General features: G+C 45.6%; 53 protein-coding genes and 1 pseudogene (1 of these 54 only partly in view). 39 read left to right on the top strand and 15 right to left on the bottom strand.

Features of this window, described 5'->3' with window-relative positions:
* The 6 genes from QF06_RS02450 to QF06_RS02475 form a co-directional block, all read left to right on the top strand.
* A protein-coding gene (locus tag QF06_RS02450) for an exo-rhamnogalacturonan lyase family protein (protein ID WP_041851201.1) crosses the window boundary here: on the top strand, positions 1-1,508 show its 3' portion. Its footprint begins 1,066 nt before the window's first position; the window shows 1,508 of its 2,574 coding nt (coding positions 1,067-2,574); its start codon lies beyond the left edge, outside the window; the stop codon is at positions 1,506-1,508.
* Between the two features lie 121 nt (positions 1,509-1,629).
* Positions 1,630-3,138: an extracellular solute-binding protein gene (locus tag QF06_RS02455; protein WP_041851200.1), complete on the top strand. Its 1,509-nt coding sequence runs from the start codon at positions 1,630-1,632 to the stop codon at positions 3,136-3,138.
* 54 nt (positions 3,139-3,192) lie between these two features.
* Positions 3,193-4,149 (top strand): ABC transporter permease, encoded by a 957-nt coding sequence (locus QF06_RS02460; protein WP_003233808.1) that lies wholly within the window; start codon positions 3,193-3,195, stop codon positions 4,147-4,149.
* A 13-nt stretch (positions 4,150-4,162) separates the two neighbouring features.
* Complete coding sequence (locus QF06_RS02465; protein WP_003242715.1) at positions 4,163-5,050, top strand: carbohydrate ABC transporter permease; 888 nt, start codon at positions 4,163-4,165, stop codon at positions 5,048-5,050.
* Between the two features lie 8 nt (positions 5,051-5,058).
* Positions 5,059-6,399: an alpha-galacturonidase LplD gene (lplD, locus tag QF06_RS02470; protein ID WP_043940064.1), complete on the top strand. Its 1,341-nt coding sequence runs from the start codon at positions 5,059-5,061 to the stop codon at positions 6,397-6,399.
* A 74-nt stretch (positions 6,400-6,473) separates the two neighbouring features.
* Positions 6,474-7,169, top strand: coding sequence for a DUF421 domain-containing protein (locus tag QF06_RS02475; RefSeq protein WP_032726686.1), 696 nt, complete (start codon positions 6,474-6,476; stop codon positions 7,167-7,169).
* Between the two features lie 36 nt (positions 7,170-7,205).
* On the opposite strand, the gene hmoA is transcribed toward QF06_RS02475, so the two are convergent.
* The 3 genes from hmoA to QF06_RS22080 form a co-directional block, all read right to left on the bottom strand.
* On the bottom strand, positions 7,206-7,532 hold the full coding sequence (gene hmoA / locus QF06_RS02480) for a heme-degrading oxygenase HmoA (RefSeq protein ID WP_003243958.1): 327 nt from the start codon (positions 7,530-7,532) through the stop codon (positions 7,206-7,208).
* 103 nt (positions 7,533-7,635) lie between these two features.
* The gene (locus QF06_RS02485) at positions 7,636-7,998 is read right to left on the bottom strand and encodes a VOC family protein (protein WP_003233803.1); all 363 of its coding nucleotides are present in this window, start codon (positions 7,996-7,998) and stop codon (positions 7,636-7,638) included.
* A 91-nt stretch (positions 7,999-8,089) separates the two neighbouring features.
* Positions 8,090-8,632: a hypothetical protein gene (locus QF06_RS22080; RefSeq protein ID WP_031315514.1), complete on the bottom strand. Its 543-nt coding sequence runs from the start codon at positions 8,630-8,632 to the stop codon at positions 8,090-8,092.
* A 197-nt stretch (positions 8,633-8,829) separates the two neighbouring features.
* Here QF06_RS22080 and QF06_RS02495 point away from each other — a divergent pair, with 197 nt between their 5' ends.
* The 4 genes from QF06_RS02495 (at position 8,830) to QF06_RS02505 (ending at position 11,770) form a co-directional block, all read left to right on the top strand.
* Positions 8,830-9,702 carry an STAS domain-containing protein gene (locus QF06_RS02495; RefSeq protein ID WP_029317447.1) on the top strand — a complete coding sequence of 291 codons (873 nt, stop codon included), beginning with the start codon at positions 8,830-8,832 and terminating at the stop codon, positions 9,700-9,702.
* Between the two features lie 154 nt (positions 9,703-9,856).
* Positions 9,857-10,024 carry a YezD family protein gene (locus tag QF06_RS20875; protein WP_003244522.1) on the top strand — a complete coding sequence of 56 codons (168 nt, stop codon included), beginning with the start codon at positions 9,857-9,859 and terminating at the stop codon, positions 10,022-10,024.
* Positions 10,025-10,133: 109 nt separating this feature from the next.
* Complete coding sequence (locus tag QF06_RS02500; RefSeq protein ID WP_003244397.1) at positions 10,134-10,778, top strand: Bax inhibitor-1/YccA family protein; 645 nt, start codon at positions 10,134-10,136, stop codon at positions 10,776-10,778.
* The gene (locus QF06_RS02505) at positions 10,778-11,770 is read left to right on the top strand and encodes a DMT family transporter (protein ID WP_041851198.1); all 993 of its coding nucleotides are present in this window, start codon (positions 10,778-10,780) and stop codon (positions 11,768-11,770) included. The genes QF06_RS02500 and QF06_RS02505 overlap by 1 nt, the downstream gene beginning before the upstream one ends.
* Before the next feature lie 23 nt (positions 11,771-11,793).
* On the opposite strand, the gene yetL is transcribed toward QF06_RS02505, so the two are convergent.
* Positions 11,794-12,297 carry a transcriptional regulator YetL gene (gene yetL, locus QF06_RS02510; protein ID WP_038829581.1) on the bottom strand — a complete coding sequence of 168 codons (504 nt, stop codon included), beginning with the start codon at positions 12,295-12,297 and terminating at the stop codon, positions 11,794-11,796.
* Positions 12,298-12,459: 162 nt separating this feature from the next.
* Here yetL and QF06_RS02515 point away from each other — a divergent pair, with 162 nt between their 5' ends.
* Positions 12,460-13,569: an FAD-dependent oxidoreductase gene (locus QF06_RS02515; protein ID WP_041851197.1), complete on the top strand. Its 1,110-nt coding sequence runs from the start codon at positions 12,460-12,462 to the stop codon at positions 13,567-13,569.
* Positions 13,570-13,660: 91 nt separating this feature from the next.
* A complete protein-coding gene (locus tag QF06_RS02520; RefSeq protein WP_038829579.1) occupies positions 13,661-14,011 on the top strand; it encodes a hypothetical protein in 351 nt (116 codons plus the stop codon).
* Between the two features lie 162 nt (positions 14,012-14,173).
* Here the strand turns inward: QF06_RS02520 and QF06_RS02525 are convergent, their stop codons facing one another.
* On the bottom strand, positions 14,174-15,244 hold the full coding sequence (locus tag QF06_RS02525; RefSeq protein WP_041851196.1) for a DUF3900 domain-containing protein: 1,071 nt from the start codon (positions 15,242-15,244) through the stop codon (positions 14,174-14,176).
* Between the two features lie 149 nt (positions 15,245-15,393).
* On the opposite strand from QF06_RS02525, the gene cypD reads away from it, so the two are divergent.
* The 7 genes from cypD (at position 15,394) to QF06_RS02560 (ending at position 25,999) form a co-directional block, all read left to right on the top strand.
* Positions 15,394-18,579 (top strand): bifunctional P-450/NADPH--P450 reductase, encoded by a 3,186-nt coding sequence (gene cypD / locus QF06_RS02530; protein WP_043940065.1) that lies wholly within the window; start codon positions 15,394-15,396, stop codon positions 18,577-18,579.
* Between the two features lie 446 nt (positions 18,580-19,025).
* Positions 19,026-20,945: a lipoteichoic acid synthase LtaS1 gene (gene ltaS1, locus QF06_RS02535; RefSeq protein WP_015252593.1), complete on the top strand. Its 1,920-nt coding sequence runs from the start codon at positions 19,026-19,028 to the stop codon at positions 20,943-20,945.
* 236 nt (positions 20,946-21,181) lie between these two features.
* Positions 21,182-21,946, top strand: a complete 765-nt coding sequence (locus QF06_RS02540; RefSeq protein WP_041851194.1) for a glucose-1-phosphate cytidylyltransferase — start codon at positions 21,182-21,184, stop codon at positions 21,944-21,946.
* A gap of 6 nt (positions 21,947-21,952) precedes the next feature.
* Positions 21,953-22,921 carry a GDP-mannose 4,6-dehydratase gene (locus QF06_RS02545; protein WP_003233783.1) on the top strand — a complete coding sequence of 323 codons (969 nt, stop codon included), beginning with the start codon at positions 21,953-21,955 and terminating at the stop codon, positions 22,919-22,921.
* A 23-nt stretch (positions 22,922-22,944) separates the two neighbouring features.
* A complete protein-coding gene (locus tag QF06_RS02550; RefSeq protein ID WP_041851193.1) occupies positions 22,945-23,856 on the top strand; it encodes a putative nucleotide-diphospho-sugar transferase in 912 nt (303 codons plus the stop codon).
* A gap of 28 nt (positions 23,857-23,884) precedes the next feature.
* Positions 23,885-25,063, top strand: coding sequence for a glycosyltransferase family 2 protein (locus QF06_RS02555; RefSeq protein WP_038829569.1), 1,179 nt, complete (start codon positions 23,885-23,887; stop codon positions 25,061-25,063).
* The gene (locus QF06_RS02560; RefSeq protein ID WP_015482937.1) at positions 25,064-25,999 is read left to right on the top strand and encodes a putative nucleotide-diphospho-sugar transferase; all 936 of its coding nucleotides are present in this window, start codon (positions 25,064-25,066) and stop codon (positions 25,997-25,999) included. It begins immediately after the preceding gene.
* A 29-nt stretch (positions 26,000-26,028) separates the two neighbouring features.
* Here QF06_RS02560 and QF06_RS02565 read toward each other — a convergent pair whose 3' ends face one another.
* The 3 genes from QF06_RS02565 to QF06_RS02575 form a co-directional block, all read right to left on the bottom strand.
* On the bottom strand, positions 26,029-27,258 hold the full coding sequence (locus QF06_RS02565) for an MFS transporter (RefSeq protein WP_041851192.1): 1,230 nt from the start codon (positions 27,256-27,258) through the stop codon (positions 26,029-26,031).
* A gap of 111 nt (positions 27,259-27,369) precedes the next feature.
* Positions 27,370-28,077, bottom strand: a complete 708-nt coding sequence (locus tag QF06_RS02570) for a YjjG family noncanonical pyrimidine nucleotidase (protein WP_041851191.1) — start codon at positions 28,075-28,077, stop codon at positions 27,370-27,372.
* Between the two features lie 91 nt (positions 28,078-28,168).
* On the bottom strand, positions 28,169-29,554 hold the full coding sequence (locus QF06_RS02575; protein WP_003233771.1) for a branched-chain amino acid transporter BcaP: 1,386 nt from the start codon (positions 29,552-29,554) through the stop codon (positions 28,169-28,171).
* Between the two features lie 249 nt (positions 29,555-29,803).
* On the opposite strand from QF06_RS02575, the gene yfmT reads away from it, so the two are divergent.
* The 10 genes and pseudogenes from yfmT (at position 29,804) to QF06_RS20880 (ending at position 40,185) form a co-directional block, all read left to right on the top strand.
* Entirely contained in the window at positions 29,804-31,261 is a 1,458-nt protein-coding gene (yfmT, locus tag QF06_RS02580) for a benzaldehyde dehydrogenase (RefSeq protein WP_041851190.1), read from the top strand.
* Positions 31,262-31,730: 469 nt separating this feature from the next.
* Positions 31,731-32,135 (top strand): methyl-accepting chemotaxis protein, encoded by a 405-nt coding sequence (locus QF06_RS22310; RefSeq protein ID WP_369888597.1) that lies wholly within the window; start codon positions 31,731-31,733, stop codon positions 32,133-32,135.
* Positions 32,136-32,268: 133 nt separating this feature from the next.
* Positions 32,269-34,158 carry an ABC-F family ATP-binding cassette domain-containing protein gene (locus QF06_RS02590; protein ID WP_043940066.1) on the top strand — a complete coding sequence of 630 codons (1,890 nt, stop codon included), beginning with the start codon at positions 32,269-32,271 and terminating at the stop codon, positions 34,156-34,158.
* A 122-nt stretch (positions 34,159-34,280) separates the two neighbouring features.
* Positions 34,281-34,727, top strand: a complete 447-nt coding sequence (locus tag QF06_RS02595) for a YfmQ family protein (protein WP_041851188.1) — start codon at positions 34,281-34,283, stop codon at positions 34,725-34,727.
* A gap of 124 nt (positions 34,728-34,851) precedes the next feature.
* On the top strand, positions 34,852-35,274 hold the full coding sequence (locus tag QF06_RS02600) for a MerR family transcriptional regulator (protein WP_014479143.1): 423 nt from the start codon (positions 34,852-34,854) through the stop codon (positions 35,272-35,274).
* A 65-nt stretch (positions 35,275-35,339) separates the two neighbouring features.
* Positions 35,340-36,530, top strand: coding sequence for an MFS transporter (locus QF06_RS02605; RefSeq protein WP_021481228.1), 1,191 nt, complete (start codon positions 35,340-35,342; stop codon positions 36,528-36,530).
* Between the two features lie 809 nt (positions 36,531-37,339).
* Positions 37,340-38,236, top strand: a complete 897-nt coding sequence (locus QF06_RS02610; protein WP_021481227.1) for a S8 family peptidase — start codon at positions 37,340-37,342, stop codon at positions 38,234-38,236.
* Entirely contained in the window at positions 38,220-39,146 is a 927-nt protein-coding gene (locus QF06_RS20685; RefSeq protein WP_021481226.1) for an SAR2788 family putative toxin, read from the top strand. Before QF06_RS02610 ends, QF06_RS20685 begins: the two co-directional genes overlap by 17 nt.
* A gap of 342 nt (positions 39,147-39,488) precedes the next feature.
* Positions 39,489-39,647: a hypothetical protein gene (locus tag QF06_RS21710; RefSeq protein ID WP_021481224.1), complete on the top strand. Its 159-nt coding sequence runs from the start codon at positions 39,489-39,491 to the stop codon at positions 39,645-39,647.
* 384 nt (positions 39,648-40,031) lie between these two features.
* Positions 40,032-40,185, top strand: a pseudogene (locus QF06_RS20880) (hypothetical protein).
* A 120-nt stretch (positions 40,186-40,305) separates the two neighbouring features.
* Here QF06_RS20880 and QF06_RS02625 read toward each other — a convergent pair.
* Complete coding sequence (locus QF06_RS02625; protein ID WP_014476110.1) at positions 40,306-41,862, bottom strand: ABC-F family ATP-binding cassette domain-containing protein; 1,557 nt, start codon at positions 41,860-41,862, stop codon at positions 40,306-40,308.
* 172 nt (positions 41,863-42,034) lie between these two features.
* Here QF06_RS02625 and QF06_RS02630 point away from each other — a divergent pair, with 172 nt between their 5' ends.
* On the top strand, positions 42,035-43,165 hold the full coding sequence (locus QF06_RS02630) for a DEAD/DEAH box helicase (RefSeq protein WP_021481221.1): 1,131 nt from the start codon (positions 42,035-42,037) through the stop codon (positions 43,163-43,165).
* Positions 43,166-43,233: 68 nt separating this feature from the next.
* Positions 43,234-43,680, top strand: a complete 447-nt coding sequence (locus QF06_RS02635; RefSeq protein WP_041851187.1) for a GNAT family N-acetyltransferase — start codon at positions 43,234-43,236, stop codon at positions 43,678-43,680.
* Between the two features lie 52 nt (positions 43,681-43,732).
* On the opposite strand, the gene QF06_RS02640 is transcribed toward QF06_RS02635, so the two are convergent.
* The 6 genes from QF06_RS02640 to QF06_RS02665 form a co-directional block, all read right to left on the bottom strand.
* Positions 43,733-44,752, bottom strand: a complete 1,020-nt coding sequence (locus tag QF06_RS02640; RefSeq protein ID WP_041851186.1) for an NADP-dependent oxidoreductase — start codon at positions 44,750-44,752, stop codon at positions 43,733-43,735.
* Between the two features lie 104 nt (positions 44,753-44,856).
* Positions 44,857-45,657 carry a Fe(3+)-citrate ABC transporter ATP-binding protein YfmF gene (gene yfmF / locus QF06_RS02645; RefSeq protein WP_003233737.1) on the bottom strand — a complete coding sequence of 267 codons (801 nt, stop codon included), beginning with the start codon at positions 45,655-45,657 and terminating at the stop codon, positions 44,857-44,859.
* A 12-nt stretch (positions 45,658-45,669) separates the two neighbouring features.
* Positions 45,670-46,671: a Fe(3+)-citrate ABC transporter permease YfmE gene (gene yfmE, locus QF06_RS02650; protein ID WP_041851185.1), complete on the bottom strand. Its 1,002-nt coding sequence runs from the start codon at positions 46,669-46,671 to the stop codon at positions 45,670-45,672.
* A complete protein-coding gene (gene fecD, locus QF06_RS02655; protein WP_014476116.1) occupies positions 46,668-47,669 on the bottom strand; it encodes a Fe(3+) dicitrate ABC transporter permease FecD in 1,002 nt (333 codons plus the stop codon). The genes yfmE and fecD overlap by 4 nt, the downstream gene beginning before the upstream one ends.
* Before the next feature lie 72 nt (positions 47,670-47,741).
* Positions 47,742-48,689 (bottom strand): Fe(3+)-citrate ABC transporter substrate-binding protein YfmC, encoded by a 948-nt coding sequence (gene yfmC / locus QF06_RS02660; RefSeq protein WP_021481217.1) that lies wholly within the window; start codon positions 48,687-48,689, stop codon positions 47,742-47,744.
* A gap of 108 nt (positions 48,690-48,797) precedes the next feature.
* The gene (locus QF06_RS02665) at positions 48,798-49,166 is read right to left on the bottom strand and encodes a YfmB family protein (RefSeq protein WP_003233730.1); all 369 of its coding nucleotides are present in this window, start codon (positions 49,164-49,166) and stop codon (positions 48,798-48,800) included.
* A gap of 243 nt (positions 49,167-49,409) precedes the next feature.
* Here QF06_RS02665 and QF06_RS02670 point away from each other — a divergent pair, with 243 nt between their 5' ends.
* The 8 genes from QF06_RS02670 (at position 49,410) to citM (ending at position 57,639) form a co-directional block, all read left to right on the top strand.
* Positions 49,410-49,757 (top strand): YflT domain-containing protein, encoded by a 348-nt coding sequence (locus QF06_RS02670; RefSeq protein WP_041851184.1) that lies wholly within the window; start codon positions 49,410-49,412, stop codon positions 49,755-49,757.
* Between the two features lie 189 nt (positions 49,758-49,946).
* The gene (locus QF06_RS02675; protein ID WP_038829543.1) at positions 49,947-51,209 is read left to right on the top strand and encodes a pectate lyase; all 1,263 of its coding nucleotides are present in this window, start codon (positions 49,947-49,949) and stop codon (positions 51,207-51,209) included.
* Between the two features lie 126 nt (positions 51,210-51,335).
* Positions 51,336-52,772, top strand: a complete 1,437-nt coding sequence (locus QF06_RS02680; RefSeq protein WP_015383080.1) for an anion permease — start codon at positions 51,336-51,338, stop codon at positions 52,770-52,772.
* Between the two features lie 127 nt (positions 52,773-52,899).
* Complete coding sequence (gene yflR / locus QF06_RS02685; RefSeq protein ID WP_041851183.1) at positions 52,900-54,528, top strand: two-component sensor histidine kinase CitS; 1,629 nt, start codon at positions 52,900-52,902, stop codon at positions 54,526-54,528.
* Complete coding sequence (citT, locus tag QF06_RS02690; RefSeq protein WP_014479151.1) at positions 54,500-55,180, top strand: two-component response regulator CitT; 681 nt, start codon at positions 54,500-54,502, stop codon at positions 55,178-55,180. The genes yflR and citT overlap by 29 nt, the downstream gene beginning before the upstream one ends.
* A gap of 2 nt (positions 55,181-55,182) precedes the next feature.
* Positions 55,183-56,142, top strand: a complete 960-nt coding sequence (locus tag QF06_RS02695; RefSeq protein ID WP_021481215.1) for a tripartite tricarboxylate transporter substrate binding protein — start codon at positions 55,183-55,185, stop codon at positions 56,140-56,142.
* Positions 56,143-56,168: 26 nt separating this feature from the next.
* Positions 56,169-56,294: a hypothetical protein gene (locus QF06_RS22225; RefSeq protein ID WP_021481214.1), complete on the top strand. Its 126-nt coding sequence runs from the start codon at positions 56,169-56,171 to the stop codon at positions 56,292-56,294.
* Between the two features lie 43 nt (positions 56,295-56,337).
* Positions 56,338-57,639 carry an Mg(2+)/citrate complex secondary transporter CitM gene (citM, locus tag QF06_RS02700; RefSeq protein ID WP_021481213.1) on the top strand — a complete coding sequence of 434 codons (1,302 nt, stop codon included), beginning with the start codon at positions 56,338-56,340 and terminating at the stop codon, positions 57,637-57,639.
* Positions 57,640-57,671: the final 32 nt, after the last annotated feature.

Consider the following 57,671-nt stretch of genomic DNA (forward strand, 5'->3'; position numbering starts at 1 on the left):
ATCCTTCAGCACTGGAAATCACAGGTCTTGCCGGCAGCCGCCCCAAAATGACTATCTGGCTTTGGCCTCCGGACGGCGAAGCGATGGATTTGCGGCATTATACAGGAAACACCCACGTGGCCAGCGCGTATGAAGGCTTTGATGAAATGCGCTCTGATCCGACAGGCATTGCGAACACAAATGAAATCAGCCTGGCGTGCTTTTCGCACATGCCGTCTGACGAAGTCCTCAATGCGCTGGCTGACAAATGGCAGGCGCCGCCGCTCATTGTATGCGAGCCGGACGTCTATTACGAATCAAAAGCACTCGGGGTATGGAGCATCATTGACACATCCCATCCGCTCAAAAAAGAGCTGGAAGAACAGCTTGATGCGGCCTTTCTGTTTTATAAAAAGGAAGTAGAGCAACGCAGATGGTACGGTTTTTGGCATTATGGCGATGTCATGCATACGTATGACCCGATTCGGCATATGTGGCGGTACGATCTCGGCGGATACGCATGGCAAAACAATGAGCTCGTTCCGACCCTATGGCTGTGGCAGGCGTTTTTCCGCTCAGGCAGAGAGGATATCTTTCGCATGGCAGAAGCCATGACCCGCCATACGAGCGAAACGGACAGCTTTCACCTCGGTGAATACGCCGGGCTTGGCTCACGGCATAACGTTGTGCACTGGGGATGCGGCTGCAAGGAAGCGAGAATCAGCATGGCCGGGCTTTATAAATTCTATTATTATCTGACGGGTGATGAGCGGACGGGAGATCTTTTGACAGAAGTGAAGGATGCCGATTATGCCCTCGTCAAAACCGATCCGATGCGCGCTTTTTACGAGAAAGGTAAGCACCCGACTCACGCCAGAACGGGACCGGACTGGGCGGCGTTTTGCTCGAACTGGCTGGCGGAATGGGAGCGGACCGAAAATCCGGAATATCGCAAAAAAATCGAAACGGGAATCAACTGTCTGAAGCGGCTGCCGCTCCGCTTATTATCTGGCCCGACATTTGAATATGATCCGGCGACCTCGATGCTTCATCATATGGGAGACGGCATTGCGGGCGGATATCATATGATCATTGCCTTCGGCGCGCCGCAAGTGTGGATGGAGCTGGCTGAGCTTCTTGATGACTGGGAATGGGAGGATATGCTGAGTGAATTCGGCGAATTTTACACACTCAGTGATGAGGAAAAACGAAAAAAAAGCGGAGCCGCTCTTCATGACGGGCATTTTCACTGGCCGATGTTCGCCGCCGGTATGACAGCCTACGCCGCAAGAAAAAAACAAGATCCTCATCTCGCCGCCAAAGCGTGGAATCTTTTGCTAGAAGATAAGCTCAGCCATACGCCGCTTCCGATCAAACCGGAGCGCATCGAGACATGGACGCAGCTAGAGGAGCTTCCATGGGTGACAACGAACACTGTCTCTCAATGGTGTTTAAATGTCATAGCGGCGCTGGAACTGATCGGAGATTCCCTTCCGGCAAAAAAAGAAACATCGGGCAAAAAAGGATAACAGCCGGAATTTCATAGGAGAAATGGTGCAAAAAATGAAGATTGCAAGAATTTATGTAAGCGCTTTATATTGAGAGGGGCAAAGGGGAAATGCAAATTGAAAAAAGGGGGACTTACGCAACATGAAAATAAGAATGCGAAAAAAATGGATGGCCTTGCCGCTTGCTGCCATGGTGATCGCCGGATGCAGCCATTCGGAAACATCCAATTCAGCAAGCGGTTCGAAAGATACGATCAAAATTATGGCGCCGCTTTTATCGCCGGAAAGCCCGAGTGATAAAAGCCCTTCATTAAAAGCGCTCGAAAAATACACAGGCAAAGAGATTAAGGTCACATGGGTGCCTGATTCATCCTACAACGACAAATTCAACATCGTCATGGCTTCAGGAGAGATGCCTCACGCGATTGTCATTAAAGATAAGTCAGCCGGCTTTATCAAGTCTGTCAAAGCAGGGGCGTTTTGGGAACTGTCTCCTTATTTAAAAGACTACAAGAATTTAAGCCAGGCAGATGAAAAGATTTTGAAGAACAGCTCGGTGAACGGCGAGGTGTACGGAATCTACAGAACGAGGGATCTGATCAGGGCGTGTATGATCATCAGAACCGACTGGCTGAAAAATGTCGGTCTGGATATGCCGGAAACGCTTGATGATTTCTATGAAGTGCTGAAAGCCTTTAAGGAAAAAGATCCTGACGGAAACGGCAAGGATGATACGTACGGCATGGTCGTGCCGAAATGGATGGGACTCGGCAACGGAAGCCCATGGGATGTTCTGCAAATCTGGTTCGGCGCTCCGAACCGCTACGGTGTTGAAAACGGAAAGCTGATTCCAGATTTTACAACGAAGGAATACATGAATGCGCTCACGTTTTTTAAAAAGCTCTATGATGAGGGATTGATTAATAAGGATTTTGCTGTCATGGATTCTGCGAAGTGGAATGATCCGGTTGTAAAAGGAAAAGCGGGTGTCATCGTTGATACAGGCTCAAGAGCGTCTCAAATCCAAAGCGCGATGGAGGAGGCGGATGAGTCGAACAAGGATATCATTGATATCGTCGGCTCGCTTGAGGGACCGAATGGCAAGCGCACTTTCCCGACATCTGGTTATTCAGGCATGATCACGATACCAAAATCAAGCGTCAAAACTGAAAAAGAGCTGAAAGAGGTGCTGTCCTTCCTCGATAAGATGAATGATAAGGAAGCGCAGATTCTCACGAACAACGGAGTGAAGGGCCGCAATTACGAGCTCAAGGACGGCGTATTCACTTCACTTGAAAAAAATAACAAATCTCTCCTGTATGAGCATGAAGGCTTGGCACAGTTCAGCATGTCGATTCCGAAAAGCGAGTATTACATCGAAGACCAGAAAACCAAGCTCTTCCAGCATCGCAAGGACATCATAACCGAAGGAGAAAAAATAGCCGTCTTTAACCCGGCTGAGTCGCTTGTATCTGATGTCTATACCCAAAAAGGTGCCCAGCTTGACAACATCATCCTCGACGCGAGAACACAATTTATCATTGGAGAAATTGATGAAAAAGGGTTCGCTGATGCAGTGGAGCTTTGGAAAAAAAGCGGCGGCAATGACCTGATGAAGGACTTGAACAAATTGTACCAATCGTCAAAATAAACCGATGCGCCTGCCTTTCGGCGGGCGCCCCGGTAACACGAAAGGAGAACAGATATGGAAACAGTGCCGAAGAAGGGAGATTCACCTGTTCTCACCGCTGGAAAAGGCATCAGCTGGATGGCTGCGCTCAAACGGGACAAATGGCTTTATCTTCTTCTTATTCCCGGTCTGCTTTATTTTTTGATTTTTAAATACTTGCCGATGTGGGGCGTGCTGATCGCTTTTAAAGACTACTCGCCATATCTTGGCTTCTGGAAAAGCGAATGGGTCGGCTTTGATTATTTCAAAGACTTTTTTATGAATCCGGATTTTTTCCGGCTGCTGCGCAACACCCTCATGCTGGCGAGCCTGGATCTTTTGTTTGCCTTTCCCGCGCCTCTCATTTTAGCCCTGCTTTTGAATGAGGTAAGAAAGGCCGTGTATAAAAGATGTATCCAAACCTTCATTTACGTACCCCATTTTGTATCATGGACAATTGTGGTCAGCATCACCTTCGTTTTCTTTACTGTCGATACAGGTGTGATCAACAAAATGATCATGAGCCTGACAGGTGAGCAGATTTCTTTCTTGTCGGATGCAGACTGGTTCCGGCCGATGATTGTGATGCAAAGCATTTGGAAGGAAACAGGCTGGGGAACGATTCTATTTTTGGCAGCGCTCGCTACGGTTGATCAAGAGCAGTATGAAGCGGCCATCATGGACGGAGCGGGGCGGTTCAGGAGAATGTGGCATATTACGCTGCCGGCGATCAGAAGCACCATTATCGTTTTGTTGATTTTAAGAATCGGCAGCTTTTTGAATCTTGGCTTTGAACAGGTGTATTTGATGACGAACTCACTCAACCGCAGTGTGGCTGACATCTTCGACACGTATGTGTACATGATGGGGATTACCCAAGGGGCATATAGCTACAGCACGGCGGTCGGTTTGTTTAAATCAGTTGTCGGGATTATCTTGATTTTTGGCGCCAATTACATTGCGAAAAAGTTTGATCAGGAAGGATTGTTTTAGAGGAGGGAGAGGTATGGCTGAAATTCACACGATGCACAACACCAAAGCCGGACGGGTGTTTGACGTCTGCAACATTCTGTTTCTCGGCGGTGTCGGCGCGATTACCATTTTGCCGTTTTTATATATTATCGCCGGTTCCTTTGCGACAGAAGCGGAACTCGCCCAGCGGAGCTTCTTTATTTTCCCGAAAACCTTTACACTTGATGCTTACAAGTATGTGTTTTCGACACCGACGTTCCTTCGAAGCATGGGCGTGTCCATCTTCATCACGGTGGTTGGGACGGCTGTACAGCTGTTTTTCACCTTCACGATGGCATATCCGCTGGCGAAGCGGCATGTGAAGGGACGGAATCTGCTGTTGAATCTGGTGATTTTCTCCATGCTGTTTTCAGGCGGCATGATTCCGACGTACCTTGTCGTAAAATCACTTGGCCTTTTGGATACGTATTGGGCATTGATTCTGCCGATGGCGATTAATCCGTTCAACCTTATTATTATCAAAAACTTCTTTCAGCAGCTGCCGCGCGAGCTGGAGGAATCAGCAAAAATTGACGGCTGTTCCGAAATCGGCGTCTTCTGGCGGATCGCCCTGCCACTGTCAAAGCCAGTTATTGCGACCTTTGCGCTGTTTTATGCGGTCGGGATTTGGAATGATTTCTTCCACGCTCTCTTATATATCAATGACAGTGCAAAATGGCCGCTGCAAATGGTGCTTCGCCAAGTCACAATTTTATCGGATTTAACGGCGACCAATGGTGATACGATGCAAAATGCAGTTCCGCCGGAGCAGGGAATTAAACTCGCTGTCATTGTCATTGCGACGCTGCCGATTTTGGCGGTCTATCCATTTTTACAAAAACACTTTGCAAAAGGAATGCTGATCGGTTCGGTGAAAGGCTGAGAAAGGGAGTGTTTCATATCAGTACATTAGATCAGATTAAGATTGCCTATATCGGCGGGGGGTCCCAAGGCTGGGCCAGAAGCCTGATGAGGGATTTGTCGATTGATGAACGGATGTCAGGCACGGTGGCGCTCTATGATCTTGATTTTGAAGCCGCTCAGAAAAATGAAGTGATCGGCAATCACAGCGGGAACGGCAGATGGAGATATGAGGCTGTTTCTACTTTGAAAAAGGCGTTATCAGCCGCTGATATCGTCATTATTTCCATTTTGCCGGGATCACTGGATGATATGGAAGTCGATGTCCACTTGCCTGAGCGCTGCGGTATTTATCAGTCTGTAGGTGATACTGTCGGGCCTGGAGGGATCATCAGGGGCTTGCGTGCTGTGCCGATATTTGCGGAAATTGCCCGGGCAATAAGAGACTACGCACCTGAATCATGGGTCATTAATTATACAAACCCGATGTCTGTCTGTACAAGAGTGCTGTATAAAGTGTTTCCCGGCATCAAAGCGATTGGCTGCTGCCACGAGGTATTCGGGACGCAAAAGCTATTGGCGGAAATGGTCACGGAAAGGCTGGGGATAGAGGTGCCGCGGCGTGAGGATATCCGCGTTAATGTGCTCGGCATTAACCATTTTACATGGATTACGGAAGCCTCTTATCGCCATATTGACCTGCTGCCTATATTCCGTGAATTCAGCGCGCACTATGGGGAATCAGGATATGAGCTGGAGGGGGAAAGCTGGAGGGACAGCGTCTTTTGTTCGGCACACCGTGTTGCGTTTGATTTATTTGAAACGTATGGCGCCATCCCTGCTGCGGGAGACAGGCATCTGGCAGAGTTTCTTCCCGGTCCATACCTCAAACAGCCTGAAGTATGGAAATTTCATCTCACACCTATATCATTCAGAAAACAAGACAGAGCAGAGAAACGACAAGAAACAGAACGGTTGATCGTGCAACAACGGGGCGTTGCTGAGAAAGCTTCGGGAGAAGAAGGCGTGAACATCATAGCGGCTCTTCTCGGATTGGGTGAACTCGTCACAAATGTAAATATGCCGAATCAAGGCCAGGTCTCAAACCTTCCTATACAAGCCATTGTCGAAACAAACGCATTCATCACAAGGAACCGTGTCCAGCCGATTTTTTCCGGAGCGCTTCCGAGAGGTGTGGAAATGCTGGCGGCTAGGCATATATCCAATCAAGAGGCAGTGTCGGAAGCAGGTCTAACAAAGGATACTGGCCTCGCGTTTCAAGCTTTCCTCAATGACCCGCTTGTCAGGATTGACCGCAGTGATGCAGAGCAGCTTTTCAATGACATGCTCCAATGCACCATGCAACGTTGAGCGGAGCTTTTCCGGTTTAGAAAAGAAACCATTGACCATACTGATAGTATAATCAAGAAGTAGGTGCTATCAATATGGGAGATTATTTAAGTGTTGCGGTAGAATTGGTCTGCGGTTTAGGCATTTTATTTATTATCTTAAAGCTTCTCGGGAAAACCCAATTTTCTCAAATTACGCCGTTTGACTTTATTTCTGCTTTAATTTTAGGAGAATTGGTCGGAAATGCCGTCTACGATCATGATATCAAAATCAAAGAAATCATTTTTGCTTCGCTGCTGTGGGGCGTGCTGATTTATGTTATTGAATTTATCACGCAAAAAATGAAATCATCGCGAAAGTTCTTGGAGGGTGAGCCGAATATCGTCATCCGCAAAGGAGAGCTTCAATATAAAGTAATGAAGAAAAATAAGATAGACATTAACCAGCTGCAAAGCCTATTGAGGCAAGCGGGGAGTTTTTCGATCCAAGAAGTAGAATATGCGATTCTTGAAACAAACGGGATGGTCAGCGTGCTTCCAAAATCAGACTTTGACAAACCGACAAATAAGGATTTGCAGATTCCTTCGAAGTCCGTTTCTCTGCCGATCACGTTAATCATAGATGGAGAGATTGTGCGGGATAATTTGAAGGAAGCAGGTGTGGATGAACAGTGGCTGAAACAAGAATTGAAAAAGAAGAACATTGATAAGACAGAGGACGTGTTATTTGCAGAATGGCATAAAAATAAGCCGCTGTATACTGTAACGTATGAACAAAGCAGATCAACATGACTCTTAGAAAAAAGCTTGCAGCAAGGCGCAAGCTTTTTATTGATTGTATGTCCCTTGTTTGACAGCACGTACATGGTACATGCTCACTTCAGTGCTGATCAGATAGTCAGGCTTTGGTTTGCCTTTGTTTGCTTTATGGCCGGCGATATGAGCATCGCTTTTTTCCCATTGCTTCCAGTGATCCTCTGATTCCCAGCGAATCATGACAACAACTTCTTCATCACCGCGGCGCACATTTTTCTCAAGCACTGTCACATCAATTAAACCTTCTTGTTTTTCAATGATTCCTTCAGCGCTGAAACGTTCTATAACTTTATCTGCAAAGCCTTCTTTAACCGTCATTTTTCTCAACTGTACAAACATTTGTCTCACTCCAATCATTCTCACATATGAATAATTGTAAATGAAATTCATTCTCAATGTCAAAGAAAGCGCAGGACGGAATCGAACCGCCGTGCGCAACAGTTTATTCTTTTAATAAAAACACATTTCCGTCTTCGTCCTTAAATTGAACGAAGGTGCCCCACTCCATTTGATTGGGCTCACCGAGAAATTCTACACCGTTTGTCTTCATTTTCTCGTATGTACCAAAGATGTCTTCGCATTCAAACACAATAGAAGCCTTCATTTGCTCTGAGCCTTTCATCATGGCTTTCGGGTAAATGACTAAACGAGTCTCGGCCCCTTTTGGCGCAACCTCCAGCCAGCTTGCTTCAGGTCCCATTGGGTGGTCCGCTGCAATATCAAAGCCTACCTTCTCTGTCCAAAATTGCTTCGCTTTCTGCTGGTCCTCGACATATACAGCAACAGTGCCAATTTGTTTGATCATAGGGAAACCTCCAAGTTGAAAAGATAATAATACTATAACCTGTTTACGGCCGAAGTAACATAAAAAAATCAGCCGGGAAACCGGCTGATTTTTAAAATGAGCAGCTTACAACATCGATGTGATTTGTGTCTAAGGCGAAGTAAACCCAGCGGCGACGTGAGGAATCCCAATAAAAGCCGCCGACGGATCTTCTGCCAAGGATGATCGGGTAAAACCAAAAGGAGCGGCCATTGGTTAACCAAACATAGGTAAATCGGAAAAGGCAAGGACGAATGGTGATTGGTTCAACTAACAAAACGGCTCCTTGAGAACCCTGCGGTTTTGGGGGTTTCGCTGGTATTTGGGAAGGAGGAGGTCCCTGCGGCGCACCGCCGAAGCCTGGGCTAGCACCGCTGCCAATACCAGGGCCGGAGCCGCCGCCAAAGCCTGGAACAGCGCCACCGCCAATACCAGGGCCGGAGCCGCCGCCAAAGCCTGGAACAGCACCACCGCCAATGCCAGGGCCGGAGCCGCCGCCGAAGCCCGGAACAGCGCCGCTGCCAATGCCAGGCCATGGATATCGGTATTCATATTCAAAAGCAGGCCAAGGCTCATAAAAATGCCCCGCAAACATATAAGGATCAACATAATACATGTGATAACGTCCTTTCTCATTGTAAACTGTACATTGCAGTTTATGCGGGCGGACTCTTATTGGTGCATTCGCCTAAGGATATGAAGCAGGAATGCTCTCAGAGAGCAGAATCAATTGATTTTTCTCTAGTCTTATTCACAATTCCGATTTATCATTTTATAATGAAAGTGCTTCTATTACGAAAAAGGAGACAGACCGTGAATATCGATCAATTATTATATCAATATATCATAGACAACACTGCGGATATTACTGAGAAATGGTTCAGTTTGCGTTGCCAGCTAAAAGGCGAGCTATATTCCGCCAGCCATTTAAGTGAAGAAACGAAAACACTTTTAACCGAGCAGCATACATTTACCAATATAACAATCGCAAGCGCATTTCTGGAGGATCAAACCGATTTTCAAGAAAACATGACAAAATGGGCGCAAAACGTTGCGAAAAACAGGGTAGAGCAGGATGTTCAAGTTCATGAGGTCGTAGAAGCCATATCCAATTCAAGAATCTCATTCTGGGACGCAGTCGTCACATTTATAAAAGAGAATCAGGAGATTGTGACAAATGAGGATGCAGACCGATGGAACCGCATTGTGAATCAGTCGTTCGATAAGCTGATTATTGAATTCTCCGAGCAGTACCAAAAATTCATGCTGATGAGGCTCACATCTCAGCAGGAATTGATCTCAGAGCTTGGCTGCCCGGTTATTTCCATTGCCGATGGAATCGGGATATTGCCGCTTATCGGCTCAATTGATACAAAACGGGCACAAGTCATTTTAGAAACAGTGCCGGTCCGCTGTGTCGAGAGAAAAATCACAAGCCTCGTCGTTGATCTTTCGGGTGTTCCGATTGTGGATACCATGGTGGCTCAGCAATTGTACAATCTGTCTAAAACGCTTTTCTTATTAGGCGTCAAAGCCGTATTTTCAGGGATTCGCCCGGATGTGGCCCAAACATCGATTCAATTGGGGCTTGATTTTAGTGAATATGAAACGTACGGTACGCTGAAGCAGGCATTAGAAAACATGGGTGTCCGCTGTATTGTTGAGGAATTGGAAGAAAACAAATAGGAAGTTTCCAGGCATATGATTGTCCGTCACCGGGTGATCATATGCCTTTTTGATTTGAACAGAAATCACCATTGATTTATCGAAAAAAACATAATATTATAATTCTTATAAGAATACTGTGAATTAAAACCTATTCAACAGGGGGGAAGGTCTTTTGGTTTCAAAATCAACGATTGATCCGGAAGTGATTGAAAAAATCATCAGCTCGCTGGAAACACTCGATTTCGGCACCGTTCAGATTACGGTTCATGATTCTCAGATTACCCAAATTGAGAAAATAGAAAAGCACCGTTTTTCGCTGAAAAGGAAAGAATCAAAATGATAATGTAAAGGGCGTTTGTTTTCATTAAATTCTCCTTAAAACATATACATATTTCATCCAATTTTTATATAATAGACCTTTAAGATCATTTTTTAGGAGGATTTTTGACATGCAAGCTACGGTTCACGAGAGTAAGCAATCGATCATGCAACGCATTTTGACAGTCTTTGTCTTCACATTGCTGATCGCGACTGTCGGCCTTTTTATCGGCCAATTTGTTCCTGTCGCTTTGATGCTGCCGCTTTCTATTCTTGAAGTGGCGATGATTATTCTGGCCTTCTGGATGCGCAGAAGAAAAGCGGTCGGGTATGCGTTTGTATATACATTCGCGTTCGTTTCCGGCATTACCTTATTTCCGATCGTCAGCCATTACGCTTCCATCGCCGGCGCCTATGTCGTGCTCGAAGCCTTTGGTTCTACATTTGTCATTTTTGCCGTCTTAGGCACAATCGGCGCAAAAATGAAGAAGGATTTATCCTTCCTGTGGTCGTTTCTGCTGGTTGCGGTGCTCGCACTCGCAGTGGTAGGGATTTTCAACATTTTCAGCCCGTTAAACTCAGCGGCGATGATGGCGTATTCCGTGATCGGAACCATCGTCTTTTCCCTTTACATTTTGTATGATTTGAACCAAATCAAACACCGCCACATTACGGAAGACTTGATTCCGGTTATGGCGTTATCGCTGTACCTAGACTTTATCAACTTGTTCATCAACCTGCTCCGCTTCTTCGGCATTTTGAGCAGTGATGATTAATGAAAAAGCGTCTGTCATTGGATAGGCGCTTTTTGCCATACATCAAAAAGGCAGGTGGAGTATTGGTGAAAAAACAAATGGGCGCATATGTATCTCTGGCAGCAGCTATGGCGATCGTCGGCAGTTCTGTCGTTGTCGGCAAGCTGATGGTCGAACGGATTCCGGTCTTTCTTTCCTCAGGATTGCGTTTTTTGATCGCTTCTGTCGTATTGCTCATGCTGCTGTTTTGCATTGAAAAAGGGTTTCCGGCTTTGACGAAAAAAGATGTGTTCGTATTACTGGTGCAATCATTCACAGGCGTGTTTTTGTTCAGTATTTGCCTGCTGTATGGGGTTCAATATACGACGGGAACGGAAAGCGGCATTTTGACAAGCACAACCCCCATGGTGATCGGTATTTTATCCTTTTTCCTGCTTAGAGAAAAAATTGAGAAAAAGACGCTGATCGGCATTTTGCTGGCGGTTTGCGGCGTAATGGCGATTAATTTGTTTGGAGCCGGGAGCCAAGACGGGACGCCGCACGCCTTATTCGGGAACATGCTGATCATTGCTGCAGTCATTGGCGAAGCGTTGTTTACATTGATGGCCAAGCTGCTATCCCCGCATATTTCGGCACTGGCGATTTCGACCTTCGTATCGCTCTTCGGCTTCCTGTTTTTTCTCCCGTTTGCTTTGTTTGAGGCCTCTTCATTTGATTACAGCGTGCCGACTGTTTTGGATTGGTCGTATGTGCTGTATTACGCGCTTTTTGTCACTGTTTTGGCGTTTTACTTATGGTATAGCGGGGTGACGAAGGTGCCGGCGGGTGTATCGGGCATTTTCACATCCGTTCTTCCGGTCTCCGCTGTCATTTTGTCAGGCGTGATATTGAAGGAGCCATTTGAGTTTGTGCATTTCATCGGCATTGCATGTGTCATCGGCGGCATATTTGTTACGGTCATAAAGAAAAAACAGCCGGATGCGTATCCGGCTGCAGAAGAAAAGACGCTATAGCCTGTCCGGATCGGACGGGTTTTTTAGTCTTTAAACACGCTCAGCCTTTCAAAAAGATCACCAAGCATCTTTACGAACATGCCTTTTTCCTCGTCGCTGTAGTTTTCCATGACCGCTGAGATTTTGCTGAAATGGCCGGGCAGAAATTCCTCAAGGCGTGCTTTGCCTTCCGTTGTCAGTTCAATGCTGATTTTTCGTTTATCCTCTGTGTGATGCCTGCGGCTGACAAAACCGTCCCTCGCCAGCCCGTCCAGCAGGCCTGTAATCGTCGCTTTCGTGACGTTTGACTGTTTGGCAAGCTCTGTCGGACTTAACCTATGATCCTTGGCATCAAAGAGCAGCATCAGGATTTTGAATTTTCCTTCTGACAGCCCTCGGCCAGCAAAGTAATGCTCCATCACATGATTCATTTTTTTTGAAATATCAAAAAGAGATAAAAACAATTCAAGAGAGCCGGCGTCAATATTGGCATACGTTTCGGCGTGCTCTGTTATATGCTTATATTTCGGTAAATGTTTTAATTCCATCGCAAGTAGCTCCCGTACATTCGTTGTGACACGATTATAAAGGAGGGAAAACCATAACGCAACTTGGCTTGGAGATGATTGACAGATTTTCTTGGGACATAGTAAGGTAATGTAGTTAGGCGCCTAACTAATACATATAGAGCTGAAAAGGTGGTTATTGATATGAAACATATGTTAATTGCAGGAGGCGGCATCGGCGGCTTGTCAGCGGCCATTTCTCTCCGTAAGGCAGGGTTTTCCGTCACCTTATGTGAAGCGGCTTCAGAAAACCGAAAAACAGGTGCGGGGATTCTTCAGCCGCAAAACGCACTGGCGGTGTTGAAAGAACTGGGCGTATTCGAAGAGTGCTGTAAGCACGGCTTTCAAACAGAATGGTTTAAAACGTTTGATGAACAGGGGAATTTGCTGTTTCAAGTCAGTGAATCCTTTTTAGACGATTCACTTCCGGGACGCAATAATATCCTGCGCAAAACTTTAAATGACATTCTCATGAAGCATGCCGAGGCAGTGGGTGTAGACATCAAGTGGGGGAAAAAGGTTGTCGCTTATGAAGAAACAGCTGAATCGGTCACTGCCGTATGTGAAGATGGGGAAAAGATGCAGGCTGACATTCTGGCGGGCTTTGACGGCATTCACTCCGTTGTTCGCGATAGAATGCTGCAAAAGGAAACAGAAAAAGAGTACCTCGGCATGGGGGCGTGGCGCTTTTATATCGAACTTCCTGATTTTACATTTGAGGACGCGACATTCATGTATAGAAGCGGGGATACACAAATTGGCGTCGTGCCATTGGCAGAACACGCTGGCTATGTCTTCGTCCTCCAGCCTTGCACGAGCGATTACTGGGATGAGGAAGATACCCGGTTTGATAGAGTAAAAGAGATTCTTTCTGGTTTTCGGGGGCTGGATTTTGTCACAAAGCACATGTCAAAACAGCATCCTGTCATCTTTAACAAACTGGAGCAGGTCGCCGTGCAGGAGCCATGGCACAAAGGCCGCGTCGTCATCGGAGGAGACGCTGCCCACGCCGGCGCGCCGACCCTGGCGCAAGGAGCGGCAATGGCGATCGAGGATGCCATCGTCCTCGCCGAAGAACTCCAAAACCACGCCGACCACGAAACAGCATTACAGGCGTACTACAAAAGAAGAGCCCCACGAGCGCTCAAAGTCCAGAACCTATCATCGGAAATCGTCCGCCGCGGGCTGAAAGGAGAGCCGGGAGCGGAAGAACTGATTGGGGAGTGCTATGCGGTGTTGAGGGAAGGGTATTAGAAATGTCATACGTTTGCCACTTATAGATGAACACAGTATTTTTAAACATTTTAAGTGCTGTGAAATGAATTCTTAGGAAGGGGAAATTTGTATGCCATGTAATACTTATTATTCAGATTATGTGTTGAAAATTTGTACAGATGCTGATTCTTATTCAGAGAAGGCCACATCGATTGATTGTGTAGCAAAATATGGTGGAGGTTCTATTGCAACATTTGATTACTCAATGAGAGTAGAAGTGTGGAATGGTCATGATTGGGTTGTAAATGAAGTGAAAAAGGGTTCCTTTAGCCACTCAACTCCAGCAAAGGTGTTTAAGTTGAAAAATCAGAAGTCACTAAAAAAGGGGAAAAATAGTGCCCGAGTAAGACTTATAGCTACTAATAGAGCCTCTGGCGCAAAATTTAACATTAAAACCCCAGCTTTTATAGTCAAACGATAAATTAAAACGCTGCCTGCATTTATACTGCTGGCAGCGTTACTCTAAAATATTCAGTATTTCTAACTTTAAAAGTAATAAACAAATATTATTACCTGCCTTTTTTAAAAATACATAAATCTAATAGACTATGTTTTCTTTAAATAATTTGAAAAATTTATATCACTACTGCTCTATGTTCCTCTGTTGTATCCGCTCAATCACCTCATGCAGTCCCTCAGGCTTATAAAACTCCACCGGTGAACTGCCTTTCTCAAACGAAATCGTCTCGGCTTCAATCAGCGCGACATAGCGCCCGTTTACTTTTGCGAGATGAATAGAATCGCCAAAATCCGCTAGCAATCCCTTAATCTCTGTTTCTCCGACTTTCATTTTCAGTTGGGCCTCTGGCGTGTGCTCGATGATTTGGGCGGAGGCTTCGATGACTTGATGGGTGTCGAGGCGCTCTTGGATTTCCCGTTTTTCGCTTGCTTCCCATATTTCAATGTCGTGCTCGAACTGCTTGAGTTCTTCGCTGTTGTCTTCAAATGTCTCGTAGACGTGCTCCTGCACCATGTTCATGACCTGATTTTTCATGATTTCCGGCATCGATTCTCCGTACTCGACGAATTTCAGAAAGTCCTCAAAATAGCGGGCGTGCGAGGCCTGGTGGATTTTCAGTTCACCTTCCTCGACCATTCCTTCCTCTGGCATGTACGGGTATTGGATGCTTTTCATGTTTTTTGTCGTGATCGCCATTTCGACTTTTTTAATGAGAGAAGACGTGTCAGAGATGCGGGCGACCTTCGGCTCAAAGTCACATTTCATAATAAAGACAAATGACTCGTCAAAGTATTTTCTCGGTACGGCCGAAGCGACGAGAAACACGCCGCCGCGAACCGCGCTTGTGTCAAGGTACGTGCGGACGAACTGCTCGCTCAGCTCATTGAAGTCTTCTTTTGTTTCCGCCAGACGCGCGCGGTTGAACATGTTGTAGTTTGGGTTGGAATCGAGCTCGTGGCCGGGCTCGACGATAAAATGGCCGATTTTCGTCGGCACCTGCTCGGACTGCGGATGGCGGTCTGCTTTCCGTTTGACGATTTTTTTCAGTTCCCCGTCGAGAAAGTCCTTCAGCTCGCTTTCTTCAAATTCTTCCGTGTCAAGGGTCTGGAAGTGCTTGAACTGCTTGTTCGCCTGCTCATCTTTGCCTTCCACCTGTATGACATAAAAGGATAAAAACCGAATTTCAAAATCCATATATAAACTCACCTTATTCGCGTATTGTACAGCTTCTCAAGTATAGAAAAAACAGCAATCATGCGTCAATTGGGAGAACGGAATAATCATGACCATGAAAGGGAAATGTAGTCAAATAGAAGGCATCTCATACGGAAAGGAATGGTTCGATGAAGGAAACAAGCCCGATTCCTCAGCCGAAGACGTTTGGACCGCTCGGCAATTTGCCTTTAATCGATAAAGACAAGCCGACGCTTTCGCTGATCAAACTGGCGGAAGAACAGGGCCCGATTTTTCAAATCCATACACCCGCGGGCACGACCATTGTAGTGTCCGGCCACGAATTGGTGAAAGAGGTTTGTGATGAAGAACGGTTTGATAAAAGCATTGAAGGCGCCTTGGAGAAGGTCCGCGCGTTTTCCGGTGATGGATTGTTTACGAGCTGGACGCATGAGCCTAACTGGAGAAAAGCGCACAACATTCTGATGCCGACGTTCAGCCAGCGGGCCATGAAGGACTATCATGAAAAAATGGTCGATATCGCTGTTCAGCTTATTCAAAAATGGGCCAGGCTTAATCCGAATGAAGCAGTTGATGTCCCGGGGGATATGACGAGGCTGACGCTTGACACCATTGGGCTATGCGGGTTTAACTACCGCTTTAACAGTTACTACAGAGAAACGCCCCACCCGTTTATCAACAGCATGGTGCGGGCGCTTGATGAAGCGATGCATCAAATGCAGCGGCTTGATGTTCAAGATAAGCTTATGGTCAGAACAAAGCGGCAATTCCGCCATGATATTCAAACGATGTTTTCTTTAGTCGACAGCATTATTGCAGAGCGCAGGGCGAATGGAGACCAGGATGAAAAAGATTTGCTTGCCCGCATGCTGAATGTGGAAGATCCGGAAACGGGTGAAAAGCTCGACGACGAAAATATCCGCTTTCAAATTATTACGTTTTTGATTGCCGGCCATGAAACAACGAGCGGCCTGCTTTCCTTTGCGACCTACTTTTTATTGAAGCATCCTGACAAACTGAAAAAGGCGTATGAAGAGGTCGATCGGGTGCTGACAGATGCAGCGCCGACCTATAAACAAGTGCTGGAGCTTAAATACATACGGATGATTTTAAATGAATCACTGCGCTTATGGCCGACAGCTCCGGCTTTCAGCCTTTATCCAAAAGAAGACACAGTCATTGGCGGGAAATTTCCGATCACGACGAAAGACAGAATTTCTGTGCTGATTCCGCAGCTTCATCGTGATCGAGACGCTTGGGGAAAGGACGCCGAGGAATTCCGGCCGGAACGGTTCGAGCATCAGGACCAAGTGCCTCATCATGCGTACAAACCATTCGGAAATGGACAACGGGCCTGTATCGGCATGCAGTTTGCCCTTCATGAAGCCACACTTGTGCTGGGGATGATTTTAAAATATTTCACACTGATTGATCATGAGAATTATGAGCTTGATATCAAACAAACCTTAACACTTAAGCCGGGCGATTTTCACATTAGGGTTCAAAGCCGTCATCAGGAAGCCATTCATGCGGACGCTCAGGCAGATGAAAAAGCCGCGCCTTATGAGCAAAAGGAGAAAACGGAAGCAAAGGGCGCATCGGTCATCGGTCTTAACAACCGCCCGCTTCTCGTGCTGTACGGCTCAGATACTGGCACTGCAGAAGGCGTCGCCCGGGAGCTTGCTGATACTGCCAGTCTTCACGGCGTAAGGACAGAGACAGCACCTCTGAACGACCGGATTGGAAAGCTGCCGAAAGAGGGAGCGGTTGTCATTGTGACCTCGTCTTATAATGGAAAAATGCCAAGCAATGCCGGACAGTTCGTGCAGTGGCTTCAAGAAATCAAACCGGGTGAGCTTGAGGGCGTCCATTACGCGGTATTTGGCTGCGGCGACCACAACTGGGCGAGCACGTATCAATACGTGCCGAGATTCATTGATGAGCAGCTTGCAGAAAAAGGCGCGACTCGGTTTTCTGGGCGCGGGGAAGGAGATGTCAGCGGTGATTTTGAAGGGCAGCTTGACGAGTGGAAAAAAAGCATGTGGGCGGACGCCATCAAAGCATTCGGACTTGAGCTTAATGAAAACGCTGATAAGGAACGAAGCACGCTGAGCCTTCAGTTTGTCAGAGGGCTGGGCGAGTCTCCGCTCGCTAGATCGTACGAAGCCTCTCACGCATCCATTGCCGAAAATCGTGAACTCCAGTCCGCAGACAGCGATCGAAGCACTCGCCATATCGAAATTACATTGCCGCCGGATGTTGAATATCAAGAGGGCGACCATCTTGGCGTATTGCCAAAAAACAGCCAAACCAATGTCAGTCGGATTCTCCACAGATTCGGCCTGAAGGGAACCGACCAAGTGACATTGTCGGCAAGCGGCCGCAGTGCGGGGCATCTGCCATTGGGCCGTCCTGTCAGCCTGCATGATCTTCTCAGCTACAGCGTCGAGGTGCAGGAAGCAGCCACAAGAGCGCAAATACGTGAACTGGCGGCATTTACAGTGTGTCCGCCGCATAGGCGTGAATTAGAAGAACTGTCAGCAGAGGGTGTTTATCAGGAGCAAATATTGAAAAAACGAATTTCCATGCTGGATCTGCTTGAAAAGTACGAAGCGTGCGACATGCCGTTTGAACGATTTTTAGAGCTTTTACGTCCGTTAAAACCGAGATATTATTCAATTTCAAGCTCTCCAAGAGTGAATCCGCGGCTAGCATCGATCACAGTCGGTGTCGTGCGCGGCCCTGCGTGGAGCGGCCGTGGCGAATACAGGGGTGTGGCTTCAAATGATTTAGCTGAGCGCCAAGCCGGTGATGATCTCGTGATGTTTGTACGCACACCAGAATCTCGGTTTCAGCTTCCAGAAGACCCTGAAACGCCAATCATTATGGTCGGACCTGGCACGGGAGTCGCGCCATTCCGCGGTTTCCTTCAAGCCCGCGAAGTTTTAAAGCGGGAGGGGAAAACGCTCGGTGAAGCTCATCTCTATTTTGGATGCAGAAACGATCGTGATTTTATATACCGCGATGAGCTTGAGCAGTTTGAAAAAGACGGAATCGTCACTGTCCACACAGCCTTTTCCCGTAAAGAAGGCATGCCGAAAACGTATGTCCAGCATGTCATGGCTGACCATGCAGAAACGTTAATATCGATCCTTGACCGCGGAGGCAGGCTTTATGTATGCGGTGACGGCAGCAAAATGGCCCCGGATGTGGAGGCGGCACTGCAAAAGGCGTATCAGTCTGTTCATGGCACCGGGGAGCAAGAAGCGCAAAACTGGCTGAGACATCTGCAGGATACCGGTATGTACGCTAAGGATGTCTGGGCAGGGATATAGATAAAGAAGACTGGAGACATCCAGTCTTTTTTGCCCTTTAGAAAAAATAGTGATCGCGCTAAACATTGATGCATACAATAACTTCAGTCCGCCGGAAGGGCGGGCTGTCTGCAAAACCTATTTTTCGTTTTTGCTAGTTTATGTTATTCTTATACTCGGTATCTATTTCTTTTTTCAAAGGCACACATGACAAAAGAAATCCTTTTTTTATTTCTGAGAAAAAAATGTGAAACGAAATGAAGGTTTCTTTCGTCCAGTGATTGGTTTCCAAATGGTTGTAATAAAAATGATATGGTGCGAAACATAAATATTCCGGCTTGCCGCGGTGTATTTATTGTTGTGTGATGCCTTGATTTTGTTTGGAAAGAAGGAATTGGAAGGCAGGATATAAAGAGCAGGTAAATATGAATGAAGAACTTAAAGTGTTTAAGAAAGTAGAGGTTGCCATGAAGAAACTTTTTTCTTACAAACTTAGCTTTTTTGTGCTGGCTGTTATACTGTTTTGGGCAAAAACGTATTTATCCTACAAGACTGAGTTTAATCTTGGGGTAAAAGGCACAACTCAGGAGATCCTCCTGATATTTAACCCATTCTCAAGCGCCGTCTTCTTTTTAGGACTGGCTTTGCTGGCGAAAGGGCGTAAATCAGCCATTATTATGCTGATTATCGATTTCTTGATGACATTTGTGTTATATGCAAATATTTTATTCTATCGTTTCTTTGACGATTTCTTGACGTTCCCGAACATTAAACAGTCCGGAAACGTTGGAAACATGGGAGACGGGATTTTCAGTATCATGGCCGGTCATGATATTTTCTATTTCTTAGATATTATCATTTTGATTGCGGTATTGATCTGGAGACCTGAATTAAAAGAATACAAAATGAAAAAACGCTTTGCGTCTTTAGTGATCCTTTCTGGGATCGCACTGTTTTTCATCAACCTGCACTATGCGGAAAAAGACCGTCCGCAGCTGCTGACAAGAACGTTTGACCGCAATTATATCGTGAAGTATTTAGGTCTGTACAACTACACCATTTATGACGGTGTGCAGACGGCTCAAACAGAAACGCAACGGGCCTATGCAAGCAGCGATGATTTAACAAGCGTCGAGAATTACACGACGTCTCATTATGCGAAACCAAACGCCGAGTACTTCGGCTCTGCCAAAGGCAAAAATATCATTAAAATTCACCTCGAAAGCTTCCAGTCATTCCTGATTGACTACAAGCTAAACGGTGAAGAGGTGACGCCTTTCTTAAATAAACTTGCGCACGGCGGGGAAGATGTGACGTATTTTGATAACTTCTTCCATCAGACAGGCCAGGGAAAAACATCTGATGCCGAGCTGACAATGGATAACTCGATCTTCGGTCTTCCTGAAGGCTCCGCGTTTGTGACGAAAGGCGAAAACACTTACCAATCGCTTCCTGCGATTTTAGACCAGAAGGAAGGCTATACAAGCGCCGTCCTGCATGGTGATTACAAATCGTTCTGGAACCGTGACCAGATTTACAAACATATCGGATATGACAAGTTCTTCGACGCAAGCACGTATGATATGTCAGATGAAAATGTGATTAACATGGGACTTAAGGATAAGCCGTTCTTTACAGAATCGATTCCAAAGCTTGAGTCTCTTAAACAGCCGTTTTACGCGCATTTGATTACTTTGACAAACCATTATCCGTTTAACCTGGATGAAAAAGACGCGTCTCTTAAAAAAGCGACAACTGGCGATAACACAGTTGACAGCTACTTCCAGACAGCGCGTTACCTTGACGAAGCGCTTGAGCAATTCTTCAAGGAGCTGAAGGAAGCCGGCCTGTATGACAACTCAGTCATCATGATTTACGGTGACCATAACGGTATTTCTGAAAACCATAACCGAGCGATGAAAGAGATTCTTGGAAAAGAGATCACAGATTATCAAAACGCACAGAACCAGCGTGTGCCGCTGATGATCCGCGTTCCTGGCAAAAAAGGCGGAGTGAACCATACGTATGGCGGCGAAATTGACGTCATGCCGACAATTCTGCACTTAGAAGGAATTGATTCTCAGAAATACATCAACTTTGGTACTGACTTATTCTCTAAAGACCACGACGATACAGTGGCATTCAGAAACGGAGACTTCGTAACGCCGAAGTACACATCAGTCGACAATGTCATTTATGATACGAAGACTGGTGAAAAACTGAAAGCGAATGAAGAAACGAAGAATCTGAAAACAAGAGTGAACCAGCAGCTGAGCCTTTCAGACAGTGTCCTGTACAAAGACTTGCTGAGGTTCCATAAACTAAATGATTTCAAAGCCGTTGATCCGTCAGACTATCATTACGGCAAGGAGAAAGAAATCAAATAAGATGAAAAAGAGCCTTGAGCGGGCGCATTGCCTTCGCTCAAGGCTCTTTTTTTGGTTATACAACCAACTTGAAAAAATAGATTCCATTTGGTCACCAAGGCTGGCTTTCTCTCATATCATTACAGTAGATTTTGAAACCGGTATTGAAATCGGACAAATTATCGGGGAAATGCCTTGATAGATTGTGAAGATGTACCAGGTTTCGAACTCAATATTCATAGAGATGAGGGGTAGAGATGAAAGCGGTCATTCTCTGCGGCGGAAAAGGAACGAGAATGAGTGAAGTCACGAATGACATTCCTAAACCGCTCGCCATGATAGGCGGCAAACCGATTCTATGGCATATTATGAAAATTTATCAGTACTACGGAGTAAACGAGTTTATTCTGCTGTTGGGCTATAAAGGAGAAAAAATCAAGGAATACTTTCTCGACTATGAATGGAAGCACAACAGCCTGACACTCGACAGCTCTACGGGAGAGGTACAGATCCTGGGGCAGCCTGAAACGTGGAAAATTACGTTTTTGGAGACTGGGGAAGATACGCTGACAGCCGGAAGAATCTTGCAGGCGAAAGACTATATAGGTGATGAAACATTTCTGCTCACCTATGGGGACGGGCTGGCCAATATCAATCTTTTCCATCTCATCAGCTATCATCAGACAAAAGGTGTTGCCGCGACTGTCACCGGCATTGACAAAGTCTCGCAGTTTGGCACCTTGACGGTTGAGGACGGCATGGCGAAAACATTTTCTGAGAAGACATCAAGTGACGGAATCATCAACGGCGGATTCTTCGTTCTCAGTCCAAAGGTTTTCGAGTATTTGCCGAAGGACGGGAACGCGATGTTCGAAGATGAACCGCTGAAGAACCTTGCCAAAGACGGGGAGCTTGCTGTGTACCGCCATTATGGATTTTGGACGGCCATCGATACGTATAAAAATCTCTTAGAAGTCAACAAAATGTGGAATCAAGGACAACAAGTATGGAAGGTATGGTGAATCGATTTGAGTTTCTGGAAAAATAAAAACGTATTTGTCACGGGATGCACAGGTCTTTTAGGAAGCTATTTGGTGAAAGAGCTGATCGATCAGGGCGCAAATGTTACGGGGCTTGTCAGGGATCATGTGCCTCAATCCAATCTTTATCAGGGAGAACATATCAAGAAAATGAATATCGTGCGGGGCTCTCTTGAGGACTTGGCTGTGATTGAACGCGCGCTTGGCGAGTATGAGATCGACACTGTCTTTCATCTCGCTGCACAAGCGATTGTCGGCGTAGCAAACCGCAACCCGATTTCTACCTTTGAAGCGAATATCCTCGGCACCTGGAATATTCTCGAAGCCTGCCGCAAGCATCCGTTAATTAAGCGGGTCATTGTCGCTTCAAGTGATAAAGCTTACGGCGATCAAGAAAACCTTCCATACGATGAAAACATGCCGCTGCAAGGCAAGCACCCGTACGACGTCTCAAAAAGCTGCGCAGATCTGATCAGCCACACCTATTTTCACACGTACGGGCTTCCGGTCTGCATTACGCGCTGCGGAAACTTATACGGCGGCGGAGATTTGAACTTCAATCGCATCATTCCTCAGACGATTCAGCTTGTGCTGAACGGGGAAGCGCCGGAAATCCGAAGCGACGGCACATTTGTACGGGACTATTTCTATATTGAAGACGCCGTTCAGGCTTATCTACTTCTTGCAGAAAAAATGGAAGAAAACAATCTTGCCGGAGAGGCCTTTAACTTCAGCAATGAGATCCAGCTGACCGTACTTGAACTGGTAGAGAAAATATTAAAGAAAATGAACAGTAATCTGAAACCTAAGGTGCTGAATCAGGGAAGCAATGAAATCAAACATCAATATTTATCCGCGGAAAAAGCAAGAAAGCTGCTGAATTGGACACCGGCCTACACCATTGATGAGGGACTTGAAAAAACGATTGAGTGGTATACGGAATTCTTCAAAAAGTAATGTGAAACGAGGTGAACAAGACTGTGACCAGCGCGTATTGCACCGTTTTATCAAAAGGAAGATTATATCAGGCAGTCGCTTTGTTTAAGTCGTTAGAGCTAGTTGATCAAGACAGTCCCATTTTTATACTTTGCATGGATGAAGATACGCACCGCGTGTTACAGAAGCTGAAGATGAAGCAGCTGAACCTTGTGCCGGTGGCCGCACTTGAAAATGAATTGCTATTGAAGCTGAAGGAAACTAGAGATCAAAGTGAGTATTGCTGGACGATGAAGCCGATCTTTCTGCAAGCTGTGCTGAATAGCAATCCCGGGCTGGAGCGTGTGACGTATATTGACGGGGATCTCTTTTTCTATGCAGATCCATCGCCGATTTTTGAAAACCAGCCGGACTGCTCGGTGCTGCTTTCACGGGGGGATATTGTAATCCCTTCTTTTGAGAAAGAGCAGATTGACATGCTGCAGCGTCTTTTAGGCAGATATAATTCCGGGTTTATCAGCTTCAAGCATGATGATGCAGGCATGGATTGCTTGGAGTGGTGGAAGGAACGCTGTCTTGAGGAATGCAAAAATGCACCGGGTGAAGGAAAATTCGGTGATCAGGGCTATTTGGATTATATGTCTGAGCTGTTTCCGAATGTGTGTGACATTACAACACCCGGCGTGAACATCGGGCATTGGAATTATGGGCAGCATACGTTTTCCTGGAAAGATGGCCGGATCGTGCTGGAGGATGGCAGTCCGCTGATCTTTTATCATTTCAGCGGATACCGAATCGTCAGCATCAATGAAATCAAACAGATTCATGAAACAACCCGCACAGATCTGCCGTTTGTGCATGAACTGTATCAAGAGACACTGCCGCATATCATTCAGCACATCAAAACGTTAGACCCTGAATTTAACGGTTTTGCTTCAAAAGATGACAACAAATAAATGAGTAAATACAGGAAGTGAAAATGAAGTGAAAGCAAGCGTTATTATTCCTGCATATAATTCGAAGGAGCGTCTTTACAACAGCCTTCTGTCATTAAACCAGCAGGAGTGCGATGAAGAATTCGAAGTCATTGTAGCGGACAATGGCTCTGAGGACGGGACGCTCTCGATGCTTGAGTCATTTCAAGCTGATTTTCCGCTGATCTTTACACGGATTAAAGAAAACAGGGGCATTGCGTACGGACGAAATCAGGCGCTTCGCAATGCCAGAGGAGATATCCTGATTTTCCATGACAGCGATATGCTTGCGGCAAAGGACCTTGTGGCAAAACATATTAAAGCCCATGAGAACGAAGAGAATCTCGTCGTGTGCGGGTTGTTTTGGAAGCGGATCTACAGTTTTTATTATGAACGGTTTGAAGAAGAACATAAGGAACAGCTCGCAAAGCTCACAGGTGAAATGCCGAAGAAAGACAAACAAAAGCTGCTGGAGGAGGCGGACATCAAAAACGGAAGCTTTCTTGATAAAAGCTTTGACCTCGATACCGACTTTATAGACGTGCTCAAGAAGATTTTAGATGAGTACGGCGATGACTTGAAAGGCTATCATATGCCATGGCGCTTTTTTATCACGAATAATTCCTCTGTGAAACGCAAGCATGTGGTTGACCTCGGTTTATTTGACGAAGGCATTGTGCGGTACGGGTTTGAGGATTATGACCTCGGGATCAGGCTTCATCAGGCCGGATTGACCTTCAGGCTTCGCCGCGATATTGTCAGTGTTCATCAGGAACATCCAAGCAATTGTAAGTCTGTAGATGATATTCGGGCCAACATTGCCTATATGTGCGATAAATACAATAACATCCGCTCCTTAGACGTTCATCTCGCTTTTAACGGGCCGTTCCCGCCTGACATGACGAACAGAATCATGACTGATATTCAAAAGCTGCTGGAGTCTCAGAAATATGATATGCTGCTGAATCTGTTTCTTGAGCTTCTGCATGTTGTTAAAGAGCGCAACATTGATCCGGATTGGCGAAAGAAAGCCCCAAGGGTGACGGCGAAAAGCTTTGATTTACAAACTGTCCGCAAGCTTCTGCCAAAAGCGAAGAAAAAGCTAGGCGTGAACGATTTTGCCAACGCACTGTATGCGCTTGTCAACGATTTGCTGCACGTGGATCTTAGATCATTGGATGTGGTATAAGTGAGTACATTTCATTTTTCAACGATAGTGTCAAGGACACATATCTTTAAGCTCATGCCTATGATTCATTCTCTCCATGAGCATTGCGATGATTTTCATTTATATGTGCTGTGTGTCGACCAGAAAGCGTATGAATTGCTTCAGCACGTGCCATGGGAGCATGTAACCTTTGTGCAGCTGCATGAAATGGAAGACCCGGAGCTGTTGAAAGCGAAAAGCAACAGAACGTTTCATGAATATTGCTGGACGTTAAAGCCCGCCTTTTTGTTTCATGTGATGAGCAAGTGGGATGACGCTGAGTACTTTGCCCATATGGATACGGATCTATTTTTCTTTTCTGATCCGGCGCGTATTTTTGCAGAAAACCCAACGGCGTCTCTGTATTTGACTGATCATCGTAATTCGCCGCGCTTCATGTCCTACTACGACCGAACCGGACGCTTTAATACAGGCTTTGTCGGTGCCGGTAATACAAAGGAAGCATATGAAGCGGTGTGGCAGTGGAGACAGGACTGTATTGAATTTTGCACGGTCGAAATGGATACGGAACGAAAGACATACGGTGATCAAAGATATGTGGAGAAATGGCCGGCGCAGTTTAAAGGTGTTCATGTTGTCAAATCAATAGGAGCCAATACAGCGCTTTGGAATATCGAAAACTATAAGGTCGGGCAAAAGGACGGCCGCGTGTATATAGATGAAACGCCGCTGATTTTCTATCATTTCTCTGGGTTTACACTGGTGACAGAAAAAGAGTTTAATCTTTGCTGGTACTATCGGATTGAAGACGAAGCGACAATTGAGATGATTTATATGCCGTATATATTAAATCTGAAAAGATGGATTGATGAAATACAGTCGGCGTTTCCGGACTTTGCGGATGGCTTTATCCCGAAGCACGCAGTGCCTGACACTCATTTTATCCAGCTGGATTAAAAAACCCCTGCCGCCTGGCAGGGGTTTTTTCAGCTATGCCATTCTCTCAGCTTCTGGTCACTTGGCAATAGGAAGGCAAGGATGCCGAGAACAGGGAGAAAGGCAATGGCGATCATCGTCGGGGTCAGTCCCGCTGCGTCAATCAGAGCGCCCAGCGCCACAGCGCCGATCGCGCCCATCCCGAAGGCAAGCCCGACGGTTAAACCGGACATTGTGCCGATTTTTCCAGGAACTAGCTCCTGTGCGTAGACGACCGTTACAGAAAAGCTCGACATCAGAACCAAGCCAATCAATGCGAGCACGCCATAGGCGAGAACCGGGCCGGCAAATGGCAGCACAATCGCCAGCGGCGCCGAGCATAACAGCGAACCGAGGATAACGAAGCGTTTTCCAAAACGGTCTGCAAGCGGGCCGCCGAGAAACGTGCCGATTGCACCGAACAGCAAGAAGACAAAAATATAGCTTTGTGCCTGCTGAATGCTTACGTGATAGGTATCCATCGCGTAAAACGTGTAAAAGTTACCGATCGCACTCGTATACCAAGAACGAGCAAAAATGAGAAATATAATAATAATAAGAGCAGATACAACAGATTTGGTGATGGCCGTGTTTTCAGCCGTTTTCTTTTGTTTGCCTAATTTCTGGGCAAGGCTGCCGAGACGTGAGGCGTACCATTTCGCAATATACATGAGAAACAAAACAGCAAGCGCGGCGACAAGCGTGAACCAAACAGCGCCGAATTGCCCGAGCGGTACAAGGATCAGCGCGGTGATCAGCGGCGCCATCGCCTGGCCTGAGTTTCCGCCCACCTGATAAATCGACTGGGCGAGCCCGCGTTTTGTGCCGGCGGCCATATACGCCACACGGGAGCCCTCCGGGTGGAAAATGGCCGAGCCTAATCCAATGAAAAACACACAGCATAGGATCGTTATGAATGACGGGGCAAATGCAAGGCCTAAAATGCCAAGCATGCTGGCGGTCAAACCGACTGGCAGCGCATACGGCCGCGGCCGTTTATCGGTATACCAGCCGACAACAGGCTGCATGACGGATGACACCATGTTTAATGTGAAAGCGATGATGCCGAGCTGTGTAAACGTCAGGCTCATGGAGCGTTCCAAAATAGGGAACATGGCCGGAATCACAGCCTGAAGCGAATCGTTGAGCATATGGCAAATTCCGATAATAATCAAAATCGGATACACCGTGGTGCCTGGTTTTTGAACTGTTTTTTCTTTTAACGGGGCGGCGATAGCCAATTGAGTCTCCTCCTTACATATATAACCAAAGCATACCACCATATTATTCATAAGGTGAAGAATTTATCAAGAGGAAAAAAGATTCTTATGAAAGAAATACCGTCAGCCTGATTAGGAGCTGACGGTATTTTCGATATTCAAAATGTGATATAGCTCTTCAAGCTTACGAATCTCATAGGTTGGTATGATCTCTGGCACATTCGGCTTCATGTCAGGGTTCATCCAACAAGTATCAAGTCCGGCGAGCTGTCCGCCTTTGATATCAGCAGTCAGTGAATCCCCAATGATTAATGTGTGCTCTGCTGAAAATTGAGGAATCCGTTCAAATACGTAATCGAAATATTCCTTCATCGGCTTTTGGAAGCCTGTGTCTTCAGAAACGAAAATGTCCTTGAAGAATGGAAATAATCCTGAATCACGGAGACGCTTATATTGTGTGTGAGACACGCCGTTTGTCACGATGTACAAATCAAACTGTTGCTGCAGATTTGAGATGAGATCAAATGCACCGTCAATAAGCTGATGTCCTTCTTCAAGAAAGCGGCGGTATTTTTGCTCAAGCAAAGCGCCGTCCGCTTCGTAAACGTACTCCTTGAGCAAAGCGGAGAAACGTGTGTTTACGACTTCATCCCGTGTCATCTTACCTTCTTCAAAGGCTCTCCAGAGACCTTGATTGATGGTTTTATACTGCGCCTTCATGTCATTTGTTAAAGGAATGTTCTGATCTTCAAACAGCAAACGCAGGGCTAAAGCTTCTGCCGCTTGAAAATCAAGGATGGTATCATCTACATCAAATAATAAAGTGCGGTATCGTTTCATCTGTGTGTCTCCCTTTCTCATATGTATTCAAAGTATAGCACATAAAAAAAGGAAAAAGCCGGCGGGTGAGGCACCGCCGGCTGAAAAGAGATTATTTGTTTAATAAGCTGTGTTTTCTCGAATATAGGAAGTAAACCAGCGTTCCGACAGCGATCCAGATGACAAATGAAAGCCATGTGACGCCGGGAAGGCTGTACATGAACCAGAGGCAGATGCCTGCGCTGATAATCGGCACAACCGGAACGAACGGCACTCTGAAGGACGCCTTGATTTCAGGATGTTTCTTTCTTAGCACAATGACAGCAATAGATATGACCGTAAACGCGGCAAGTGTTCCCATGTTCACCAGATGGGCCAGCGTTCCGAGGTTAATAAAGCCGGCGATTCCCGCTGCAACGATCCCTGTCAGCCATGTGTTGCGGAACGGGGTTTTAAATGACGGATGAACCTTTGCGAACAATCCAGGCAGAAGGCCGTCTCTGCTCATGGCAAATGTCAAACGAACCTGAGCGTACAGCAAAGCGAGCATCACCGTCGTAATCCCGATAATCGCACCGACAGAAATAATTCCGGCAACAGCGTCCTGTCCGACGAATTTCAGAGCAAAGGATACAGGATCTCCGACATTCAATTTGGCATAAGGCATCATGCCTGTCAGCACAAGCGATACCGCGATGTACAGAACCGTGCAGACGGCTAGAGCTGAAATAATGCCGACGGGCATGTTTTTTTGCGGATTTTTCACTTCCTCTGACGCGTTAGAAACCGCGTCAAACCCAAGGTACGCGAAGAATACAGTGGCGGCGCTAAGTATGACGCCTTTCATCCCGAAAGGCATAAAAGGAGACCAGTTATCCGGTTTCACATAGCCGATGCCGACAATAATGAACAATAATATGATCGCGATTTTCATCAGTACGATGACGTTGTTAAAGCGTGTGCTTTCCTTGACGCCTCTGCTGACAATCGCAGTGATGAGGAGAATGATCACCGCAGCCGGAAGGTTAAATACGGCGCCCGCCGTGCTTCCCGGCGCTCCTGTCAGTGCAGCCGGAATATGAAGATTGAAGCCGGCAAGCAGTGATTGAAAGTATGAAGACCAGCCGGTGGCAACCGCCGACAGTGCAATGACATATTCAAGCATGAGATCCCATCCGATCAAAAAGGCGAGCAGCTCTCCAAGTGTCACGTATGAGTAGGAGTACACGCTTCCCGAAATCGGAATAGAAGACGAAAACTCAGCATAACAGAAAGCAGCCAGCGCACAGGCGAGCCCCGCTAAAATAAACGATATGATGAGGGCGGGACCTGCACCGGTCGCTGCCACTGTTCCTGTAATGACAAAAATCCCTGTACCGATGACACAACCGATACCGAGCAAGGTTAAATCAAATGCGCTTAACGTACGGGCAAGGCTTTTTGACTTGCTCTGCGCACTCAATGTTTCAAGCGGTTTTTTTCTAAATAATGAACTCATCAAAAGTTCCTCCTGTAAATATTCAAAATATTCTAATCATTATATACAGTTCTTGTTGTATTATATTGTCGAAATTTGACGCAGTCAATAAAATATTTTTCTGCTTTAAATGATAGAAGCGAAACAGCGTTGTCGTATCATAGGATAGTAATTTTTACTAATCGTATATTCAATTTTATGCAAGATGAACCGATAGAAAAAATAGATTCGCCCATATTTTGATTTGCGGTTATAAAGGAGATGCTGACCATGTTTCAATATGAAGAGTTGAATAAACAGTTTATCGGCGGGAAATGGCAGGAGGGCAGCAGCCCAAATGTATTGGAAAACAAAAATCCTTATACTCAAAAAACATTCACAACATTCCGTAAAGCGACTGCTGACGATGTAGATGAAGCGTATCGGGCAGCGGCGCTGGCAAAGAAAAAATGGGATGCGGTCAATCCGTTTGAGAAAAGAACCATTTTAGAAAAAGCCGTCACGTATATTGAAGAAAATGAAGAAGCCATTATTTATTTGATTATGGAGGAGCTAGGCGGTACAAGGCTCAAAGCGGCTTTTGAAATAGGACTTGTCAAAAACATCATGAAAGAAGCGGCAACGTTCCCAATCCGCATGGAGGGGAAAATTCTTCCGTCCACAATAGATGGCAAGGAAAACAGATTATATCGCGTGCCGGCAGGCGTTGTCGGTGTCATCAGCCCGTTTAACTTCCCATTCTTTTTATCTATGAAATCAGTGGCGCCTGCACTCGGAGCCGGCAATGGCGTTGTGCTAAAGCCGCATGAGGAAACGCCGATTTGCGGCGGAACATTGATCGCGAAAATTTTTGAGAACGCGGGAATTCCAGCGGGGCTGCTGAATGTTGTTGTCACAGACATTGCAGAAATCGGCGACAGCTTTGTTGAGCATCCAGTGCCGCGGATCATCTCATTTACCGGTTCTACGAAAGTCGGCAGCTACATCGGACAGCTTGCGATGAAGCATTTTAAAAAGCCGCTTCTTGAGCTTGGCGGAAACAGCGCTTTCATCGTACTTGAGGATGCAGATATAGAATATGCGGTCAATGCGGCGGTGTTCAGCCGATTTACACATCAAGGACAGATTTGCATGTCAGCCAACCGCGTGCTTGTTCATTCTTCTATTTATGACAAGTTCCTTGAGCTGTACCAGGCAAAAGTGGAATCGCTGAAAGTCGGCGACCCAATGGATCCTGATACGATTATCGGGCCATTAATCAACAGCAGACAGACGGACGGGCTGATGAAGACTGTTGAGCAAGCAATTGAAGAAGGCGCTGTACCAGTGAAGCTTGGCGGATTTAACGGGACGATCGTGGAACCGACGATCTTAAAAGACGTCAAACCGTTCATGAGCATTGCCAAGGAAGAGCTGTTCGGACCAGTCGTCTCCTTTATGAAGTTTGATTCAGAAGACGAAGCGGTGGATATCGCAAACGAAACCCCGTTTGGCTTGAGCGGTGCCGTACATACGTCAAATCTTGAGCGCGGCGTGGCTTTTGCGAAACGCATTGAAACAGGCATGATTCACGTCAATGACACGACCATCAATGATGAACCGAATGTAGCCTTCGGCGGTGAAAAGCAATCAGGCCTCGGCCGTTTAAACGGTGAGTGGAGCCTCGAAGAATTTACAACGCTGAAATGGATCTCGGTCCAGCACAAAAAACGCAGCTTCCCTTATTAATGAAAAGGAGTGAATGGAATTGACCATAAATACGGAAAAAGAAACCGCAGATATTCTGGACGCATTTATCAAAGTAGCCCCTTATTTAAACAGCCTGGTTCAGGATGATATTACAATCGGCATTTATGATACGGAAAAACTGCTCGTGAATATACCGGCCAAAACCTTTTCGCTGAACGTAAAAGCCGGCGATCCGCTGCAGGAAGGGGATATCATCACAGATGCCATCCGAAGCAATCAGAAGAAGACGAGCATGGTTCCGAAAGAATTGTTCGGCTTCCCATTGATCGCGCGTGCCATCCCGCTGCACGACGAGAATGGAAGAGTCATTGGAGGCGTCGGCCTCGGAACGAGCCTTGAGGAGTCGTCAAAGCTGCATGATGTCGCGGAAAGCTTATCAGCTGTCGTTGAACAAACAGCCGCGGCTATTTCCGACATTTCTGAATCAATTAACGGGTTTTCAACTCAAATGTCGGGCATTTCCTCTCAGGCGAAAAAAGTAAGCGAAAGCGCCGGTGAAATCGCCGATATTTCAGTAACTGTTAAAGGCATCTCTGACCAAAGCAATCTGCTCGGCTTGAACGCCGCGATCGAAGCGGCAAGAGCAGGGGAGTCCGGAAAAGGCTTCTCTGTCGTCGCAGATGAGATCAGAAAGCTAGCAACGCATTCAAAAGAAAATGTCGGCCAAATTGACCAGATTACGAAAAAAATCCACAGCCTGCTGAAAGGGCTGGAGGAATCCATTGAGTCGATTAACCAGCATACAGACGGACAAGCCGCTGCTGTTGAACAAATTTCCGCCACAATGCAGGAGATTTCAGGAAGCGCACAGCATCTTGCAAAAATGGCCGAAAAAGCGCTTGAGGAAGAGTAAAAGACCGGGGACAAATGTCCCCGGTCTTTTTCTATCCTGCATTTCCATGAAATTCGTCTGACGTTTTACTAGTTTTATTCCAGCGGCTGATTTAAAATGTACACATGAACTTACGTGAGGATTGATAGGAACCATGAGCATATTAAAAGCGGAAAATCTTTATAAAACATACGGAGATAAAACATTATTTGACCATATCTCCTTTCATATTGAAGAGAATGAGAGAATCGGATTGATCGGACCGAACGGAACAGGAAAATCAACGCTGCTGAAAGTGATTGCCGGCTTGGAATCTATCGAAGAAGGAGAAATCACGAAATCTGGAAGCGTGCAGGTCGAATTTCTTCATCAAGACCCGGAGCTGCCTGCGGGGCAAACAGTGCTGGAGCATATCTATTCCGGTGAATCGGCTGTGATGAAAACCTTGCGTGAATATGAAAAAGCGCTGTATGAACTGGGGAAAGATCCCGAAAATGAACAGCGCCAGAAACACCTGCTGGCAGCACAAGCGAAAATGGACGCAAACAATGCATGGGATGCAAACACCTTGGCAAAAACCGTATTGTCTAAGCTGGGCGTCAACGACGTAACAAAACCGGTCAATGAGCTCTCAGGCGGCCAGAAAAAACGGGTAGCCATTGCCAAAAACTTAATTCAGCCCGCTGATCTGCTCATTTTGGACGAGCCGACAAACCATTTGGATAATGAAACGATTGAGTGGCTTGAAGGGTATTTAAGCCAATATCCCGGCGCCGTCATGCTGGTGACGCACGATAGATATTTCTTAAACCGTGTCACCAACCGCATTTATGAGCTTGAAAGAGGCAGTCTCTACACGTACAAAGGCAACTATGAAGTGTTTTTAGAAAAACGCGCGGAACGGGAAGCGCAGGCTGAGCAAAAGGAAACGAAGCGGCAAAACCTGCTGCGCCGCGAGCTGGCTTGGCTCAGACGGGGAGCGAAAGCCCGCTCCACAAAACAAAAGGCGAGAATTGACCGGGTAGAGTCGCTTAAAGAGCAGAAAGGCCCTCAGTCATCAGGTTCACTCGATTTTGCCATTGGCTCGCACCGTCTCGGAAAACAGGTTATTGAAGCGGAGAACGTCATGATCGCTTATGACGGCCGCATGCTCGTCGACCGTTTTAATGAACTTGTCATACCAGGTGAACGGATCGGGATCATCGGGCCGAACGGCATCGGGAAAACAACGCTGTTAAATGCCCTTGCCGGCCGTCATACGCCGGACGGAGGCGATATTACGATCGGACAGACGGTCAGAATCGGCTACTATACTCAGGATCATAGTGAAATGAACGGTGAGTTAAAGGTCATTGACTATATAAAAGAAACGGCGGAGGTCGTAAAAACGGCAGATGGCGATATGATTACAGCTGAACAAATGCTCGAGCGTTTCCTCTTCCCGCGTTCGATGCAGCAGACGTATATCCGCAAGCTGTCCGGCGGGGAAAAACGCCGTTTATACTTGCTTCAGGTTCTCATGCAGGAGCCGAATGTCCTGTTTCTCGATGAGCCGACGAACGATTTGGATACTGAAACATTAAGCGTTCTTGAGGATTATATTGACCAGTTCCCTGGCGTCGTCATCACCGTATCCCATGACCGCTATTTCCTTGACCGCGTCGTCGACCGTTTGATTGTATTTGAAGGAAATGGCGTCATTTCCCGCTTTCAAGGCTCCTATAGCGACTATATGGAGGAGTCAAAAGCGAAAAAAGCGGCCCCAAAACTGACAGCTGAGGAAAAAACGGCTGAAGCCGAGCCGAAGAAAAAACGGAAAAAGCTTTCTTACAAAGACCAGCTGGAATGGGACGGCATCGAAGATAAAATTGCCCAGCTGGAAGAAAAGCATGAGCAGCTCGAAGCTGACATCGCCGCAGCAGGCAGTGATTTTGGCAAAATCCAAGAGCTGATGGCCGAGCAGGCGAAAACTGCGGAAGAGCTTGAGGCTGCGATGGACCGCTGGACAGAATTGTCCCTCATGATCGAAGAACTGGAAAGCTAAAAAGCGTGGCCGCAGCAGGCCGCGCTTTTTTTCACATAATGGACAAAAACGAACCGGCCTGCTTATGTTAGGATAAAATTGTGTGTCAGCGGCACATGGAAAACTAACGGAGATGATGAAGTATGACATGGGCGATCGTGATGTTAATTCTCATGAGTCTGGTGAAAATCGTATTAACCTGTCTTCCTACAGGCGTCATAGAATGGCTGCTCGGCAAATTTGAAGTGCACGCCAAGCTTAGTGGCGAAAATGCGAGTCTCTCTCTAGATGGAAAACGTCTCGAGGGTACAGAGAAGCAGAAAGTGATTGATCAATTTAACGAAGCTGTCTTCCTGGAGAAATATTATATCTATCCAGGTGATGAAGAGCGTTATTTACATCCGGAAAACGGCGGCACGCCGCTGGTGATAGATACAAAAAAAGGAAAAAGAGACGTGAAGCTGTTCGTGTACCGCTACGACGACCATATCGACGTCGTGAAACAGTACAAGAAGAAAGTGATCGCGTATCGAGTGCTTTCTGAAAGCCTTCAAAAAGAGTCTCTGTCAGTGGCGGGAAGTTTAGCTTAAACAGGAAAGTGAAAGACGGGTGCTTTATGCTACTCGTCTTTTTTATTGTTTTTTAAAACTTAACGTTTACGTTAAGGTTCAAAAGGTGTATAATGGTAACAGAAACGGCGAAGGGGGATTTACCTTGGAATGGATGAAGATTGATCAAGTGGCCAAAAGAAGCGGACTGACAAAGCGGACCATCCGGTTTTATGAAGAAATCGGCTTGATTCCGGCGCCGAAACGGACAGACGGCGGTGTAAGGCTTTATTCAGAGGATGATATGGAGGAGCTTGAGAAAGTCATCAGCACAAAAGAGGTGCTCGGTTTTTCCCTTCAGGAGCTTCAGCATTTCATGGAAACCAGCCGCCAGCTAGAGTTAAACAAAGAGGGGTATTTGTTGTCACTGGATCCTAAGGAACGGAAAGAAAAACTGGAGGAAATTCAGGAAACCCTGAATCACCAGCTGAGTTTGATTGATGAGAAAATCCGCACATTCCAAAGCTTTAAAGAACGCCTGCAAGGCATGAAAGGCAAAGCGGAACGCGCCATTCAATCAATCGAATGAAAAGTTTGTTAAACGCTATTTTTGTAGCGTTTCTTTTAATGGAATAAAGATGGAGGTTAGGTCAAATGGATAAGACAACACAAGTGAATCAGAAAACGGGTTTGCTCAGCCAGCCAAAAGCGGTATGGGCTGTCGCATTTGCCTGTGTGATTTCCTTTATGGGAATCGGGCTGGTCGATCCAATTCTTCCGGCCATTGCCGCACAACTACATGCTTCACCTAGTGAAGTATCACTCTTGTTTACAAGTTATTTGCTTGTAACCGGATTTATGATGTTTTTCTCAGGAGCCATTTCCAGCCGCATCGGCGCGAAATGGACATTAATTCTCGGACTTATTTTTATTATTGTGTTTGCGGGGCTTGGCGGCAGCTCAAGCTCAATCGCTCAGTTAGTCGGCTATCGCGGCGGCTGGGGATTAGGGAATGCTTTGTTTATTTCAACAGCGCTTGCGGTCATCGTTGGTGTATCAGTCGGAGGAAGCGCCCAAGCGATTATTTTGTATGAGGCTGCGCTCGGTCTCGGGATTTCCGTCGGGCCGCTTGCAGGCGGAGAGCTTGGAAGCATTTCATGGCGCGCACCGTTTTTTGGGGTATCTGTCCTGATGTTTATTGCGTTAATCGCGATTTCTTTCATGCTGCCGAAATTGCCGAAACCGGCGAAACGCGTCGGTGTGTTTGATGCGATGAAGGCGCTCAAATATAAAGGTCTGCTGACGATGGCGGTATCTGCGTTCTTATACAACTTTGGATTTTTTATTTTGCTTGCTTATTCTCCGTTCGTACTGGATTTAGATGAACACGGTCTCGGATATGTCTTCTTTGGCTGGGGTCTTCTGCTGGCTGTTACGTCAGTCTTTACTGCGCCGCTCGTGCACAAAGCGCTGGGCACAGTGCGTTCCTTGGTTGTTCTCTTTATCGCCTTTGCAGTCATTCTCATGATCATGGGGATCTGGACAGAGCATCAGACATTGATTATTACATGTATCGTTGTCGCTGGTGCTGTCCTCGGTATGGTGAATACGATCATGACAACCGCTGTGATGGGTTCTGCGCCGGTTGAACGTTCAATCGCGTCTTCAGCCTACAGCTCAGTCCGCTTCATCGGCGGTGCGCTCGCTCCGTGGATTGCGGGAATGCTGTCAGAGCACTTCACCGCAAGCACACCATATACAGTAGGCGGGATCGTCGTTTTTGTCGGCATGCTTGTCCTTCTCATGGGACGTAAACATCTTGCCGGAATTAAGGCGGGTCATTAAAAAGGAATAGTTATTCCTGTCAAGTAGGCAGGAATAAAAAGGTTTTAAACGACCTGAGTCCTATATGTACATGACGGGCTCAGGTCGTTTAATTTCTATTGGAATCACGATATTAAAGTACCTTTTACACGTCTGTAACTATTGCTCCCTTTCAGTTTCCGGGGGCATCGTTCAGGATATTTTTAATCCTGGGCTTCCAATGTTTTCTCCGAAGGCATTCCAATCTTTCCACCACTTATAAAAGCCACCTCTTGAGACTTTCATGACCTCGCATATTCCCCAGCGGCCATCTCTTGTATAATGGGAACTTCAGGATTTACCTACAGGTCTTTTCTTTGGGGATCCTTGGCTTACCTCTTCTTTCCTCTAAAGCAGCTTTTACCCAACAAAGCCTATGGAGGTATTGAATTCCTACGACGATGTTTGTACCTTTCTCTTCTTCATTCAAAATCTCTGTGCCAATCTTTCTCTTAAACGAGATTTCACCATAAGGTTATTCCCTTAAAAACATTAAAAGCTTTTTAAATCAATCTATCTGAAGAAGGGAATTATATCACTCGTGAGGTTCTATTTAATTTTTATAACAAGAGAACGTTCTGGGGGTTTAATGAGTTTATTTAACTATTTTTTCTCTTGTATTTTTATATTTATGGGAAATATATATTGAGGGAGATTACATTTTGTAGTAGAATACTATTGGAAAAAGGAGGTGTAATTAACTGAAAAGGTATATTTTTATTTTTATTTCCATATTATCCATTATAATATTACTATTTTTCATTGATTTAAATCAATCCCAAGGGAGTAAAGTGCTAAGAAAAAAGGGGCAAGAAACAAAAGATTATAAGACTCAACAAGTCGAGTCTTGGGGATTAAGGCTAATTGGGAAGAATGAAAAAATAGAGAAAAAATCCAACATATCTATAGCCATTCTTGATAGTGGAATAGATTCAAATCATGAAGATTTAAAAGGTGTTGTAAAGAAAGAATATAATGCTCTTGAACCTAGTAAAGGTGTTATCGAGGATAAGTTTGGCCACGGAACTGCAGTAGCTGGAATCATAGCTTCTAATGATAATAAGATTGGTACATTAGGAATAGCTCCCTATGCAGATATTTATTCGGTCAAAGTATTGGATGATAAAGGACGTGGTAGTGTAGAGTCTATTGTTAAGGGGATTGAATGGTCAATAGATAATAATGTAGATATTGTTAACATTAGTGTTGGATTGAAAAAAAGTGATCAAAAATTAAAAAGAGTTATAGATGAGGCTAACGAAAAGGGAGTTATTGTAGTAGCTGCTGCTGGAAATAATTATGGATTAAATGCTGATTATCCTGCAAGATATCAAAATGTAATTTCAGTTGGAGCTATAAATAAAAAAATGAAAAGAGCAAAATACTCTGCAAGGGGAAAAATAGATTTTGTTGCTCCAGGTGAAGATATTCTTACAACTTCTCCTAAGGATAATTATATCAATGTTAGTGGAACATCCATGGCAACTCCTTTTGTTAGTGGAGTTATTGCTAATATAATAATGCAAGAACCAGTTAAATATAGTAAAACAAAGAGCCGCTTTACTTCCATTTATAAAACTTTAAAAAAATACTCAACGCCTTATTTATCTGAAAAGTCAGATATGAAATCTTTGGGGAATGGCTTAATTAGTCTAAAAAAGGAGACGAACAATGAAAAAATCAATTAAATTTATAGCGATTTCACTAATATTCGCCATAATTGTATCTATTATCCCTGAAAAAAATGTAGCGAGTGCAGGTGCTGAAACACCAGTAGAGATTACAAATGAAGACCTACAAAGAGCATTGGTGGAAAATGGAGATATAGTGGATCCGGATTCAGTTGAAATAGTTAAAAATAATGAAGACACGATTAAAGCTGAAGTGGACGTCCAAACAGATGATTTCGGAATTGATCAAGATTTAGATGGGAGTGACTCAGAATCACTGATTGATGAAGATTTAGATGAAAGTAGTTCTGAAACAGTAACTGCAGAAGTTGATAAAGAGGACGCGACAGCTATTGTAACATCTGTGGAAAAAGATGAAGATGGAAAAGATATCGAAAAAAAATATGAAGTTGATATCGAAGAAGCTGATGGCGATGATATTGTGGCTACTTTCAAAGACCTTGATACCAATCAAGTTTATGATGTAAATACTAAAGAAGCACAAGCGTCTTTCGCTTTTTTAGTTCCAATTGCTGTTGTAGTTGGTGGCGCTTTAGTTGAGCATTTGGTTGCTGCTTCTTTGGCTATAGTTATAGCGGGTGTAACGTATACTGTTGCTACTAAAGTAAGAAGCAAATTAAAGAAAAAGAAAAAGTACTATTATTATGCTGCGACTCTAAATAAGAATAAAACAAATATGTATATTGGACCAGCACTATCGAAAAAACAAGCAGTTTCTAGACTAAGAAAGGGAGACGTATGGTCAGTTTCTAAAAGCAAAGCAAAAAATGTTGCACAAACTGCGGGCGGTGGAAGAAAACCTGTTGGCCCAGAAATTCATAATAAGAAAGATGGTAAAATAAAGAAGGGTACTTATTATTATCATTACCATACATACAATAGAAAAGGCGGACATTCATTCTATTGATATGGGGGTATGCGGTTGATAATTTTTTCGAAAACAGATAATTAAACGATTTGAAAGTACTAATATTCCATTAGCTCTTAATATTAAACAAGCTAGTCAAGTCTTAATTGATAAATATAATGCAATTGAATTTAATAAAGAAGAAATCGCCGACTTAAAAAAGATCATATAGTTAATTTTAAGAAAATAATAAAATGTTTTGCTATTCAAGACGAAGCTTTATTAAAAAGTTTACGAAGTAAAAGAGAAGAATTTGAAGTTCAGGAAACCATCTCTGAGTCTCGCCATGAAAATATTCAAAGAAGTGAGTACAATAATAATAAGGATTACAGAAGAGCTTTAATGTGGGAATCAATTCAAAATGGTAAAAGAGTAAACAAAATTTTTGAAAGTAAAGATGGTAACTATATTAGTAATTTTACAGTACAAGGTAATGTAGAAAAAATTGAGAAAGAATTAGTGTTTATTAGAGGGATTCTTGAAAAAGAAAAAAATAACTAATCAAAAATTTCAATATTACTTAGATACACTAGTTGACCTAAAATATATTTTAGTAAATAGTTGACAAGGCATTAGTTTTTTGGCACATTTATTTTGCACAATGGATTAATGTCTATTTTATGAATAGTTGATGTCATTAATTTATATTATAGTATTAAAACAGGAAGGAAAAGAGAAAAAATGACTCAATTTTATTACCTAGCTGCAAAAAAACCATTAAAAACAGGTTTTTTTGGTCATACAAAAGCTACAACTAATAAAGGTCATCCAGTAAGGACAGGGCCTGAGGCAGCTGGTATTTATGTTGAAGAAATCGGAAATGTTTCTAATAATCTCACTTTACCTTATCAAGTACAAATTCATGAATATTTAGGCACTTTTGCAATGGACAAACCAGTACCTACAGAGTTAGATTTAAAATGTTTAGAAACGCTCTATCAATACATACACAGCGTCATGAAAAACAGCTTTTCGGTTGAATGGTTCACCGCATGGGCTGATGAGGAAGACTTTGAGCTGTCTGCCAAAAGAGAGCTGACACTTGATGAATTCACATCTCCATTGCAGCTCATTTTAAAAGACAGAGAGCTCCTGAGAATCGTTCAGAAAAAATGGCAGTAAAAAAACCCGCCCTTCAGCAGGCGGGTTTTTTTATAAATTAAAGCACTTTCGTCGTCCAAGACTCGCAGTTCCACGTTTCTGTCGCGATATCCATATAAAAATCTGGCTCATGAGAAATGAGCAGAATGGAACCTTTGTATTCTTTGAGTGCGCGCTTAAGCTCTTCTTTCGCATCGACATCCAAGTGGTTTGTCGGCTCATCGAGCACCAGCAGGTTTGTTTCCGAATTGATCAGCTTGCACAATCTGACTTTCGCTTTTTCGCCCCCGCTTAATACGGAGACGCGGCTTTCGATATGCTTTGTCGTCAGTCCGCATTTCGCCAGAGCGGCCCGGATTTCATACTGCGTATACGAAGGGAATTCGCTCCATACCTCTTCGATGCACGTATTGTTGTTTGTTTCCTTGACCTCTTGCTCGAAATAGCCGGTATAGATGTGCTCACCGCGTTCAACAGAGCCTTCGAGCGGCTGGATTTCACCAAGCAAACTTTTCAGCAATGTCGTTTTTCCGATCCCATTCGCGCCGTAAAGGGCAATTTTTTGGCCGCGCTCCATGCGGAGGTTGAGCGGACGGGACAGCGGGGAATCGTAACCGATCACGAGATCCTTCGTTTCAAAAATCAGCTTGCCTGACGTTCTCGCCGGCTTGAAATGGAATTCCGGCTTTGGCTTTTCTGCCGCAAGCTCGATCATATCCATCTTATCGAGTTTCTTTTGGCGGGACATCGCCATGTTTCTCGTGCTGACGCGCGCTTTGTTGCGGGCGACGAAATCCTTCAGCTCTGCGACTTCCTGCTGCTGCTTTTTATAGGCCGCTTCAAGCTGCTGTTTCTTCACCTCGTAGACTTCCATAAACTGATGGTAGTCGCCGACATAGCGTGTCAGCTCTTGATTTTCAACGTGATAAATCAGGTTGATGACACTATTCAAGAACGGAATATCGTGGGAAATCAGTATGAACGCGTTCTCGTATTCCTGCAGGTATCGTTTCAGCCATTCAATATGCTGTTCATCAAGATAGTTGGTCGGCTCATCGAGAAGCAGAATTTCCGGCTTTTCAAGGAGCAGCTTAGCGAGAAGGACCTTTGTGCGCTGTCCGCCGCTCAAATCGGTGACATCTCGCTCTAATCCGATATCGCTCAAACCGAGACCGCGGGCAATTTCCTCCACCTTGGAATCAATGACATAAAAATCATTGTTTGTCAGCGCGTCTTGAATGACGCCGACTTCTTCAAGCAGCTTCTCGAGCTCGTCGGGATCTGCTTCACCCATTTTGTTGTAAATCTCGTTCATTTCCTCTTCCATCGCAAATAGATAATGGAACGCGTCTTTCAGGACGTCGCGAATGGATTTTCCTTTTTCCAGCACGGTATGCTGATCCAGATAGCCGACACGGACATTTTTTGACCATTCGACTTTTCCCTCATCAGGTTCAAGCTTTCCGGTAATAATATTCATGAAGGTTGATTTTCCTTCACCGTTTGCGCCGATCAAGCCGACGTGCTCGCCTTTTAACAGGCGGAAGGAAACGTTATTAAAAATGGCCCGGTCCCCGAAGCCGTGGCTTAAATCCTTTACAGATAAAATACTCATGTTTACACCTCTATCGTTATCAAACACGCACAATCGGCGTGTAATATTCACCCTTTTGATTATAAAGGAGGATTCGGAATGTTGAAAGGTATAGGAAAGAAAAAGAAAAATTGCGTTCCGGGCGAGGTTTTGAGATACTATGGAATAGATTTCAGGAATTGAGGAGAACAAAATGACGCAAACTTGGCCATTTTTACATAATGCACAATCATTTATACAAGAGAATTGGAATGCTTCCGGCTTTCAAAAGCCAACCCCTGTTCAGGAGCAGGCAGCCCAGCTGATCATGGATGGAAAGGATGTCATCGCGGAATCGCCGACAGGCACAGGAAAGACGCTGGCGTATGCGCTGCCGGTTTTAGAGCGGATCAAGCCGGACCAGAAGCATCCGCAGGCGGTGATTTTAGCGCCGTCGCGTGAGCTGGTGATGCAGATTTTTCAGGTGATTCAGGATTGGAAAGCGGGCTCAGAGCTGCGCGCGGCTTCCTTAATCGGCGGGGCGAATGTGAAGAAGCAGGTCGAAAAGCTGAAGAAACATCCGCATATCATCGTCGGCACGCCAGGCAGGGTATTTGAACTGATTAAAGCAAAGAAACTCAAAATGCATGAAGTGAAAACGATTGTACTTGATGAAGCGGATCAGCTTATCCTGCCGGAGCATCGCGAGACGATCAAACAAATTATTAAAACGACATTAAGAGACCGCCAGCTTCTATGTTTCTCTGCCACGCTTAAAAAGGAAACAGAGGATGTGCTCCGCGAATTGGCGCAAGAGCCTGAGGTGTTGAAGGTGCAGCGAAGCAAGGCGGAGGCAGGGAAAGTGAAACATCAATACCTGATTTGCGACCAGCGCGACAAAGTGAAGCTGCTGCAAAAGCTGTCAAGGCTTGAAGGCATGCAGGCACTCGTATTTGTGAGAGACATTGGCAACCTGAGTGTATATGCGGAAAAACTGGCATATCACCACGTTGAACTCGGCGTTTTGCACAGTGAAGCGAAAAAAATGGAGCGGGCAAAAATCATTGCCGCATTCGAAGACGGAGAGTTTCCTCTTTTATTGGCGACTGACATTGCCGCACGCGGTTTAGACATTGAAAACCTGCCATACGTGATTCATGCTGATATTCCAGATGAAGATGGCTATGTCCACAGATCAGGACGAACAGGCCGGGCCGGAAAAGAAGGCAACGTGCTGAGCCTTGTGACAAAATTGGAGGAATCTAAGCTGAAAAAAATGGCGAAGAAGCTTGGTGTTGAGCTGAGTGAAGCTGTGTATGCAGGCGGAAAACTGAAGACGAAATAAAAAGAAGGGCGAAAAGCCCTTTTTTTGTTGTAAAATAATAGAAAAAGTTTTGCGCAGGGGGTGGGAAGGTGGTTTCAATAGACAGGTTTCAAGCAGTGAAGGAGTCAGAGCTGAAAATTCTTGAACACTGGTTTGAGAATGAGGATACCAGACGGAGAATGGATGGGATGCTGCCATTAGATGAGTGGTATGCACGAGTAAATAAAGATAAACACGATACTGTCATCATGGCGTATGATGGACAGCTGCCGGCAGGGATGGCCGTTATTGAGTTCGGGGAGGAGCGGACGTATATTGGATTGATCGTCAATCCCTTGTACCGGCTTCAAGGGTACGGAAAACGGATATTGCAAAAGCTGCTGACCGAACCTGATTTTACTAGCGTGCGGGAATGGGTGGCATGCATTGAAGAAGACAATCGAATCAGTTTAGCTTGCTTTCAAGCAGCAGGATTCACTTTGGAAGATACGGAACCTGATGAAGATGGTTTTCTTACGCTGATTCTTCGCAGCTGATCTCATCGAAACACAAAAGGAGGGCAAAAAGCCCTCCCGTTTTCATCTTCATTCAGCTCGGATCACTGACCTTGATCAGCTGTTTCCCTTTATTTTCTCCCTTAAATAAACCGAGAAACGCGTCAGGAATGTTTTCGAAGCCTTCTGTGATGGTTTCCTCGTAATGGAGTTTACCAGCCTTCAGCCATTCGGCCAGCTGTTTTGCTCCCTCAGAAAAACGATCGGAGTAGTCGCTTACGATAAAGCCTTGCATCAGCGACTTCGTTTTAATGAGTTTTGATTGGACACGAGGGCCCATGTCATCTGCTTCGCTTTCTGCGTTATAGGAAGAAATGGCGCCGCACACCGGAATGCGGGCAAATTCATTGAGCAGGTTCATGACCGCGTCTGAAATCGGTCCGCCGACATTGTCAAAATACACATCGACACCGTCAGGACAAGCGTCTTGAAGCGCTTTTTGAATATCACCCGCTGTTTTGTAATTGATGGCTTCGTCAAACTGCAGCTCCTGTTTTAAGTAGTCGATTTTTTCATCAGAGCCCGCGATACCGACAACTCGAGCGCCTTTGATTTTGGCAATTTGCCCGACTGTTGAACCAACGGCTCCCGCAGCTCCGGAGACAACCACGGTTTCGCCTTCCTTCGGGCGTCCGATGTCCAGCAATCCGAAGTATGCTGTTAAGCCGGTCATTCCCAAAATGCCGAGATAGGCCGAAGCGGGAGCAAGGCTTGTATCAATTTTTCGCAAGGCAGACTCGCTCACAGCGGAAAATTCCTGCCAGCTGAGATTTCCGATGACGATATCGCCTTTTTTCAATTGGTCGCCGTCTGACACGACTTCAGCGATAACCCCGCCAGAAAGCGCTTCATCCAAGGCGAACGGCTCAACATATGACTTCGTATCCTGCATACGGCCGCGCATATAAGGGTCAACCGAAACATAAAGCGTTTTGACAAGCACTTCCCCTTGCTGGGGTTCAGGAACCGGAATGGTTTCAAAGCGAAAGTCTTCATGAACAGGAATACCTTGTGGACGTCTTGCTAATTGAATTTGCTGCTGAGATGCTGTCATTTTCATCCTCCTATCACTTGGTTGACACCACTGTAACATGGACAGGAGAGGAAATACAAAAGGTAAGCTGGCATACAAAAAAGGAGAGGGGGCTCCTCTCCTTTTCATTTCGCCCGTAATTTCGGGCACAGTCCCGTCGGCAGGCACATTGGCTTCTGGTCGATCGGGCTTCTCATGATGCAGCATTCCAAGCCGAAGACTTCACGGAAAAATGGCTGGGTGAACACATCTTCCGGTGTTCCGGCGTTGTATATTTTTCCGTCCAGCACACTGATTAGATAGTCAGCATATTGAGCGGCTTGGTTTAAATCATGGAGCACCATGACAACGGTGCGGCCATGGTCGCGGTTCAGCTTTTTCAGCAGTTCAAGCACTTCAATCTGGTGTGAGATGTCTAAATACGTGGTCGGCTCATCAAGCAAAAGCAAATCAGTGCCTTGCGCAAGTGCCATTGAAATCCAGGCTCTTTGTCTTTGGCCGCCTGAGAGGGCATCCAGCGTCCGATCCTTCAGTTCAATCATGCCCGTTGCTTCCAGCGCCCACTCTACCATGTCATGATCCTCTTGGGTATGCTTGGATAACAGCTTTTTGTGAGGATGTCTGCCAAAATAGCATAATTCCTCTACCGTCAATCCTTCAGGAGCCTGAGGAGATTGTGGAAGAATGGCCAGTTTTTTTGCGACTTCTTTTGATGGCTGGCGGTGGATGTCTTTTCCTTCTAGTAGCACTGTACCGCTTTTCGGGGCCATCAGCCTGGCGAGCGATTTGAGGATTGTTGATTTACCGCAGCCATTAGCGCCGATGAGCGCAGTGATTTTTCCTTCTTCTATCTTTAAGTCGACTCCGTCAATAATCACTGTACTGTCATATGAAAGAGTGAGCTGGTCTGCAGCCAGTTTTCCCATGGTATCCTCTCCCTACTGTTTCCTCGCTTCGAATTTCAATAAATATAAGAAATAAGGCGCGCCGATCACGGCTGTCAGTATTCCGGCAGGTATTTCAACCGGAGGCATGATGCCGCGCCCTAACGTATCTGCAATTAATAATATAATAGCACCAATCAATGCCGATGCAGGCAGTAAATATTTAGCTTTTTCTCCGGTAAGCCGTCTGGCGATATGCGGAGCAAGCAAGCCGATAAAACCGATTGAGCCGACGACGGCTACACAGCTTCCCGCCAGCGCCACCGCGGTGAAAATCAGGATGAATCTCAGCCGGTTTGCGTTTTCTCCGAGACCCTGTGCAAGCTCATCCCCGAGTGACATAAGATCCAGCTTCGGTATGAGTATGCAGACGATCGGAAAAAGAATTAAAAGCCATGGCGCAAGCAGCTTGACTTCTTCCCAGTTTCTTCCCCAGAGGCTTCCTGTCAGCCAAATGAGTGCAGCATTCACGTCGCCCGGAAACTTGACCATCATATATTGCATTCCGGCGTGGCAGACCGCGCCTAAAGCAATGCCTGATAAAGCCAGTGAAGAGGGCTGAATGCTCTTTTTTCGGGCTATCATTAATAATAGTACAGCAATAATGGCGGCTCCGGCAAATGCGGAGAACGGAAGCACGTATACCGGCGACTCAGGAAAGATGAGAATCACAGCCATCGCCGCAAGTCCGGAGCCTTTTGAAATGCCGACAACGTCCGGGGAAGCGAGCGGATTTCGGATCACACCCTGTAAAATCGCTCCGGCAGCGGCAAGCCCTGCACCGGCCAAAATTGCTAATATGATGCGGGGAAGGCGATATTGCTGGATGATAAATTCAAAGGAATGATCCAGTCCCAGCAGATTCGTCACTACCGCATCAGGTGAAATGTATAATGCACCGATTCCCATGCTGATGACGGACAGAACGATCAAAATCACGGCCAATATGATTATCGCCAGTAAGGGGCGTTTTTGTTTTCTGGTTGTTTTCTTCATTTCAGGTTTCGCCCTTTCCTTGCCAAATATAAGAAAAACGGCGTTCCGATAATCGCGGTGACAATGCCGACCGGTGATTCATAAGGAAATGCAATCCATCTGGCCAGAACATCTGCGTACACCAGCAAAATGGCACCGAACAGTGCCGAAAACGGAAGCACGTATTGATAATGTTCTCCGATCAGCTTGCGAACAATATGCGGGACGAGCAGCCCGACAAAGCCAATCGGCCCGGCGACGGCTACGGAAGCGCCGGAAAGGATTAAAATAATCAAACTGATCAGAATCCGGATGCCGTTCATATTTTGTCCAAGCCCTTTTGCTGTTTCGTCTCCGAGACCGAGAACAGAAACAGAACCGGAAAATACGAGGGCAAGCCCGATGCCAATGACAGAAAACGGAGCGATGGTTATGACATCCTGCCAGTTGCTGCCGTCGATTGCGCCTGTCATCCAGTACAGAACATCCTCACCTGACTCATTTAAAATAATGATGGCCTGTGTCATAGAGGAGAGGAACAAATGCACGGCCATTCCTGACAGCGCCAGCTTAACAGGTGTCATTCCGCCGGATGAGGCAATCATATACACAATCGCGCCGCCTGCTGCCGCACCCGCAAAAGCGAATATAACAGATGAATAGGGCGATGCCGGCAGAATGACGAGAGAAGCAACGACAAAAAGCGATGCACCCGCATTCACACCGAAAATTTGGGGTGAAGCCAGAGGATTTCTGGTCATAGCCTGCATCAGCGCCCCTGCTACAGCTAGGCTGGCGCCGACAAAAACGCCGATTAATGTGCGGGGAAGGCGAAGAGTAGAGATGATGAGCTGTTCCTTTGAACCGTCCCATACAAAAAGATATTTCAATGAATCTATGATGCCGATGTCTGAGGCTCCTACTGAAAGATTCAGCCCAAGCCCAAATATAAAAATAATCAGTGCAATGATGAACATCATCAGTCTTGATGATGAGCGCCGTTTGGCTGAATGATACAACAGTCTCACTTCCTTACTGCGTCTGGTTGCAAAAACGAAGAAGCAAGGATTTCCCCTCGCTTCTCATTTGTCCTATTTATTATACACTTTTTTAAGCACATCTTTGGCGCTTGTTTCACTAGACTTGATGCCTCTGAATCTTGTCCAAGTGTCACGGTCCGCATCATAGACTTGTCCATTTTTCACCGCTTTGAGATTTTTCCAGAGCGGGTTCGTTTTCCACTCGTCTACAATGGTTTTGCCTTCGTTGGCTGAGATGAACAAAATATCAGGATCGATTTTGCTCAATTGCTCGAGGCTGACCTCTTGATAGGCGTTATCTGACTTCACGGCGTGTGTAAAGCCGAGCATTTTAAAGATTTCTCCGTCATAGGATGATGATGTATGAAGCTGGAAGGAATCCGCTCTTGCAACGCCGAGAACGATGTTGCGGTTTTCATCTTTCGGAAGTTCGGCTTTTAGATCGTTGATGACTTTTTTGTGCTCGGCAAGCTTTTCTTTTCCTTCATCTTCTTTATTTAATGCTTTAGCAATGGTCGTAAAGCTGTCGATCGTTTCGTCATATGTCGCTTCACGGCTTTTTAATTCAATCGTCGGAGCGATTTGTTTCAGCTGTTTATAAATGTTTTTATGGCGCTCAGCGTCAGCGATGATTAAATCAGGCTTCAAGGAACTGATAACCTCAAGATTGGGTTCGCTGCGTGTGCCTACAGATGTGTAATCAATGGAGCTGCCGACAAGCTTTTTAATCATATCTTTTTTGTTGTCATCGGCTATGCCCACCGGCGTAATGCCGAGATTGCGAACGGCATCCAAGAATGAAAGCTCAAGCACAACCACCCGCTTAGGTGTGCCGCTTACTGTCGTTTTTCCTTCTTCGTTATGGATCACTCTGGAATCCTTAGACTCACTTTTGCCGCTTCCGTTGTTATTCTGGCTTGATGAACAGCCAGATACAATGAGGCAGGCGAGCAATAAAACACTCATGATGGCAATCAACTTGTTAGAATAGGTGCGCATGTCATTCTTCCTTTTTTAAGATTTAGTAATGAGAATCATTATCACATGTAACACTATAATAGCATGGCTTATCATGTCAATATTTTTTTAGTAAAGAAAGATGCGTTTTTACTGCTTTCTCATGAAAGCATCATCAGACACAAATAAGTGGTATGCAGCGTTACCGTGTCTTCGAGACAAAAACGCATGGGCGTTGGCTTTAGAGGTTTCGAACATATCAGCAGTGACATAAGGAAGGAGAGTGCTGAGATAACCGGACAATTTCTTTTCTATTTCATCTGTTAGTGCAAATTCAATGTCGCCGATATTCATGATAATCGAGAAAACAAAGTCGATATCGATATGAAAATGTTCCTCGGCAAAAACCGCAAGCTCGTGAATTCCTGGTGAACATCCGGCACGCTTATGGAAAATCTGTTTGACTAAATCACTCACAATCCAAGCATTGTATTGCTGTTCTGGTGAAAAGTATTGCATTAGACATACCTCCTGCTCGTACGGATAAAGGCAGCGTTTCATGGTCGTGTGCTCCGTGCAGCGGCTTCTCTTTAATTTTGATTTTTCTGAAAATAGGTCCCGTTCCTATCACTTTACCATGGACGGAAAACAAATAGCTACTACCATTCCTCCTGTTTTTCTCTTTAATGTTCTGGAATCTGTTTCAGGTACAGACGATCGGGTATGAAAGAAATATAGAAAACATGAAGGAGGAATATCGACATGAAACCAGTTGTAAAAGAGTATACAAATGACGAACAGCTCATGAAGGATGTAGAGGAATTACAGAAAATGGGTGTTGCGAAAGAGGATGTATACGTCTTAGCTCACGACGATGACAGAACGGAACGCCTGGCAGACAACACGAATGCCAATACGATCGGAGCCAAAGAAACAGGTTTCAAGCACGCGGTGGGAAATATCTTCAATAAAAAAGGAGATGAGCTCCGCAATAAAATTCACGAAATCGGTTTTTCTCAAGATGAAGCCGCTCAATTTGAAAAACGCTTAGATGAAGGAAAAGTACTTCTCTTTGTGACAGATAACGAAAAAGTGAAAGCTTGGGCATAAAGCAAGGAAAAAACCAAAAGGCTATGACGGCCTTTTGGTTTTTTTGCGGTCTTTGCGGTGGCATTTTGCAGAATGCCGCAATAGGATAGCGGAACATTTTCGGTTCTGAATGTCCCTCAATTTGCTATTATATTTTTGTGATAAATTGGAATAAAATCTCACAAAATAGAAAATGGGGGTACATAGTGGATGAAAAAAGTGATGTTAGCTACGGCTTTGTTTTTAGGATTGACTCCAGCTGGCGTGAACGCAGCTGATTTAGGCCACCAGACGTTGGGATCCAATGATGGCTGGGGCGCGTACTCGACCGGCACGACAGGCGGGGCAAAAGCATCGTCCTCAAATGTGTATACCGTCAGCAACAGAAACCAGCTTGTCTCTGCATTAGGGAAGGAAACGAACACAACGCCAAAAATCATTTATATCAAGGGAACGATTGACATGAACGTAGATGACAATCTGAAGCCGCTTGGTCTAAATGACTATAAAGATCCGGAGTATGATTTGGACAAATATTTGAAAGCCTATGATCCTAGCACATGGGGCAAAAAAGAGCCGTCGGGAACACAAGAAGAAGCGAGAGCACGCTCTCAGAAAAACCAAAAAGCACGGGTCATGGTGGATATCCCTGCAAACACGACGATCGTCGGTTCAGGGACTAACGCTAAAGTCGTGGGAGGAAACTTCCAAATCAAGAGTGATAACGTCATTATTCGCAACATTGAATTCCAGGATGCCTATGATTATTTTCCGCAATGGGATCCGACTGACGGAAGCTCAGGGAACTGGAACTCACAATACGACAACATCACGATAAACGGCGGCACACACATCTGGATTGATCACTGTACATTTAATGACGGTTCGCGTCCGGACAGCACATCACCGAAATATTATGGAAGAAAATATCAGCACCATGACGGCCAAACGGATGCTTCCAACGGTGCTAACTATATCACGATGTCTTACAACTATTATCACGATCATGATAAAAGCTCCATTTTCGGATCAAGTGACAGTAAAACCTCCGATGACGGAAAATTAAAAATTACGCTGCATCATAACCGCTACAAAAATATTGTCCAGCGCGCGCCGAGAGTCCGCTTCGGGCAAGTGCACGTATACAACAACTATTATGAAGGAAGCACAAGCTCTTCAAGTTATCCTTTCAGCTATGCATGGGGAATCGGAAAGTCATCTAAAATCTATGCCCAAAACAATGTCATTGACGTACCGGGACTGTCAGCTGCTAAAACGATCAGCGTATTCAGCGGGGGAACGGCTTTATATGACTCCGGCACGTTGCTGAACGGCACACAGATCAACGCATCGGCTGCAAACGGGCTGAGCTCTTCTGTCGGCTGGACGCCGTCTCTGCATGGATCGATTGATGCTTCTGCTAATGTGAAATCAAATGTCATAAATCAAGCGGGTGCGGGTAAATTAAATTAAGAAAGTGAAAAACACAAAGGGTGCTAACCTTTGTGTTTTTTAATTAATTAAAATGTTTATTAACTTAGTTAAGGAGTAGAATGGAAAAGGGGATCGGAAAACAAGTATATAGGAGGAGACCTATTTATGGCTTCAGAAAAAGACGCAGGAAAACAGTCAGCAGTAAAGCTTGTTCCATTGCTTATTACTGTCGCTGTGGGACTAATCATCTGGTTTATTCCCGCTCCGTCCGGACTTGAACCTAAAGCTTGGCATTTGTTTGCGATTTTTGTCGCAACAATTATCGGCTTTATCTCCAAGCCCTTGCCAATGGGTGCAATTGCAATTTTTGCATTGGCGGTTACTGCACTAACTGGAACACTATCAATTGAGGATACATTAAGCGGATTCGGGAATAAGACCATTTGGCTTATCGTTATCGCATTCTTTATTTCCCGGGGATTTATCAAAACCGGGCTCGGTGCTAGAATTTCGTATGTATTCGTTCAGAAATTCGGGAAAAAAACCCTTGGACTTTCTTATTCACTGCTATTCAGTGATTTAATACTTTCACCTGCTATTCCAAGTAATACGGCGCGTGCAGGAGGCATTATATTTCCTATTATCAGATCATTATCCGAAACATTCGGATCAAGCCCGGCAAATGGAACAGAGAGAAAAATCGGTGCATTCTTATTAAAAACCGGTTTTCAGGGGAATCTGATCACATCTGCTATGTTCCTGACAGCGATGGCGGCGAACCCGCTGATTGCCAAGCTGGCCCATGATGTCGCAGGGGTGGACTTAACATGGACAAGCTGGGCAATTGCCGCGATTGTACCGGGACTTGTAAGCTTAATCATCACGCCGCTTGTGATTTACAAGCTGTATCCGCCGGAAATCAAAGAAACACCGGATGCGGCGAAAATCGCAACAGAAAAACTGAAAGAAATGGGACCGTTCAAAAAATCAGAGCTTTCCATGGTTATCGTGTTTCTTTTGGTGCTTGTGCTGTGGATTTTTGGCGGCAGCTTCAACATCGACGCAACCACAACCGCATTGATCGGTTTGTCCGTTCTCTTATTATCACAAGTTCTGACTTGGGATGATATCAAGAAAGAACAGGGCGCTTGGGATACGCTCACTTGGTTTGCGGCGCTTGTCATGCTCGCCAACTTCTTGAATGAATTAGGCATGGTGTCTTGGTTCAGTAATGCCATGAAATCATCCGTATCAGGGTTCTCTTGGATTGTGGCATTCATCATTTTAATTGTTGTGTATTATTACTCTCACTATTTCTTTGCAAGTGCTACAGCCCACATCAGTGCGATGTATTCAGCATTTTTGGCTGTCGTCGTGGCAGCGGGCGCACCGCCGCTTTTAGCAGCGCTGAGCCTCGCGTTCATCAGCAACCTGTTCGGGTCAACGACTCACTACGGTTCTGGAGCGGCTCCGGTCTTCTTCGGAGCAGGCTACATCCCACAAGGCAAATGGTGGTCCATCGGATTTATTCTGTCGATTGTTCATATCATCGTATGGCTTGTGATCGGCGGATTATGGTGGAAAGTACTAGGAATATGGTAGAAAGAAAAAGGCAGACGCGGTCTGCCTTTTTTTTATTTTCACTCCTTCGCAAGAAAACGGATTTTGAAAAATGAGAAAATTGCCTGTGAAAAATGGTATGATCTAGGTAGAAAGGACGGCTGGTGCTGTGGTGAAAAAGCGGTTCCATTTTTCCCTGCAAACAAAAATAATGGGGCTGATTGCGGCTCTGCTGGTCTTTGTCATTGGTGTGCTGACCATTACGTTAGCCGTTCAGCATACACAGGGAGAACGGAGACAGGCAGAGCAGCTGGCGGTTCAAACGGCGAGAACCATTTCCTATATGCCGCCGGTTAAAGAGCTCATTGAGAGAAAAGGCGGACATGCGGCTGAGACGCAAGAGGTCATTGAACAAATGAAAGAACAGACTGGCGCGTTTGCCATTTATGTTTTGGACGAAAAAGGAGACATTCGCAGCGCCTCTGGAAAAAGCGGATTAAAGAAACTGGAGCGCAGCAGAGAAATTTTGTTTGGTGGTTCGCATGTTTCTGAAACAAAAGCGGATGGACGAAGAGTGATCAGAGGAAGCGCGCCGATCATAAAAGAACAGAAGGGATACAGCCAAGTGATCGGCAGCGTGTCTGTTGATTTTCTGCAAACGGAGACAGAGCAAAGCATCAAAAAGCATTTGAGAAATTTGAGTGTGATTGCTGTGCTTGTACTGCTGCTCGGATTTATTGGCGCCGCCGTGCTGGCGAAAAGCATCAGAAAGGATACGCTTGGGCTTGAGCCGCATGAGATCGCGGCTCTATATCGTGAGAGAAACGCAATGCTTTTCGCGATTCGAGAAGGGATTATTGCCACCAATCGTGAAGGCGTCGTCACCATGATGAACGTATCGGCGGCCGAGATGCTGAAGCTGCCCGAGCCTGTGATCCATCTTCCTATAGATGACGTCATGCCGGGAGCAGGGCTGATGTCTGTGCTTGAACAAGGAGAAATGCTGCCGAACCAGGAGGTAAGCGTCAACGATCAAGTGTTTATTATCAATACGAAAGTGATGAATCAAGGCGGGCAGGCGTATGGGATTGTCGTCAGCTTCAGGGAGAAAACAGAGCTGAAGAAGCTGATCGACACATTGACAGAGGTTCGCAAATATTCAGAGGATCTCAGGGCGCAGACTCATGAATTTTCAAATAAGCTTTATGCGATTTTAGGGCTGCTTGAGCTTGGGGAGTATGATGAAGCCATTGATCTGATTAAAGAGGAATATGTGATGCAAAATGAACAGCATGATCTTTTATTCCATAACATCCATTCGCAGCAGGTGCAGGCCATTTTGTTAGGGAAAATAAGCAAGGCATCGGAAAAGAAGGTCAAGCTGGTGATTGATGAGAACAGCTCACTCGCGCCTCTTCCTGCGCATATCGGCTTGTCCCATCTTATTACGATTATTGGCAATTTAATTGATAACGCTTTCGAAGCTGTAGCGGAGCAAAGCGTGAAGGAAGTTTTGTTTTTTATCACGGATATGGGCCATGACATTGTCATTGAAGTATCAGACACAGGGCCCGGTGTGCCGCCAGAGAAAATAGAAGCTGTGTTTGAGAGAGGCTATTCTTCAAAGGGGATGAGGAGAGGCTACGGTCTGGCCAATGTGAAAGACTCAGTGCGTGAACTGGGCGGCTGGATCGAACTGGCGAATCAAAAAACTGGCGGGGCGGTATTCACTGTGTTTATACCGAAGGAGAAACAAAGGGGGAATCCATTTGATTCACATCGCGATTGCGGAGGATGATTTTCGAGTTGCGCAAATCCATGAGAGATTGATTAAACAGCTTGATGGATTCAAGATTATCGGCAAGGCGGCTAACGCAAAAGAGACATTGGCGCTTTTGAAGGAACACAAGGTTGATTTGCTTCTGCTGGATATTTATATGCCGGACGAGCTTGGGACCGCGTTGATTCCTGATATACGAAGCCGATTTCCTGAAGTGGACATTATGATTATCACAGCGGCAACAGAAACCCGGCATTTGCAGGAAGCGCTAAGAGCAGGAATTGCCCACTATTTGATCAAACCTGTAACGGCTGACAAGTTCAGGCAGGTGCTGCTTCAGTATAAAGAAAAAAGGAAGCTGCTCATGTCTCAGCCGGAGGTCAGCCAATCCATGATCGACCATATTTTTGGGAACAGTGTGAAGACAGCTTTGCCGGCAGAGGATTTGCCGACTGGCATTAATTCGATTACACTGCGAAAAATTAAGGAAGCGCTTCAGACTGCGTCAGAAGGATTGACAGCGGAGGAACTTGGGGAAAAAATGGGGGCGTCACGAACAACTGCCCGCCGTTATGCCGAGTATCTTGTGTCAAAGGAAGAAGCAAGAGCCGAGCTTGAATACGGGATTATCGGCAGGCCGGAGAGAAAATATTATTTGGCGGCGGATTAGATATGAAAAAATCTATAATCCTATTGATTTTTCTATTGATCTTTATGCAGGGTGATATCAGGCAGGCGGCTGCGCCGCGCCTGCCGGACGGGCCGATAGAAATTGTCGTCCCTGCCGAACCTTCTGGCGGCTGGGATGTCACAGCGCAGGCGATCCAATCAGTTTTGAGGCAGAAGCAGATCGTGAAGGATGATGTTCATATCGTCTATAAATCCGGCGGCGGGGGAGAGAAAGGCTGGAAATATGTCAACAAAAGCAGCAAACAAACCATCAGCATGACGTCCAGCCTAATATTGAGCAATGATCTTCTCGGGCAAAGCAAATTAAAAATGTCCGATTTTACGCCGCTCGCCATTCTCTCCAAGGAATGGCAGACGATTGCATTGCCAAAAGGATCAGCGTTAACAAATGGCAAGGATGTGCTGAATGAGATCAACATGCATCCCGGCAAGGTGAGAATCGGCTTTGCCCCGGGGTTTGGCAATGATGATCAGCTCTCGTTCGTCAGAGCGGCAGATATGTACGGCATTGACCCGTTTGACATTCAATTCTCACAGTATGACAGCAGCGAACAGCTCATTCAGGCGCTGATCAGACATGAGATAGAAGCGGCTTCCATGACACTTTCTGAAGCGAAACCATATGAACGAAACGGCGATATCACGTTAGCCGCTGTAACGTCTGATAAAAGGCTTCCCGGTTTTCCAAATGTACCGACGTGGAAGGAGCAGGGAATCCCGTTTGTTTTTTCTCATTGGAGAGGGATTTTGGGCCCGAAAAATATGTCTGAGGAAGAGATTTCTTATTGGGATCAAGCGCTAAAGAAGGTCACCTCTTCACCTGAATGGAAGCGGAAAATAAACGAACAGGACTGGGAAAGCTTTTATTTGAACAGCAGGGAAACGAAACGGTTTTTAGAAGAGCAATCTGCTTTTTATCAAAGCATCATGACAGGAAATTAAGATCCCGGCATCCCGGGATTTTTTTCATGCTGAAAATTGATCAAAAAGAACAAAACGGTTTTAAAAAATTAAAAATACAAAAAAACCAAATTATTTACTTGCGGTTGGTTTTCCCATACGATGGCAAAAAGGCAAGACAAAAAGGGGAGTAAGGGAGAAAAAAATGTAAGCGGATTCATTTAAGGGGGAATGGATGTGTTAGCAATCTTAGGCTTTCTCATGATGCTTGTGTTTATGGCATTGATCATGACAAAACGGCTTTCTGTTTTAACAGCATTAGTTTTGACGCCGACTGTGTTTGCGCTTATCGCCGGATTTGGATTTACTGAAGTTGGGGACATGATGATTTCGGGGATTCAGCAAGTCGCGCCGACTGCGGTCATGATTATGTTTGCGATCTTATATTTTGGAATTATGATTGATACAGGCCTGTTTGATCCAATGGTTGGCAAAATTTTAAGCATGGTCAAAGGAGACCCTTTAAAAATTGTTGTCGGGACAGCGGTTCTTACAATGCTCGTCGCCTTGGACGGAGATGGCTCGACAACGTACATGATTACGACAAGCGCCATGCTTCCGCTCTATTTGCTGCTAGGCATCCGGCCAATTATCCTGGCGGGAATCGCGGGAGTCGGCATGGGAATCATGAACACAATTCCATGGGGCGGTGCGACGCCGAGGGCGGCGAGTGCGCTGGGGGTTGATCCAGCTGAGCTTACAGGGCCGATGATTCCTGTCATTGCAAGCGGGATGCTTTGTATGGTGGCGGTTGCGTATGTGCTTGGAAAAGCGGAACGAAAGCGCCTTGGTGTGATTGAACTGAAACAGCCAGCCAATGCCAATGAACCGGCGGCAGCGGTTGAAGATGAGTGGAAGCGGCCGAAGCTTTGGTGGTTCAATTTATTGTTAACGCTTTCTTTAATAGGATGTTTAGTATCGGGTAAAGTTAGTTTAACCGTACTGTTTGTCATTGCGTTTTGTATTGCGCTGATTGTGAATTATCCCAATCTCGAGCATCAGAGACAGCGCATCGCAGCGCATTCCAGCAACGTGCTGGCTATCGGTTCAATGATTTTTGCCGCGGGGGTGTTCACGGGGATTTTGACAGGCACGAAAATGGTTGATGAAATGGCGATCTCACTCGTGTCCATGATACCGGAACAAATGGGCGGATTGATCCCAGCGATTGTGGCCTTAACAAGCGGTATTTTCACATTTTTGATGCCGAATGACGCGTATTTCTACGGGGTGCTGCCGATTTTATCAGAAACAGCTGTCGCATACGGTGTGGATAAAGTGGAAATTGCAAGAGCCTCTATTATCGGCCAGCCGATTCATATGCTGAGTCCGCTTGTGCCATCCACTCATTTGCTTGTCGGACTCGTCGGAGTTTCTATTGATGACCATCAAAAATTCGCATTGAAATGGGCGGTTCTCGCAGTGATCGTCATGACGGCTATCGCTCTATTGATCGGTGCGATCTCTATTTCCGTATGATAATTCAGGCGTAATGACACACACTAACGGCA

This window comes from Bacillus sp. YP1 (assembly GCF_000877815.1).
Classification (GTDB): domain Bacteria; phylum Bacillota; class Bacilli; order Bacillales; family Bacillaceae; genus Bacillus; species Bacillus subtilis.

Bases quoted from the DNA above. Each gene is read 5' to 3' on its own strand.
- QF06_RS02625 (WP_014476110.1), bottom strand. From the start codon at position 41,862: ATGAGTATTTTATCTGTAAAGGATTTAAGCCACGGCTTCGGGGACCGG.
- QF06_RS02670 (WP_041851184.1), top strand. From the start codon at position 49,410: ATGAAACCAGTTGTAAAAGAGTATACAAATGACGAACAGCTCATGAAG.
- QF06_RS02500 (WP_003244397.1), top strand. From the start codon at position 10,134: ATGCAAGCTACGGTTCACGAGAGTAAGCAATCGATCATGCAACGCATT.
- QF06_RS02595 (WP_041851188.1), top strand. From the start codon at position 34,281: ATGACATGGGCGATCGTGATGTTAATTCTCATGAGTCTGGTGAAAATC.
- QF06_RS22310 (WP_369888597.1), top strand. From the start codon at position 31,731: ATGTCGGGCATTTCCTCTCAGGCGAAAAAAGTAAGCGAAAGCGCCGGT.
- QF06_RS02695 (WP_021481215.1), top strand. From the start codon at position 55,183: ATGAAAAAATCTATAATCCTATTGATTTTTCTATTGATCTTTATGCAG.
- QF06_RS02570 (WP_041851191.1), bottom strand. From the start codon at position 28,077: ATGAAACGATACCGCACTTTATTATTTGATGTAGATGATACCATCCTT.
- QF06_RS02485 (WP_003233803.1), bottom strand. From the start codon at position 7,998: ATGATCAAACAAATTGGCACTGTTGCTGTATATGTCGAGGACCAGCAG.
- QF06_RS02540 (WP_041851194.1), top strand. From the start codon at position 21,182: ATGAAAGCGGTCATTCTCTGCGGCGGAAAAGGAACGAGAATGAGTGAA.
- QF06_RS02675 (WP_038829543.1), top strand. From the start codon at position 49,947: ATGAAAAAAGTGATGTTAGCTACGGCTTTGTTTTTAGGATTGACTCCA.
- yfmF (WP_003233737.1), bottom strand. From the start codon at position 45,657: ATGGGAAAACTGGCTGCAGACCAGCTCACTCTTTCATATGACAGTACA.
- yfmT (WP_041851190.1), top strand. From the start codon at position 29,804: ATGTTTCAATATGAAGAGTTGAATAAACAGTTTATCGGCGGGAAATGG.
- QF06_RS02630 (WP_021481221.1), top strand. From the start codon at position 42,035: ATGACGCAAACTTGGCCATTTTTACATAATGCACAATCATTTATACAA.
- QF06_RS02640 (WP_041851186.1), bottom strand. From the start codon at position 44,752: ATGACAGCATCTCAGCAGCAAATTCAATTAGCAAGACGTCCACAAGGT.
- QF06_RS02680 (WP_015383080.1), top strand. From the start codon at position 51,336: ATGGCTTCAGAAAAAGACGCAGGAAAACAGTCAGCAGTAAAGCTTGTT.
- QF06_RS02665 (WP_003233730.1), bottom strand. From the start codon at position 49,166: ATGCAATACTTTTCACCAGAACAGCAATACAATGCTTGGATTGTGAGT.
- QF06_RS02520 (WP_038829579.1), top strand. From the start codon at position 13,661: ATGCCATGTAATACTTATTATTCAGATTATGTGTTGAAAATTTGTACA.
- QF06_RS02525 (WP_041851196.1), bottom strand. From the start codon at position 15,244: ATGGATTTTGAAATTCGGTTTTTATCCTTTTATGTCATACAGGTGGAA.
- QF06_RS02460 (WP_003233808.1), top strand. From the start codon at position 3,193: ATGGAAACAGTGCCGAAGAAGGGAGATTCACCTGTTCTCACCGCTGGA.
- QF06_RS02605 (WP_021481228.1), top strand. From the start codon at position 35,340: ATGGATAAGACAACACAAGTGAATCAGAAAACGGGTTTGCTCAGCCAG.
- cypD (WP_043940065.1), top strand. From the start codon at position 15,394: ATGAAGGAAACAAGCCCGATTCCTCAGCCGAAGACGTTTGGACCGCTC.
- QF06_RS02505 (WP_041851198.1), top strand. From the start codon at position 10,778: ATGAAAAAGCGTCTGTCATTGGATAGGCGCTTTTTGCCATACATCAAA.
- hmoA (WP_003243958.1), bottom strand. From the start codon at position 7,532: ATGTTTGTACAGTTGAGAAAAATGACGGTTAAAGAAGGCTTTGCAGAT.
- QF06_RS22080 (WP_031315514.1), bottom strand. From the start codon at position 8,632: ATGTATTATGTTGATCCTTATATGTTTGCGGGGCATTTTTATGAGCCT.
- QF06_RS02465 (WP_003242715.1), top strand. From the start codon at position 4,163: ATGGCTGAAATTCACACGATGCACAACACCAAAGCCGGACGGGTGTTT.
- QF06_RS02475 (WP_032726686.1), top strand. From the start codon at position 6,474: ATGGGAGATTATTTAAGTGTTGCGGTAGAATTGGTCTGCGGTTTAGGC.
- QF06_RS02515 (WP_041851197.1), top strand. From the start codon at position 12,460: ATGAAACATATGTTAATTGCAGGAGGCGGCATCGGCGGCTTGTCAGCG.
- QF06_RS02455 (WP_041851200.1), top strand. From the start codon at position 1,630: ATGAAAATAAGAATGCGAAAAAAATGGATGGCCTTGCCGCTTGCTGCC.
- yfmC (WP_021481217.1), bottom strand. From the start codon at position 48,689: ATGCGCACCTATTCTAACAAGTTGATTGCCATCATGAGTGTTTTATTG.
- ltaS1 (WP_015252593.1), top strand. From the start codon at position 19,026: ATGAAGAAACTTTTTTCTTACAAACTTAGCTTTTTTGTGCTGGCTGTT.
- QF06_RS20685 (WP_021481226.1), top strand. From the start codon at position 38,220: ATGAAAAAATCAATTAAATTTATAGCGATTTCACTAATATTCGCCATA.
- QF06_RS02575 (WP_003233771.1), bottom strand. From the start codon at position 29,554: ATGAGTTCATTATTTAGAAAAAAACCGCTTGAAACATTGAGTGCGCAG.
- QF06_RS21710 (WP_021481224.1), top strand. From the start codon at position 39,489: ATGTGGGAATCAATTCAAAATGGTAAAAGAGTAAACAAAATTTTTGAA.
- QF06_RS22225 (WP_021481214.1), top strand. From the start codon at position 56,169: ATGCTGAAAATTGATCAAAAAGAACAAAACGGTTTTAAAAAATTAAAA.
- yfmE (WP_041851185.1), bottom strand. From the start codon at position 46,671: ATGAAGAAAACAACCAGAAAACAAAAACGCCCCTTACTGGCGATAATC.
- yetL (WP_038829581.1), bottom strand. From the start codon at position 12,297: ATGGAATTAAAACATTTACCGAAATATAAGCATATAACAGAGCACGCC.
- QF06_RS02590 (WP_043940066.1), top strand. From the start codon at position 32,269: ATGAGCATATTAAAAGCGGAAAATCTTTATAAAACATACGGAGATAAA.